General features: G+C 68.4%; 51 protein-coding genes. 14 read left to right on the top strand and 37 right to left on the bottom strand.

Features of this window, described 5'->3' with window-relative positions:
• Window positions 1-219 precede the first annotated feature (219 nt).
• The 4 genes from ACW5DW_RS13620 to ACW5DW_RS13635 form a co-directional block, all read right to left on the bottom strand.
• A complete protein-coding gene (locus tag ACW5DW_RS13620) occupies window positions 220-1,443 on the bottom strand; it encodes an MFS transporter (protein ID WP_457019886.1) in 1,224 nt (407 codons plus the stop codon).
• A 100-nt stretch (window positions 1,444-1,543) separates the two neighbouring features.
• Entirely contained in the window at window positions 1,544-3,589 is a 2,046-nt protein-coding gene (locus tag ACW5DW_RS13625) for a prolyl oligopeptidase family serine peptidase (protein WP_457019592.1), read from the bottom strand.
• A gap of 64 nt (window positions 3,590-3,653) precedes the next feature.
• Window positions 3,654-4,454, bottom strand: coding sequence for a spermine/spermidine synthase domain-containing protein (locus ACW5DW_RS13630; RefSeq protein WP_457019594.1), 801 nt, complete (start codon window positions 4,452-4,454; stop codon window positions 3,654-3,656).
• Window positions 4,455-4,753: 299 nt separating this feature from the next.
• A complete protein-coding gene (locus ACW5DW_RS13635; RefSeq protein ID WP_457019596.1) occupies window positions 4,754-5,542 on the bottom strand; it encodes a hypothetical protein in 789 nt (262 codons plus the stop codon).
• Between ACW5DW_RS13635 and ACW5DW_RS13640 the strand changes: the two genes are divergently transcribed.
• A complete protein-coding gene (locus ACW5DW_RS13640) occupies window positions 5,534-6,028 on the top strand; it encodes a hypothetical protein (protein ID WP_457019597.1) in 495 nt (164 codons plus the stop codon). The two genes, ACW5DW_RS13635 and ACW5DW_RS13640, sit on opposite strands and share 9 nt — an antisense overlap.
• Before the next feature lie 179 nt (window positions 6,029-6,207).
• Window positions 6,208-7,296: a tetratricopeptide repeat protein gene (locus ACW5DW_RS13645; protein WP_457019598.1), complete on the top strand. Its 1,089-nt coding sequence runs from the start codon at window positions 6,208-6,210 to the stop codon at window positions 7,294-7,296.
• A 1-nt stretch (window position 7,297) separates the two neighbouring features.
• Here the strand turns inward: ACW5DW_RS13645 and ACW5DW_RS13650 are convergent, their stop codons facing one another.
• From ACW5DW_RS13650 to rlmE, 4 genes are all read right to left on the bottom strand, one after another.
• Window positions 7,298-7,564, bottom strand: coding sequence for a DksA/TraR family C4-type zinc finger protein (locus ACW5DW_RS13650; RefSeq protein WP_457019600.1), 267 nt, complete (start codon window positions 7,562-7,564; stop codon window positions 7,298-7,300).
• A 55-nt stretch (window positions 7,565-7,619) separates the two neighbouring features.
• Window positions 7,620-8,519 carry a dihydropteroate synthase gene (folP, locus tag ACW5DW_RS13655; protein ID WP_457019601.1) on the bottom strand — a complete coding sequence of 300 codons (900 nt, stop codon included), beginning with the start codon at window positions 8,517-8,519 and terminating at the stop codon, window positions 7,620-7,622.
• A 258-nt stretch (window positions 8,520-8,777) separates the two neighbouring features.
• The gene (gene ftsH, locus ACW5DW_RS13660; RefSeq protein ID WP_457019603.1) at window positions 8,778-10,760 is read right to left on the bottom strand and encodes an ATP-dependent zinc metalloprotease FtsH; all 1,983 of its coding nucleotides are present in this window, start codon (window positions 10,758-10,760) and stop codon (window positions 8,778-8,780) included.
• Complete coding sequence (rlmE, locus tag ACW5DW_RS13665; protein ID WP_457019605.1) at window positions 10,723-11,370, bottom strand: 23S rRNA (uridine(2552)-2'-O)-methyltransferase RlmE; 648 nt, start codon at window positions 11,368-11,370, stop codon at window positions 10,723-10,725. Before rlmE ends, ftsH begins: the two co-directional genes overlap by 38 nt.
• Before the next feature lie 132 nt (window positions 11,371-11,502).
• On the opposite strand from rlmE, the gene yhbY reads away from it, so the two are divergent.
• Together yhbY and ACW5DW_RS13675 are read left to right on the top strand one after the other, a co-directional pair.
• Window positions 11,503-11,808, top strand: coding sequence for a ribosome assembly RNA-binding protein YhbY (gene yhbY / locus ACW5DW_RS13670; RefSeq protein WP_457019607.1), 306 nt, complete (start codon window positions 11,503-11,505; stop codon window positions 11,806-11,808).
• 13 nt (window positions 11,809-11,821) lie between these two features.
• Window positions 11,822-12,196: an Mth938-like domain-containing protein gene (locus ACW5DW_RS13675; RefSeq protein WP_457019609.1), complete on the top strand. Its 375-nt coding sequence runs from the start codon at window positions 11,822-11,824 to the stop codon at window positions 12,194-12,196.
• 323 nt (window positions 12,197-12,519) lie between these two features.
• Here ACW5DW_RS13675 and ACW5DW_RS13680 read toward each other — a convergent pair whose 3' ends face one another.
• From ACW5DW_RS13680 to surE, 4 genes are read right to left on the bottom strand one after another with little or no spacing between them, the layout of a single operon-like run.
• A complete protein-coding gene (locus ACW5DW_RS13680) occupies window positions 12,520-13,293 on the bottom strand; it encodes a peptidoglycan DD-metalloendopeptidase family protein (protein WP_457019610.1) in 774 nt (257 codons plus the stop codon).
• Window positions 13,294-13,339: 46 nt separating this feature from the next.
• The gene (locus tag ACW5DW_RS13685) at window positions 13,340-13,993 is read right to left on the bottom strand and encodes an exopolysaccharide biosynthesis protein (RefSeq protein ID WP_457019611.1); all 654 of its coding nucleotides are present in this window, start codon (window positions 13,991-13,993) and stop codon (window positions 13,340-13,342) included.
• Window positions 13,994-13,997: 4 nt separating this feature from the next.
• Complete coding sequence (locus tag ACW5DW_RS13690; RefSeq protein WP_457019613.1) at window positions 13,998-14,681, bottom strand: protein-L-isoaspartate(D-aspartate) O-methyltransferase; 684 nt, start codon at window positions 14,679-14,681, stop codon at window positions 13,998-14,000.
• Complete coding sequence (surE, locus tag ACW5DW_RS13695) at window positions 14,681-15,463, bottom strand: 5'/3'-nucleotidase SurE (protein WP_457019615.1); 783 nt, start codon at window positions 15,461-15,463, stop codon at window positions 14,681-14,683. Before surE ends, ACW5DW_RS13690 begins: the two co-directional genes overlap by 1 nt.
• Window positions 15,464-15,566: 103 nt before the next feature.
• On the opposite strand from surE, the gene ACW5DW_RS13700 reads away from it, so the two are divergent.
• Entirely contained in the window at window positions 15,567-16,106 is a 540-nt protein-coding gene (locus ACW5DW_RS13700; protein WP_457019616.1) for a Smr/MutS family protein, read from the top strand.
• 36 nt (window positions 16,107-16,142) lie between these two features.
• Here ACW5DW_RS13700 and truD read toward each other — a convergent pair whose 3' ends face one another.
• From truD to ACW5DW_RS13740, 8 genes are all read right to left on the bottom strand, one after another.
• Entirely contained in the window at window positions 16,143-17,225 is a 1,083-nt protein-coding gene (truD, locus tag ACW5DW_RS13705; protein ID WP_457019618.1) for a tRNA pseudouridine(13) synthase TruD, read from the bottom strand.
• Complete coding sequence (ispF, locus tag ACW5DW_RS13710) at window positions 17,222-17,701, bottom strand: 2-C-methyl-D-erythritol 2,4-cyclodiphosphate synthase (RefSeq protein WP_457019620.1); 480 nt, start codon at window positions 17,699-17,701, stop codon at window positions 17,222-17,224. Before ispF ends, truD begins: the two co-directional genes overlap by 4 nt.
• Entirely contained in the window at window positions 17,698-18,150 is a 453-nt protein-coding gene (locus ACW5DW_RS13715; RefSeq protein ID WP_457019622.1) for a hypothetical protein, read from the bottom strand. The genes ispF and ACW5DW_RS13715 overlap by 4 nt, the downstream gene beginning before the upstream one ends.
• Window positions 18,147-18,908 (bottom strand): 2-C-methyl-D-erythritol 4-phosphate cytidylyltransferase, encoded by a 762-nt coding sequence (ispD, locus tag ACW5DW_RS13720; RefSeq protein ID WP_457019624.1) that lies wholly within the window; start codon window positions 18,906-18,908, stop codon window positions 18,147-18,149. The genes ACW5DW_RS13715 and ispD overlap by 4 nt, the downstream gene beginning before the upstream one ends.
• Window positions 18,905-19,237 carry a cell division protein FtsB gene (gene ftsB, locus ACW5DW_RS13725; protein ID WP_457019625.1) on the bottom strand — a complete coding sequence of 111 codons (333 nt, stop codon included), beginning with the start codon at window positions 19,235-19,237 and terminating at the stop codon, window positions 18,905-18,907. The genes ispD and ftsB overlap by 4 nt, the downstream gene beginning before the upstream one ends.
• Before the next feature lie 12 nt (window positions 19,238-19,249).
• On the bottom strand, window positions 19,250-20,536 hold the full coding sequence (eno, locus tag ACW5DW_RS13730) for a phosphopyruvate hydratase (protein ID WP_457019626.1): 1,287 nt from the start codon (window positions 20,534-20,536) through the stop codon (window positions 19,250-19,252).
• A gap of 386 nt (window positions 20,537-20,922) precedes the next feature.
• The gene (kdsA, locus tag ACW5DW_RS13735; RefSeq protein ID WP_457019627.1) at window positions 20,923-21,756 is read right to left on the bottom strand and encodes a 3-deoxy-8-phosphooctulonate synthase; all 834 of its coding nucleotides are present in this window, start codon (window positions 21,754-21,756) and stop codon (window positions 20,923-20,925) included.
• A 133-nt stretch (window positions 21,757-21,889) separates the two neighbouring features.
• Complete coding sequence (locus ACW5DW_RS13740; protein WP_457019628.1) at window positions 21,890-23,569, bottom strand: CTP synthase; 1,680 nt, start codon at window positions 23,567-23,569, stop codon at window positions 21,890-21,892.
• Window positions 23,570-23,784: 215 nt separating this feature from the next.
• Here ACW5DW_RS13740 and parE point away from each other — a divergent pair, with 215 nt between their 5' ends.
• On the top strand, window positions 23,785-25,674 hold the full coding sequence (gene parE, locus ACW5DW_RS13745; protein WP_457019629.1) for a DNA topoisomerase IV subunit B: 1,890 nt from the start codon (window positions 23,785-23,787) through the stop codon (window positions 25,672-25,674).
• Between the two features lie 155 nt (window positions 25,675-25,829).
• Here the strand turns inward: parE and ACW5DW_RS13750 are convergent, their stop codons facing one another.
• The 10 genes from ACW5DW_RS13750 to ACW5DW_RS13795 all read right to left on the bottom strand — a co-directional run bounded on the left by ACW5DW_RS13750 (window position 25,830) and on the right by ACW5DW_RS13795 (window position 39,464).
• Entirely contained in the window at window positions 25,830-27,959 is a 2,130-nt protein-coding gene (locus ACW5DW_RS13750; protein WP_457019630.1) for a glycoside hydrolase family 43 protein, read from the bottom strand.
• Between the two features lie 41 nt (window positions 27,960-28,000).
• Complete coding sequence (locus tag ACW5DW_RS13755) at window positions 28,001-29,938, bottom strand: glycoside hydrolase family 97 catalytic domain-containing protein (RefSeq protein WP_457019632.1); 1,938 nt, start codon at window positions 29,936-29,938, stop codon at window positions 28,001-28,003.
• A gap of 67 nt (window positions 29,939-30,005) precedes the next feature.
• Window positions 30,006-31,010: a galactofuranose ABC transporter, permease protein YjfF gene (yjfF, locus tag ACW5DW_RS13760; protein WP_457019888.1), complete on the bottom strand. Its 1,005-nt coding sequence runs from the start codon at window positions 31,008-31,010 to the stop codon at window positions 30,006-30,008.
• 20 nt (window positions 31,011-31,030) lie between these two features.
• Window positions 31,031-32,086 carry an ABC transporter permease gene (locus ACW5DW_RS13765; protein WP_457019633.1) on the bottom strand — a complete coding sequence of 352 codons (1,056 nt, stop codon included), beginning with the start codon at window positions 32,084-32,086 and terminating at the stop codon, window positions 31,031-31,033.
• Complete coding sequence (locus ACW5DW_RS13770; RefSeq protein WP_457019890.1) at window positions 32,086-33,573, bottom strand: sugar ABC transporter ATP-binding protein; 1,488 nt, start codon at window positions 33,571-33,573, stop codon at window positions 32,086-32,088. Before ACW5DW_RS13770 ends, ACW5DW_RS13765 begins: the two co-directional genes overlap by 1 nt.
• Window positions 33,574-33,614: 41 nt before the next feature.
• Window positions 33,615-34,592, bottom strand: a complete 978-nt coding sequence (locus tag ACW5DW_RS13775; RefSeq protein ID WP_457019634.1) for a substrate-binding domain-containing protein — start codon at window positions 34,590-34,592, stop codon at window positions 33,615-33,617.
• Between the two features lie 82 nt (window positions 34,593-34,674).
• Window positions 34,675-36,114 (bottom strand): aldehyde dehydrogenase family protein, encoded by a 1,440-nt coding sequence (locus tag ACW5DW_RS13780; RefSeq protein ID WP_457019635.1) that lies wholly within the window; start codon window positions 36,112-36,114, stop codon window positions 34,675-34,677.
• Between the two features lie 140 nt (window positions 36,115-36,254).
• Window positions 36,255-37,262 (bottom strand): AraD1 family protein, encoded by a 1,008-nt coding sequence (gene araD1 / locus ACW5DW_RS13785; RefSeq protein WP_457019636.1) that lies wholly within the window; start codon window positions 37,260-37,262, stop codon window positions 36,255-36,257.
• A 120-nt stretch (window positions 37,263-37,382) separates the two neighbouring features.
• Window positions 37,383-38,309, bottom strand: coding sequence for a Gfo/Idh/MocA family protein (locus tag ACW5DW_RS13790; RefSeq protein ID WP_457019637.1), 927 nt, complete (start codon window positions 38,307-38,309; stop codon window positions 37,383-37,385).
• Between the two features lie 96 nt (window positions 38,310-38,405).
• Entirely contained in the window at window positions 38,406-39,464 is a 1,059-nt protein-coding gene (locus tag ACW5DW_RS13795) for an aldose epimerase family protein (protein WP_457019639.1), read from the bottom strand.
• 520 nt (window positions 39,465-39,984) lie between these two features.
• Here ACW5DW_RS13795 and ACW5DW_RS13800 point away from each other — a divergent pair.
• Together ACW5DW_RS13800 and ACW5DW_RS13805 are read left to right on the top strand one after the other, a co-directional pair.
• Window positions 39,985-42,837 (top strand): TonB-dependent receptor, encoded by a 2,853-nt coding sequence (locus tag ACW5DW_RS13800; protein ID WP_457019641.1) that lies wholly within the window; start codon window positions 39,985-39,987, stop codon window positions 42,835-42,837.
• A 67-nt stretch (window positions 42,838-42,904) separates the two neighbouring features.
• On the top strand, window positions 42,905-44,461 hold the full coding sequence (locus ACW5DW_RS13805) for an alpha-N-arabinofuranosidase (protein WP_457019642.1): 1,557 nt from the start codon (window positions 42,905-42,907) through the stop codon (window positions 44,459-44,461).
• Between the two features lie 102 nt (window positions 44,462-44,563).
• Here the strand turns inward: ACW5DW_RS13805 and ACW5DW_RS13810 are convergent, their stop codons facing one another.
• On the bottom strand, window positions 44,564-45,541 hold the full coding sequence (locus ACW5DW_RS13810) for a LysR substrate-binding domain-containing protein (protein WP_457019643.1): 978 nt from the start codon (window positions 45,539-45,541) through the stop codon (window positions 44,564-44,566).
• Between the two features lie 136 nt (window positions 45,542-45,677).
• On the opposite strand from ACW5DW_RS13810, the gene ACW5DW_RS13815 reads away from it, so the two are divergent.
• Window positions 45,678-46,070 (top strand): RidA family protein, encoded by a 393-nt coding sequence (locus ACW5DW_RS13815; protein ID WP_457019645.1) that lies wholly within the window; start codon window positions 45,678-45,680, stop codon window positions 46,068-46,070.
• Between the two features lie 8 nt (window positions 46,071-46,078).
• Here ACW5DW_RS13815 and arsC read toward each other — a convergent pair whose 3' ends face one another.
• The gene (gene arsC, locus ACW5DW_RS13820) at window positions 46,079-46,501 is read right to left on the bottom strand and encodes an arsenate reductase (glutaredoxin) (RefSeq protein WP_457019646.1); all 423 of its coding nucleotides are present in this window, start codon (window positions 46,499-46,501) and stop codon (window positions 46,079-46,081) included.
• Complete coding sequence (gene arsH / locus ACW5DW_RS13825) at window positions 46,498-47,241, bottom strand: arsenical resistance protein ArsH (protein WP_457019647.1); 744 nt, start codon at window positions 47,239-47,241, stop codon at window positions 46,498-46,500. Before arsH ends, arsC begins: the two co-directional genes overlap by 4 nt.
• Before the next feature lie 38 nt (window positions 47,242-47,279).
• On the opposite strand from arsH, the gene ACW5DW_RS13830 reads away from it, so the two are divergent.
• The 3 genes from ACW5DW_RS13830 to ACW5DW_RS13840 all read left to right on the top strand — a co-directional run bounded on the left by ACW5DW_RS13830 (window position 47,280) and on the right by ACW5DW_RS13840 (window position 50,689).
• On the top strand, window positions 47,280-47,630 hold the full coding sequence (locus ACW5DW_RS13830) for an ArsR/SmtB family transcription factor (protein WP_457019891.1): 351 nt from the start codon (window positions 47,280-47,282) through the stop codon (window positions 47,628-47,630).
• A gap of 3 nt (window positions 47,631-47,633) precedes the next feature.
• Window positions 47,634-48,920, top strand: a complete 1,287-nt coding sequence (locus ACW5DW_RS13835; protein ID WP_457019649.1) for an arsenic transporter — start codon at window positions 47,634-47,636, stop codon at window positions 48,918-48,920.
• Window positions 48,921-49,210: 290 nt separating this feature from the next.
• On the top strand, window positions 49,211-50,689 hold the full coding sequence (locus ACW5DW_RS13840; RefSeq protein WP_457019651.1) for a SulP family inorganic anion transporter: 1,479 nt from the start codon (window positions 49,211-49,213) through the stop codon (window positions 50,687-50,689).
• Window positions 50,690-50,789: 100 nt separating this feature from the next.
• Here the strand turns inward: ACW5DW_RS13840 and ACW5DW_RS13845 are convergent, their stop codons facing one another.
• From ACW5DW_RS13845 to ACW5DW_RS13855, 3 genes are all read right to left on the bottom strand, one after another.
• Window positions 50,790-52,055, bottom strand: coding sequence for a bifunctional alpha/beta hydrolase/OsmC family protein (locus tag ACW5DW_RS13845; protein ID WP_457019652.1), 1,266 nt, complete (start codon window positions 52,053-52,055; stop codon window positions 50,790-50,792).
• A gap of 78 nt (window positions 52,056-52,133) precedes the next feature.
• Complete coding sequence (locus tag ACW5DW_RS13850; RefSeq protein ID WP_457019653.1) at window positions 52,134-52,694, bottom strand: YceI family protein; 561 nt, start codon at window positions 52,692-52,694, stop codon at window positions 52,134-52,136.
• A 1-nt stretch (window position 52,695) separates the two neighbouring features.
• Window positions 52,696-53,280: a cytochrome b gene (locus ACW5DW_RS13855; protein WP_457019654.1), complete on the bottom strand. Its 585-nt coding sequence runs from the start codon at window positions 53,278-53,280 to the stop codon at window positions 52,696-52,698.
• Between the two features lie 292 nt (window positions 53,281-53,572).
• Here ACW5DW_RS13855 and ACW5DW_RS13860 point away from each other — a divergent pair, with 292 nt between their 5' ends.
• The gene (locus ACW5DW_RS13860; RefSeq protein WP_457019655.1) at window positions 53,573-54,166 is read left to right on the top strand and encodes a YceI family protein; all 594 of its coding nucleotides are present in this window, start codon (window positions 53,573-53,575) and stop codon (window positions 54,164-54,166) included.
• A 94-nt stretch (window positions 54,167-54,260) separates the two neighbouring features.
• Window positions 54,261-54,833, top strand: a complete 573-nt coding sequence (locus tag ACW5DW_RS13865; protein ID WP_457019656.1) for an NADPH-dependent FMN reductase — start codon at window positions 54,261-54,263, stop codon at window positions 54,831-54,833.
• Window positions 54,834-54,915: 82 nt separating this feature from the next.
• On the opposite strand, the gene ACW5DW_RS13870 is transcribed toward ACW5DW_RS13865, so the two are convergent.
• Entirely contained in the window at window positions 54,916-56,664 is a 1,749-nt protein-coding gene (locus ACW5DW_RS13870) for an esterase/lipase family protein (RefSeq protein WP_457019657.1), read from the bottom strand.
• Window positions 56,665-56,831: the final 167 nt, after the last annotated feature.

Below are 56,831 nucleotides of genomic sequence, written 5' to 3' on the forward strand. Positions count from 1 at the left end.
AGGCGGGGTGTATCGCAGGAGCGGCCATGGATGGCCGCGCCGGCAAGTCGCACATGGATGTGCGACCGAGCCGGCCGTGATACACCCCGCCTGCCGCGGCCCGGCCCGAAGACGCGGCCCCGCCTTTCACCAGACGAGCCACAACGGGCACGCCACTTCGCCCTCGAACACGCCGCCCTGCTTCAACTCATCGAGGAACGCGGCTGCTTCCGACCAACCCTAGCGAGCAGCCGGATCCCGACGCACCACCAGCAACGCAAGCAGCGTCAACACCCCCATCGCCGCGAGATACCACCCCACCGAGGCGAGTCCGTAACGCTCACCGAGCCGCGTGGCGATGTACGGCGCCGGCGATGCGCCAATGATGCCGGCCATGTTGAACGCCAACGACGCGCCCGTGTAGCGCACCGCGGTCGGGAACATCTCGGCCAGGATCGTGCCGCATGGCCCGTAGGTCAGCCCCATCGCGCCCAGCCCCAGCGCGAGGAAAGCCAGCACACCCCAATCGCTGCCCGACTCCAGCAGCGGCGCGAACAGGAACCCGAACGCGATGATCAGCACCGTCGCCGTGATCATCGCGTTGCGCCTTCCGAACCGGTCCGCGTACAACGCCGACAGCGGAATCGTCAGCGCGAAGAACAGCACCCCCAGCATCTGCAGCAGCAGGAAATGCTCGCGCGAATACCCAAGCTTCGACGTCGCCCAGCTCAGCGCGAATACCGTCATCAGGTAGAACAGCACGAACGTCGCCACCAGCGCCAACGTCCCGCTGAGCAGTGCGAAGGGATGGTCGCGCACCACCGCCACCATCGGCAGCCGTACCCGTTCGTCGCGGTCGACCGCACGCTGGAAGTCCGGCGTCTCGGTGATGCGCAGCCGCACCCACAGCCCGACCAGCACCAGCACCGCGCTCGCCAGGAACGGAATGCGCCAGCCCCAGGCCAGGAAGTCGGCATCGCTCATCCAGTGGGTCAGCGCCAGGAACACGCCGGTCGAAAGCAGGAAACCGATTGGCGCGCCGAGCTGTGGGAACATGCCGTACCACGCGCGCTTGCCTGGCGGCGCGTTCTCGGTGGCCAGCAGCACGGCCCCGCCCCACTCGCCGCCCAGGCCCACGCCCTGCCCCAGCCGGCACAGCGCCAGCAGCAGCGGCGCGACGATCCCCGCCTGCGCATAGGTCGGCAGCAGGCCAATCAGCACGGTCGACACGCCCATGGTCAGCAACGCAGCAACCAGGGTCGCCTTGCGTCCGACCCGGTCGCCGAAATGCCCGAACAACGCCGACCCGAACGGCCGCGCAATGAACGCCAGCGCAAACGTCGCAAACGATTGCAGTGTCGCGGTGGTCGGGTCGCCCGGCGGGAAGAACAGGTGCGGGAACACCAGCACCGCCGCCGTGGCGTAGATGTAGAAATCGAAGAACTCGATCGTGGTGCCGATCATGCTGGCCAGCAGCACGCGTCGCTTCGCCGCGCCGGTCGCGTATACGCCCGGCTGCACCGCCGCCCTCACGCCGCGGCACCCGTGCGGGAGCGGGGTCGACTCACTTCTTCGCGCCCGCAGCCGGCAACGCGTAGTCGAGTTCGTAGGCTGGCGGCTCGCCGCCCGGACCCTTGAGATAATGATCCATCCACTGCATCAGCCGCAGCGAATAGTCGTAGCGCGAGGCCGCACGCGCGTTGCCGTGCCCTTCGCCCGGATACAGCACCAGCCGCACCGGCGCCTGGCCCGCGAGCTTGAGGTAGCGGTAGAGCATGTACGACTGCATCACCGGCACGCGTGGATCGGCTTCGCCGTGCAGGATCAGCGTCGGCGTCTTCGACTGCTGCGCATAGGTGATCGGACTGGTCTTGCGGAACAGCTCGGGATCTTCCCAGGGCCAGCTGCCCATGTGCACCAGGTTCTGTTCCCAGGGAATGTCGCCGGTGGTAACGAGGCTGGCCTGGTCGGAAATGCCCACGAACATCACCGACGCGGCGAAGCGCTCGCTGTAGTAGGTCGCGCCCCAGGCGCTGGCGTAGCCGCCGTAGGAGGCGCCAGTGATGCCGACCTTGTCGCCATCGACCAGGCCGATCGAGACGAGGTGGTCGACGCCATCCACCACGTCGTCGAACTCCTCCATGCCCGGCCGCCCGAAACCCTTCTTCGAGAACTCCACCCCGCGTCCGGTGCTGCTGCGATAGTTCGGCAGGAACACCGCATAGCCCTGCGCCGCGGCGTGATGCAACGGCTGCGCGTACGAGGTCAGCCAGCCGTTGGTGTAGTGCGACTCCGGGCCACCGTGCACGACCACGATCAGCGGCACGCGCGCATTGCCGCGGCGCTGCAGCGGATGCACCAGCAGGCCTTCAATCTCCAGGCCATCACGCGCGGCGTAGCGGATCACTTCCTGCCGCGCCAGGCTTACGTCCTTGAGCCAGGGATTGCTGTGGGTCAGCCTTTGCGGCGCGGTCGCGCCGGCAGGCATCAGGAAGACTTCGGAAGGGTGCGCCGGCGTGCTGCCGACCAGCGCGATGTCGCCGCCGCTGGAGCGGTTGAATCCACTCCAGACCGGGCCCTCCGCCGCCAGCACGGTGCGCTGCGTGCCACCGTCGACGCCGATCTCGCCCAGACGCGCTTGCACGCCCTCGTAGCTGAGGAACTGCAGGGTGGCCGCGTCACGCCATTCCACGTCCACCACATGCCCGGGCAGGCCCGGCAGCAGGTCGCGCCAGGCGCCACCATCGCGGCCCACGACGAACAGCCGTCCCTGCTGCGCGTCGTGCTTGTCCTCGGCAGAAATGAAGGCCAGGTGCGCCCCGTCCGGGCTCCAGGACAGGCCACCCACCTTGCCGGGATTGTCGACCGTGCCCAGCACCCGCCCCTCGGGCGACACGATGCGTACGCGGGTGAACACCAGGGTGTCGTCGGTCAGCTGGCGCGGCGCGACGGTCAGGCCGAGGCGGTCACCGCCCGGGCTCCACTGCACCGACTGCACGCTGCCCTCGACCTCCACCAGCCGCGGCTGCGCAGCCACGTCGCCCACCTCTGCGATCCACAGCTGCACCGGCCGCCAGTCCTCCTCGTAGACCTTCTGGCTGAAGCCCTTCTTCTTCAGCGCCTTGAGTGCGTCGCTCTCGGGCTCGGACGCCAGCAGCGCAACGCGGCGCCCGTCCGGCGACAGACTGAAGGCGGTGATGTCGGACTTCAGCTTCGCGATCGCGACCGATTCGCCGCCATCGACCGGGATCCGGTACAGGGTGCGCGTGTCGTCGCCTTCGCGCTTGGCCAGGTATGCCAGCGAGCGGCTGTCGGGCAGCCATTCCGCGCCGCCCACGTTGACCTTGCCGGTGACAAAGCCGCGGCTGGCGCCCTCGCGCGTCGCCACATGCAGTTCCGCGCGGGCCGGGCCATCGTCGTCCACGCCAGGCTCGCGCGGCACCGACAGCACGTAGGCCACGTGCTGGCCATCGGGACTGATCTCCGCGCGCGTGACGCTGCGGGTCTTCGCCACCTGTTCGAGCGTCAGCCCGGCGTTGGCCGCAAGGGCCGGCCAGGCCAGCGCAAGCAGCAGCAACAGGCCTGCGGCCCGCGAGATCGTTCGACGCATCGGTGAGTCCCCTTCTGGCGTAAGCCGGAGACTTTCGCGCGGCAAAGCCGTGATGGCAAGACCGTCAGCCGTTCTGCCAGGCCAGCGCCACCCGGGTGAACACTTCGGCCAGTTCACGCCCCGCTGCAGGTGGCATGCGGGCGACGATGGCCGGCAGGTCGATGCGCCCGCCGGGGAATGGATCGCCCTTCCATGCGAACACCACGCGGTTGCTCTGCCGCGCCTCCTCCAGCACCCGCACCCGCTGGCGGCCGAAGCTGCGCTGCAGCTTGCGCACATGGTTGCGGAAATCGGTGGCATACAGGTTGCCGGCGAGCACGCCGCCGGGCACCAGCGCGTCGCGGCAGTCGTCGTAAAATTCTTGGCTCGACAGCGCAGCGGGAATTCCGGTTTCGTCGTAGCCGTCGACCAGCAGGATGTCCAGGCAGCCGCGCCGCTCGCGCACGAACTGCGCGCCATCGGCCAGCATCACCTGCAGCCGCGCATCGTCCGCCGGGACGCGGAAGCTGCGGCGCAGCGCCAGCACCTGCGGGTTGTTCTCGGCCACCTCGAGTCGCGTATCGGGCAGATGGCTGTGGCAGAACTTCGCCTGCGAGCCGCCACCCAACCCGATCATGCCGATCAGCGCGGGCTGCGGGCGAAACAGCAGGGCCGCCATCATCGTGCGGGTGTAGTCGATGAGCAGGTGCCCGGGCTGGAAGGTGCGCATCCGGCTCTGCGACACGCCACCTGCGAACTGCAGTTCGGTGTAGCGCCAGCCGCGCTTGACGCGCGCGGTCTGAGTGGCGCTGGCCGCGGGCGCGTCAGGCGGGCCGCGAAAACGCGCGCGCCACTTGTCCCACCAGCGTGTATGCCCCTGCGTCATGGACTTCCCTGCTCCCGGTTCGATCCGCGCGGAAGACTAACCGAAAGCCATCGCCACGCACCGCGGTGCCAAGCGTTGACACGCCCGCTGCGGATGGTTGCCGCATCGTTCAACTGGAACCGGTTTCGCCGTCCCGGCGCTGAATCCGCAGGGGAATCCTCAGAAGCGGTTCATTGCCGCCGGGTCAACACTATGCCCTGTGCCGACGGGGTGTCGGCAGGGGTCCGACGATGAAGCAGCTCACCTCCCGACGCATCCTGCACACCGCGCTCGTATTTGGCCTGGCCCTGGTGACGGCGCTACCGGCGCTGGCGCAGGAGCGCGAACGCGAGCGCCGCGAACAGCGCACGCAGCGCAACCAGGAGTCGCGCCGCACTGAAGCGCCGGACCGGCGCGAAGCCGCAGACAGGCCGCAGGCGCAATCGCGCCAGCCGCAGCGCGCCGTCTCGGAGCCGCGCCAAGGCCAGTCGCGCGAGCAGGCGGGACGCCAGCGCGACGCGACCACACCACGACAGGACGATGCGCGGCAGCAGCGCGCCCGCCAGCAGGCGCAAGCCGAAGGCCAGCGCGAGAGCGCGCGACGCCAGCAGCTCCAGGCGTCGCAGCGCGAGGGCGCAAGACGGCAGCAGGCGTCGCAGCGGGAACAGGCGCAGCGCGGGCAGGCAGTCCGGGACGGACAGCAGCGCGACCGCGCCGAAGCGCAACGGCGCCAGCAGGCGCAGCGATCGGAGTCTCCGCGGCGCGAGACCGGCGGCGAAGCACGGCGCCTGCAGCTGGCGCAGCGCGACGATGCGCGTCGCGGCCAGGCGCAGCGCGACCAGGTGCAGCGCGAGCAACGCGAACGCCAGCAGCGCCAGCGCATCGAATCGCCGCGGCGCGACATCGCCGGACCCGAGCCGCGGCGCGGGCAGGTCGAGGTGCCGCGTCGCGACGACCGCGGCCGCGATGTCTCGAACCGCATCGACCGTCAGCGACAGGAAAGCCTGATCCGCACCGAGCGCCAGCGTGCCGAGCAGTTTCGCCATGACCGTGAGCGCCAGCAGCGGATGGCCGAGCAGCGCCACGCCGAGCGCGGTCGCATGTTGCAACAGCAGCGGCGCATGGCCCAGTACCGCTACCAGCGCGACTATCACGCGCGCCTGCGCGACCAGGAGCGCCGCTGGCGGAACACGTCCTACGACTACGCGCGCGACCCCTACTTCCACACGCCCGCCAGCTATCGCTACAACTACGGCGGCCGTTGGCACCAGACCAACCGCTACGGCGCCGACCTGATGCGCGATGCCGTTCGCCACGGCTACAGCGAAGGCCTGCGCGCCGGGCGCGCCGACCGCGACGACGGCTGGCGCTACGACTACCGGGACAGCCATGGCTACGTCGATGCCAGCTATGGCTACAACGGCCACTACATCGCACAAGACCAGTACACCCACTACTTCCGCCAGGGCTTCGAGCGCGGCTACGAGGACGGCTACCACGGCCGCTCGCAGTACGGTCGTCGCGACGAGGGCGGCAATTACACCGTCCTGGCCGCTGTGCTGGGCGTGATCCTGGGGCTGCAGCTGTTGAACTGACGGAGACCGGCAGTACCGGACCCGTCTGCAAGTGCTGGCCCACGTAGCGTGCAAACGGCCCGCCAGCACCCCCGCACAAGCGGCGAGTACGCTGCAGCCCATGTGCGCCGCAGTGCAGCAACCGCCTCACTGGCGCAGGCGTACACTCCGGGAACGCGCGGGACATGGGAGGCCTCGTCATGTTCGCATCGCTGCTCGGCATCGCCTTGGCCATTGCGCCAATCGTCGCGACGCCACCACCGCCCGCACCGGCGCCTGCCCCGCCGCCGCAGGCCGAAGAAGTCTTCGCCATCCCGCCAGCGCTGCGCGAAGCCTTGCATGCGCAGGTCATCGTGCCAGGTGGAAATTCCGACCAGCAGCGCCTCAACCGGCTGGTCCGCTTCCTGTTCGATCCTGCCGGCCTGGGCATGAGCTACCAGCACGACGCCGACCACACCGTCACCGAGGCGTGGCAGACGCGCAAGGCCAACTGCCTGAGCTTCACGCTGCTGACGATCGCACTCGCGCGTGAGGCGGGCATCGACGCCTACGGCCAGGAGATCAACCGGATCCTGTCCTGGTACCGCGAGGGCGACACCCTCTACTTCAGCAACCACGTCAATGCCGGAATGCGCGCAGGCGGACACCGCTATACGGTCGACGTGGCCAGCGACAGCATCCTGAGCGGCGAACCACCCCGGCAGATCGATGACACGCGCCTGCTGGCGATCCTCTACACCAATCGGGCCGCGGGCCTGCTGGCACGCGGCCAGTATGTACAGGCCGGGGACTACATGGCCGCGGCTTTCCGCGCCGACGACAGCTACCCGGCCGCCTGGAACAACGCCGGCGTCATGGCGCTGCGTACAGGCAGGAAGGACGATGCGGAGCGCGACTTCCGCAGGACGCTGGATCTGGACAGCACGCACGAGGGGGCACTGATGAACCTCGCCGCGTTGCACGCCTCCCGCGGCGAGCGGAGCGAGGAACTCCAGTTGCGCAGGAGGATCGACAGGATCCAGCGCCGCAACCCGTTCCACCACTTCCTGCTGGCGACCGAAGACGAAACGCAGGGGGATTACGCGAGCGCAGCGAAGGGCTACCGGCGAGCGATCGCCCTGTACGACGGCGAACACCAGTTCCATTACGGGCTCGCCCGCGCCTACCTGCACTTGGGTCAATACCGCAAGGCGGGCGATGCCCTGCGCCGCGCGCAGTCGCTTGCCAGCCGCAGTACGGCGCAGCGTTACCAGGCCAAGCTGGACCAGCTTGCCCGCAAGGGGCTGTAGCTCAGCGCAGTTGGCTGTCCTTGCTGCCGCGCCGGTTGTAGCCGCTGTGTTCCTGCTCGTCGCGCTCTTCGGCCTCCTGGCAGGCGATGCACAGCCGCACGCCGGGCATGGCCTGCCGCCGCGCCTCGGGAATCGGCGCGTCGCACTCCTCGCAGTGCAGACGCGCAGGCCCCTGCGGCAGCTGGCTGCGCGCGCGCTTGATGCCGTCCTTCACGGTCGCGTCGATCTGGTCCTGCACCGCGCCGTCACCCGCCCAGCCCGTGGCCATCACGTCCTCCATCGTCCACACAATGCCGATGCGGCCTGTTTACCGCATCCGGCGTTCAGATCCCGTCGGGCCAGCTGATTTCGGGCGCGCTGCCCGCCTTGCGCAACTCCGGCACCTCGGCCACGGCCTGCCAGACCTTGAGCGCATCGACGGTCGCCGCGACATCGTGCACGCGCACGATGCGGGCGCCGCGCTGCGCGGCCACCAGGTGCGCCGCCACCGAGCCATGCACGCGCTCGCGCGGCAACTCGCGCCCGGTCAACTCTCCGATCGTGCGCTTGCGCGAAAGCCCGGCCAGCACCGGCACGCCGAGCTCGAGGAAACGCTCCAGCCGCGCCAGAAGCTGCAGGTTCTGCCCGGTGGTCTTGCCGAAACCGAAGCCCGGGTCGACCACGATGCGCTTCTTGGGGATGCCCGCCATCTCGGCGACGAAGATTCGCTCGGCAAGGAAGCGGTGGACCTCGCCGACCACGTCGTCGTAGTCGGGCGCATCCTGCATCGAGCGCGGCTCGCCGAGCATGTGCATCAGCACCACCGGAACACCCAGCGCGGCCGCCGCGTCGAGTGCGCCTTCGCGCCGCAGCGCGTACACGTCGTTGACCATGCCCGCGCCCGCCCCGACCGCAGCGCGCATGACTTCGGGCTTGGACGTATCGACACTGATCGGCAGGTCCGTTTCGCGCGCGAGCCGCTCGATCACGGGGACAACGCGGCGCAGTTCCTCGTCCAGCGGCACCTCTTCGGCACCGGGCCGGGTCGATTCCCCGCCCACATCGAGAATGTCCGCGCCTTCCGCCGCCAGCCGCAGGCCATGCGCCACGGCCGCGTCGATGTCGAAATGCGCGCCACCGTCGGAGAACGAATCGGGCGTGACGTTGACGATGCCCATGATCCGGGTGCGGTCCAGGCGCAGGACGCGGCCGGCGCAGTCAAGCTGGGGAGCGGTGTCGAACATCGGGAGCCGGGAGTTGGGAGTGGGGAATCCGGACAAGCCTATCGATTTGTCAGCCCGAGTGCAGCGGAAGAGCCGGCTGACGCCTCGGCGTTCGCGAGGACAGGGGTGCACCCGGGACACCCAGCTATCGGCACGCGCTCCTGACCGAGAATGGCAACGGCGGCTCGCCGAATCCCGCAAAGCGCGAAGGCGCCAGTTGCCCGGCGCCCTCGTTCAATCCATCCAGTGACCCGGGCATCCGCCGAAGCGGACAGGCAGTCAGGTCTGCTCAGCAGGCCCGCCGATCGGCGGCAGCGGCTGCGAATCGCCGTCACCGTCCTTGCCGCCACCCTTGCCCGATTCGGTCCAGCCGATCGGCGGCGGCGGATCGCGGCCTTCCATGATCGCGTCGATCTGCGGCACGTCGATGGTCTCGTACTCCAGCAGCAGCTTGGCCATCGAGTGCAGCTTGTCGAGGTGCTCGGTGAGGATCGCCTTGGTGCGGTTGTAGGCGTTGTCCAGGATGTCGCGCACTTCCTCGTCGATCTTGCGCGCGGTCTCGTCGGACACGCTCTTGTGTTGCGTGACTGAACGCCCCAGGAACACCTCGTCCTCTTCCTCACCATAGGCGACCGGACCGAGCTGGTCAGACAGACCCCACTTGGTGACCATGCTGCGGGCCATCTTGGTGGCCCGCTCGATGTCGTTGGACGCACCGGTGGTGACCTTATCGGTGCCGAAGATCAGCTCCTCGGCGACGCGTCCGCCGTACAGCGTCGCCAGGCGACTGTGCAGGCTCTCGCGGGTGGAGCTGTAGCGATCACCCTCAGGCAGGAACTGGGTCACGCCCAGCGCGCGGCCGCGCGGGATGATGGTGACCTTGTAGACCGGGTCGTGGTCCGGCACCAGGCGGCCGACGATGGCGTGGCCGGCCTCGTGATAGGCCGTGTTGGTCTTCTCTTCCTCGCTCATGGCCATCGAGCGGCGCTCGGCACCCATCAGGATCTTGTCCCGCGCCTTGTCGAAGTGCTCCATGCGCACTTCCTTGGCGTTCTCGCGCGCGGCAAACAGGGCCGCCTCGTTGACCAGATTGGCGAGGTCGGCGCCGGAGAACCCAGGGGTGCCGCGCGCGACCACCATCGGCTCGACGTCGTCGGCACGCGGCACCTTGCGCATGTGCACCTGCAGGATCTGCTCGCGGCCGCGCACGTCCGGCAGGCCGACCACCACCTGGCGGTCGAAGCGGCCGGGGCGCAGCAGGGCCGGATCGAGCACGTCGGGACGGTTGGTCGCGGCGACCACGATCACGCCCTCGCCGCCCTCGAAGCCGTCCATCTCGACCAGCAGCTGGTTGAGCGTCTGCTCGCGCTCGTCATGGCCACCGCCGAGGCCAGCGCCGCGATGGCGGCCGACCGCGTCGATCTCGTCGATGAAGATGATGCACGGTGCGTGCTTCTTGGCCTGCTCGAACATGTCGCGCACGCGGCTGGCGCCGACGCCGACGAACATCTCCACGAAGTCGGAACCCGAAATCGAGAAGAACGGCACCTTCGCCTCGCCGGCGATGGCCTTGGCCAGCAGCGTCTTGCCGGTGCCGGGCGGGCCGACCATCAGCACGCCGCGCGGGATCTTGCCGCCCAGCCTCTGGAAGCGCGACGGATCGCGCAGGAACTCGACCAGCTCGGACACTTCCTCCTTGGCCTCGTCGCAGCCGGCGACGTCGGCAAAGTTGACCTTGGTCTGGTCCTCGTTGAGCAGCTTGGCGCGCGACTTGCCGAAGGACATCGCGCCCTTGCCGCCGCCCTGCTGCATCTGCCGCATCATGAAGAACCAGAAGCCGATGATCAGCGCCACCGGCAGCAGGTTGATGAGGATGTAGATGAACGACGGGCCGCTCGAGGGCGGCGCGGCCTGGATCTCGACCTTGTGGTTGATCAGGTCGTTCATCATGCCTTCGTCGCGGCGCGGCGCGATCACGGTGCCGCTCTCGCCGCCCTTGGTGACGAATTCGATCGACTTCTCGTCCTCGGCGATCTTCACCGATTTGATCTGGTCGCGACGCACCTGCTCCATGAACTGCGAGTAGCGCACTTCGCTGGTCGCGCCGGTGCCTGGATTGAAGCTGTTGAACACCAGCATCAGCACCACGGCGACCATTGCCCACAGCAGGAGGTTTTTCACCAGGTCATTCATCGGGATTTCCGCGACTCCAATGGGGTTGATGCTACTTGATTGCCGCCAGCTTGCCCTGCGCCAGCGCATAGACTTCCGGCGAACGCTTGCGCGAGGCCGCGGGCTTGCGGACCACGACCTTCGCGTAGCGCTTGCGCAGGTCGCGCACGAAATCGTCGAAGCCCACGCCCTGGAACAGCTTGATCAGGAACGTGCCACCCGGCTTGAGGTGGCGATCGGCGAAATCCATCGCCAGTTCGGACAGGTAGATCGCACGCGGCTGGTCGACCGCGTCCATACCGCTCTTGTTGGGGGCCATGTCGGATAACACAAGGTCGACGGGCTGCCCGGCCAGGAGAATCTCAAGGCTCGATAAGATCGCATCCTCCCTGAAATCGCCATGAAGGAACTCGACGCCCGCCAGCGGCGGCATCTCCAGGATGTCCACGGCGATGACGCGCCCGGCCCGCGCCGGGTCCAGGCGATCGAGTTCCTGGCGAAGCCACTGCGACCAGCCGCCGGGCGCGGCGCCCAGGTCCACCACCAGCATGCCCGGCTTGAGCAGCCGGTCGCGTTCGACCAGTTCCTCGAGCTTGTAGGCCGCGCGCGAGCGCAGGCCCTCGGCCTGGGCCTTCTTCACGAAGGGATCGGAAAAGTGTTCCTTCAGCCAGCGCTGGCTGCTCTTGCTGCGGGTCGCCATGACGTTCTTCCCCTCCCGCTTGCGGAGGAGGGCCGGTGGGGCCGTGGGTGCGGTCGTGCCGCACGCAGCCCCGGGAAGGGAGTGCGGGCGGCATGATACCCTGCGCATCCCCTGTCCACCGCCGAATTCCCGATGTCCATCGCCCTGACCGCCGCCCAGAACCGCTTCCTGCGCGGGGCAGCGCACGACCTCAACGCGATGCTGCAGGTGGGTGGCAAGGGCGTGACCGACGCGCTGGTGGCCGAGGTCGACGGCGCCCTGGAACACCACGAACTGGTCAAGGTGAAGGTGGCCGCGGCCGACCGCGAGGGACGCGACCAGCTGATCGGCGAGATCGCGCGCCGCGTCGACGCCGCACTGGTACAGCGGATCGGCCACGTGGCGGTGCTGTACCGCCCTTCGAAGGACAGGCGCCAGATCGTCCTGCCCCGCGCCTGACGCGGCAACCGCCATGCAACTGTTCCACGAACAACCCGATTTCGAATTCTTCCTGCGCGGCGCGGACGGGCGCTCGGCCCTGGTCAACCAGCGCCGCCTGGAGGTCAGCTTCATCGTCGCTCCGGACCGGCTGGTCGAAGGCTGGCCGGTGGCGGACGCCCTGACCCTGCAGGTCGCCGAGCTGGCGCCCCTGTTCGCGCTGGAGCCGGAGCTGATCCTGCTCGGCTGTGGCGGCAGCCAGGCGTTCCCATCGCAGGAGGTGCTGGCGGCCTGCCTGTCGCGCGGCATCGGCCTGGAGTCCATGACCAACGCCGCCGCCGCGCGCACCTACAACGTGCTCGCGGGCGAAGGGCGGCGCGTGGTGGCGGGGTTCATCCTCGGGGCGTGAGGACGGTGGCGGCGTGGCTGACGTCGCAAGGCATTCGTGTCGCACCCCGGATCCGTTTCTCCCAAGGACGACATGGGTGCCCGCGTTCGCTGGCATAGGGCTGTCGTGCCGCGGGCGGAATGCGTTCTCGCGAAAAGCGACATGGATGCCAGCATGACGAACAAGGGCGTAGCGGCCCGGTGACGTGGCGACTGACGACCCTGTCGCCAGGTCGTGATCCCTGCGCACGCCGGGATCCATGTTGATCATCCGGGCGCGTACGGGAGCAATTCCCGACCGCGGAGCGCCCAAGAACCCCCGGCGCATCCGCCCGGCACGAAGCCTCAGCGACGCGGCAGGTACTGCAGCGGGTCGACAGGCTTGCCGTTGTAGCGGATCTCAAAATGCAGCATCTCCCGTGAGGCACCGGTGCTGCCCATTTCAGCGATCTGCTCGCCCGCCTTGACCCGGGCGCCCTCGTTGACCAGGCGGCTGCGGTTGTGGCCGTAGGCCGAGAGCCACTGCTCGTCGTGCTTGACGATGACCAGCTCGCCGTAACCGACCAGGCCCGAACCCGAATACACCACCACCCCGTCACCCGCCGCGCGCACCGGCTGGCCGCCCTTGCCGGTGATATCCACGCCCTGGCGGGTGGGATCGCCGGCGGTAAAGCGGTTGAGGATCTGGCCATCGGTGGGCCAGCGCCAGGACACGCTGCTGCGCGGGGGCGGCGGCGTGGTCGCCTGCGGTGGCGCCTGCGTGGGCCGCACCGGCGGACGCTGCGTGGTGCCGGACGTGTTGCGCGTCGCGGCCGTGCGCGATGCCTGCGAGCCGGACTGCGGATAAAGCCGCAGGCGCTGGCCGGGGTAGATCGTGTACGGCGCGCGGACGCCATTCCACAGGGCCAGATCCATTGCGCTGATGCCGTTGTTCACCGCGAGCCGGTACAGCGTGTCGCCCCGACTGACCACGACGCTGGCGCCGGGCTTGGGCGTGGACACCCTGGGCGAACCCGCGCTGCCGGGCGTGCGCACGACCGTGCTGCTGCAAGCGGCGAGCAGGAACAGGCACAGCAGCGCAAGCACGGCTGCTGCGGGCGTTCGCGATCGTGTCGTCATCTTCCGTATGGTCCTTCGGTCCGGCGGAACGGTGGCGGCGCGGCCATCATCCCGCAAGGCGCTTGAACAGTTCCTGCGCAACCAGCCCGCCGCCGCCGATCAGCACGCTGAAATAGACCACGGTGCCGATGTTGGCCAGATGACCGAGCAGCACCGCGCCGCCGTCGCGCTGGATGAAACCGATGGCGTACGCCAGCAGCGCCAGCGCAGGAATGGTGTTGCTGAAAGGCACGAAACTGAACGGCACCATCAGCAGCAGGGCCGCGGCGATGAAAACGAGATTGTTGACGATGTCCTGCACGCGCCCGTCCACCAGCGCCGACAGCCGATGTGGCCGGCTCAGCCGCTCCAGCCGCGCCACCCAGCGCAGTCCGCCGACCAGGCCGGGGCGCAGGCGGTCGGACGGCAGGCGCCGATCGCGCACGCGCGCGGGCACCCAGAGCTGCCGCCCGAGCAGGCGACTGACGCCGACCAGCAGGATCGCCGCGCCGAACACCGTGCTCACGCCCGGGATCGAGACCGGGATCAGGAACACCAGGGTCAGCAGGATCGTGAGCAGCAGCAGGCCTTCGTCGCCGAACAGGTCCAGCAGCTCGCCCAGGCTCACGTGGTCGGGCGGCATGCGCTCGATCATGCCTTCGATCTGCGCGCCGAGGCTCCCCTCGCCCGCGTCGCGCGCGGCGTGCTTGTCTGCTTCCATCGGCTCAGTCCAGGGTGCCCGACAGCAGCGGCACGAACACCACCGGGCCGAGGTCGCGCCGCTCCAGCGCGCCATCGACCTGCTTGCGGAGCATCAGCAACTGCTGGGCGTTGGCCACGCCCACCGGCGCGACCAGCACGCCGCCGGGTGCAAGCTGTTCGGTCAGCGCGTCCACCAGCGCCGCGGCTCCCGCGGTGACCAGGATGCCATCGTAGGGGCCGTTCTCGGCCCAGCCGGCGCGGCCATCGTCGTGCTTGCTGCGCACGTTCAAGCCGAGCGAACGGAAGCGCTTGCGCGCGACACGCAGCAGGTCGCCGATGCGCTCGACGGTGTGCACCTCCAGCCCGAGCGCGGCCAGCACCGCAGCCTGGTAGCCCGAGCCGGTGCCGACTTCCAGCACGCGCAGCGGCTGGTGGCCGTCCTCGAACAGCGCCTCGGTCATGCGCGCCACGACCCAGGGCTGCGAGATGGTCTGGCCGTGGCCGATCGGCAGCGCGGTGTCCTCGTAGGCGCGCGTGGCCAGCGCCTCGTCGACGAACAGGTGGCGTGGCACGGTGCGGATCGCGTTGAGCACGCGCTCGTCGACGATGCCGTTGGCGCGCAGGCGCTCGATCAGGCGGTCGCGCACACGCTGCGAGGTCATGCCGACCCCGATCGCTTCGGGCTGCAGGCGCAGGCGCGGCGTCATCACCGCCGCGGCTCCTTCAGCTCGGCCGCGAGGCTTCCGACCCAGCTCGCCACCTGCTCCAGCGCCTGGTAGCGGGTCAGGTCGACGTGGATCGGGGTGATCGAGATGTGGCCGAAGCGCACCGCGTGGAAATCGGTGCCGGGGCCTGCGTCCATTTCCGGACCGGCCGCGCCGATCCACCACCAGGTGCGGCCGCGCGGATCCACCTGCTTCGTGCAAGGCTCGGCGCGGTGGCGGTTGCCCAGGCGCGTGACCTCGAAGCCGGCGATCTCGCTCCATTCGCGGTCGGGCACGTTGACGTTGAGGATGGTGTCGGCCGGCAGCGGATCGTCCTTCAGCCGTTCCACGATCTCCACCGCCGCGCGCGCCGCGGTCTCGTAGTGGCGCCCGTCGTGGTTGGCAGTGGCCAGCGACATCGCGATCGCCGGCAGGCCGAGGAAGCGCCCTTCCATCGCCGCGGCGACGGTGCCCGAATAGATCACGTCGTCTCCGAGGTTGGCGGTGTTGTTGATCCCGGACACGACGATGTCGGGCTCTTCGTCGAACATGCCGGTGATTGCCACGTGCACGCAATCGGTGGGCGTGCCGTACACGCGCCACACGGATTTCTCGAGCTGCTGCACGCGCAGCGGCATGTCCAGGGTGAGCGAATTGCTGGCACCGGAGCGGTCGCGGTCCGGCGCGACGATCAGGACCTCGTGTCCGGCATCGCGCAGGCCCTGCGCGAGGATGCGGATGCCCGGGGCATCGACGCCGTCATCGTTGCTGACCAGTACGCGCATGAAACTCCGGATCCACCCCTGCCTTGCCGATGTCGCATGCATGATACCGGATGCGCGTCGCACCAGGCCGGACCCTCACCGCCGATCGCGGCATACTTTGCGCATGAGCCACGACCGCAAGCCGCCCGACGACGACGATGCGGCGCTGTTCCGCAGCGCGATCGGGCCGGTGCGCGAACTGCCGCCGGCCGAGGCACCGCCGCAGCGGCCCAAGCCGCGCCCCGCCACGCGAATGGCCGACCTGGACGAGGCCGAGGCCAGGAGCGAGTTGCAGGGCCTGCTGGGCGCGGGTCACGTCGAGGCCGGGGACGCCCTGCGTTACCGCCGCGATGAAGTGTCCGCACGCGTGCTCAAGCGCCTCGCCCAGGGCGAGTACGCGGCGCAGGACGAACTGGACCTGCATCACGCCACTGCCGTGGGTGCCGAAGCCCTGTTGCGCAACTTCCTGCGCGATGCGCGCGACCGTGGCGCGCACTGCGTGCGCGTGATTCACGGCAAGGGTCTGGGTTCTGGCGGCGTGCCGGTGCTGAAGAACCTGGTCGACCGGCTGCTGCGCCAGCGCAGCGACGTGCTGGCCTTCCATTCCACGCCAGCGGCGCAGGGCGGCACCGGTGCAGTGCTGGTGCTGCTCAGGCCGCGCTAGGCGCAGCCGGCGCCACGCAGGCATGACCGCCGCGCGTTATTCCGACGACTGGTCGCCCACGGCCGCGGCCGCGTCCGCAATCGTGCCCAGTTCAAACAGCACGCTGGTCGCATAGCTGCCGGGCGGCAGCGCGAAAGCAAGCCGCAGGGCGCCGTCCGGAAGCCAGGACCATTCAAGGCCTTCCACGCGCAGTCGCGTTGCGCGCCGCTCCTGGCGCAGCCCGGCGGCCTCGAGTCCCTGGCGCAGGCGCAGCGCAACGGGCTCGTCGAGCGCCGCTGTTTCCAGTTCCAGCGCCCGGTCCTGGCTGCGCAGTTCGCCGCGACCCCACAGCGGTGCGGTCGGGTGGATGTCGAACGCCGCAAGCCGGGCGTCCAGTTCCGGATCATGTGTCTGCGGCCCGAACACGCTGCGGCTGCCGTCGAGCATCCACACCTCGCCGTCGAGGCCCTGGTCCCAGTTGCCCGCGGCCACGCGCGCGGCCAGCACGCGGTTGAACAGTGCCGAACGTGCGGCCGAGAGCAGCATCGAGCGCTCCTCGCGGCGCACCCGGCGGCCGGAGAACATCGCCAGGGCCTTGCCGACGTTGCCGCCGCCGTGCCCGAAGCGCTGTCCGCCGAAGCCGTTGGGCACGCCCCGGTCGCGGATCCCCTGCAGCCGCGCCTCGATGGCGTCGGGTTCGCCGCGCACATCGCGCAGCGTCAGCACGAAGCGGTTGCCGGCCAGCGCACCGCGCGGCAGCTTGCGTGAGTGGCGCGCGGCATCCAGCACGCGCAGCGCCTCGCCACTTGCAGCGTCCTCGAACGCAAGCAGCTCCAGCTCCGGCGCCTCGCGCCCCGGCAGTTGCACCGTGAAACGCTGCCGCGTGAGCGCGTGGCGGTCCTTGATTCCTGCGTAGCCGACGGCGGATTCGGCCACGCCGGCCCACTGCGCGATCCGGCGCGCGACGAAGGCGGTGTTGATCGCGCGCTTTTCGACCGTCAGCAGCAGGTGTTCGCCGCTGCCACTGGCCTCGAACCCGTCGATCTCGTCGACGATGAAATCCTCCGGCGCCTGCCGGATGGAGGCCTGCAGCACGGGCGCGCCATGCGCCCGCGGCAGGGCGGCGGGACCGTCGCTCACGCGCGCACGAGCAGGCAGGCCGCCAGCGCGGCGATGCCTTCGCCGCGGCCGGTGAAGCCCAGGCGCTCACTGGTGGTGGCCTTGACGCTGATCGCGTCGATGCCAAGGCCCAGGTCGGCGGCGATCGATTCACGCATCGCCTGCGCGTGCGGGCCGATCTTCGGACGCTCGCAGACCACGGTCACGTCGGCATTGCCCACTTGCCAGCCGCGCGCGCGCAGCAGTTCATTGCAGTGACGGACGAAGACGCGGCTGTCGGCACCTTTCCAGCGCGGATCGGACGGCGGAAAGTGGACGCCGATGTCGCCCAGCGCCAGGGCACCAAGCATCGCGTCGCACAGCGCGTGCAGGACCACGTCGCCATCGCTGTGCGCGAGCACGCCACAGTCATGCGGCACGCGCACGCCGCCGATCATCACGTGGTCGCCTTCACCGAAGGCGTGCACGTCGTAACCCTGTCCAATGCGGATGTTCATGGCTTCAGCAGCTCGGCGATGCGGTGGATGTCGACATGGTTGACGACTTCGTCCCCGGCGGCGGCCACGCCCGGATCGTTGAACAGGCTTTCGCCCGCCAGCTGGCCGACGCGCACGAAGGCACGATGGAACGCCATCTCCGCACCGCCGGTGCGAAAGGCCCTTGCTGCCTGCTCGGCGCAGTCCACGGTGAGGAAACGCTCCAGCACCTCGCCCATCCTCCTGCTCGCATCGTTGCGCTGCGCGTCGCTGACGCGGGCCATGTCGGCAAGGTCGGGATGCAGCGCTAGCGCCGAGAACATCCACTGGGCCAGCACGCGCCTGTCGTCGGCGCCGGCCGCGGCCACCACGCAAGCTTCGAGGCCGTCGGTCGGCGCCTGTGCCCACGCGCTTGCACCTGGAAGCGACGAGGCCATGCCCGCCAGCGCAAGTGCCGCCAGGATCCTCATGCCGCCGTTGCCTCGCCCGATGGCCGCCGCGACAGCAGGAATTCGAACCTGGCGAGGTCGCTGACGGTGGTGATCTTGAAATTGTCCTCGTCGCCCTCGACCAGCAGCGGACGCATACCCTGGCGTTCCATCGCCATTGCCTCGTCGGTGACCTCGACGCCGGCATCGCGCGCGGCCTCGAGCGCGCGCGTGAGCTGCAGGCGCCGGAACAGCTGCGGCGTCAGCGCGCGCCACAGCCGCTCGCGCGGCTCGGTGGCGTCGATGCCGCCGTCGTCGCCGGCGCGCTTGAGCGTGTCGCGCACCGGTGCCGCCAGAATCGCACCCACCGGATCGTTGCGACCGCGTTCGAGCAGCGCGCCCAGGTCGGCGTGGCACAGGTTCGGGCGCGCCGCATCGTGCACCAGCACGAACTCGTCGGCGCGCACCTCGTCGGGCAATGCCTGCAGTGCGGCCAGCACCGAGCCGGCGCGCGTGTCGGCGCCGGTGGCACGCAGCAGCGGCTTGCCGGCGATCGAACTCCAGCCCGGCCAGAACGGATCGTCCGCCGCAAGCGCCACCACCGCGCCACATACGCCAGGATGCGAGAGCAGAGCCTCGAGCGCGTGCGCGATCAGCGGTCGGCCCGCGACCTCGACGTACTGCTTGGGCAGCGTGCCGCCGAAGCGTTCTCCACGCCCGGCAGCCGGCAGGATGGCCCAGGCCTGGACGGGTCGCGCCACTGCGGGCGACAACGCCGGGGTTGCCGTCAGGGGATTCATGGCCTTTCTTCCTCACCTTCAGGCGCTGGCGCGGGCGCCGGCGTGCGCTCGCCGTCGACCACGCGGTAGAAGGTCTCGCCCGGCCGGATCATGCCCAGCTCGTTGCGCGCACGCTCCTCGATCGCCGCTTCGCCGGACTTGAGGTCCGCCACTTCGGCGGCCAGCGCGGCGTTGCGCTGGCCGAGGCCTTCGTTCTGCCTGCGCTGCTCCTGCACGCGCGTGTCGAGCACCTCGACCGCATGCCGGCCGCCGTTGCCGAACCACAGGCGGTACTGCAGGAATCCAAGCAGCACCACCAGCGCCAGCAGCAGAACGCGCAACCAGCGCATGGCGCAGTACCGTCAGCGCTTGAGCGAGACGAACGCGTCGCGGCCGGCGTACTTCGCGCCCGCGCCGAGCGCCTCCTCGATGCGCAGCAGCTGGTTGTACTTGGCCACGCGGTCGCTGCGGGACAGCGAGCCGGTCTTGATCTGGGTCGCAGTGGTGGCCACGGCGATGTCCGAGATCGTGGTGTCCTCGGTCTCGCCGGAGCGGTGCGAAACCACCGCCGCGTAGTTCGCCGCATCGGCCATGGCGATGGCTTCCAGCGTCTCGGTCAGCGTGCCGATCTGGTTGACCTTGATCAGGATGGCATTGGCCGTGCCGCTGTCGATGCCCTGCTTGAAGATCTTCGGGTTGGTCACGAACAGGTCGTCGCCGACCAGCTGCACCTTGTTGCCGACGCGCTCGGTGAGCTGCTTCCAGCCGGCCCAGTCGTCCTCGGCCAAGCCGTCCTCGATGCTGACGATCGGATACTGCGCGGCCCAGTCTGCGAGGAAGTCGACGAACTGTTCGCTGGTCAAGCGCTTGTTCTCGCCGACCAGGTTGTACTTGCCGTTGTCGTGGAACTCGCTGGAGGCCACGTCCAGGCCCAGCAGCACGTCGTCGCCGGCGGCGTAGCCGGCCTTGCCGATCGCTTCGAGGATGGTGTCGAGCGCCTCGACGTTGCTGCGGAAATCAGGCGCGAAGCCGCCTTCGTCACCCACCGCAGTGCTCAGGCCGTGGCCCTTGAGCACCGATTTGAGCGCGTGGAAGATCTCGGTGCCGCAGCGCAGGGCCTCGGAGAACGAGACCGAGCCCACCGGCAGCACCATGAATTCCTGGAAGTCGACGTTGTTGTCGGCGTGCGCACCGCCGTTGATGATGTTCATCATCGGCACCGGCAGCACCGGCGCGCGGCCGTTGGCGAGGTGCTTCCACAGCGGCAGCTTCTTCGAGGCCGCGACCGCGTGGGCGTTGGCCAGCGACACGGCGAGCAGGGCGTTGGCGCCGAGGCGGCCCTTGTTCTCGGTGCCGTCGAGATCGATCAGGCGCTTGTCGAGGCCCGCCTGGTCGTAGGCGTCGAAGTCGGCGAGGGTCTCGGCGATGGTGCCGTTGACGTTGCCGACCGCCTTCAGCACGCCCTTGCCGAGGTAGCGGGTCTTGTCGCCATCGCGCAGTTCCACGGCTTCCTTGGCGCCGGTGGAGGCGCCGGACGGGACGGCGGCGCGGCCGAACGATCCATCCTCGAGGGTGACTTCGGCTTCAAGGGTGGGATTGCCGCGGGAGTCGAGGATTTCGCGGGCGTGGATCCTGGCGATGCTGGTCATGGAGGCGAAAACGTCCGGTGGGTGGAGTCGGCGGTGAGTTTAACGGAGCACGGCGGGGCGTGCCGGGTTTCCTTACTGGATTCCGCGACTTGCGAGTGGTTCGGTTGCCGGGGAAAGCATCGCCTGCGCGGGCCAGGTACGCGGCTGGCAGGTGCCCGAGAGCGTGCGCGTGCGGGGATACGGGAGGCTGCGTTACGGGGGCTGTTGCCGCGAATGTCCCCCGGCGCCGGCCGCTGGCCGCCGCCTCCTCCTTGATTTCGCGGCAACAGCCCCCGCAACGCCGCTGCAGACATGGTTGGCGGTTTGCGAAGGCGAGTGCAAACCACCCTGCCCACAGCAGGGATCTACCTGACCAGCTTGAACACCCGCCCCGCAACGGAGCCTGGCTAGAGCGACTGCTCCGCGAAGCCGTGCCGCTTGGTCACCGCATCGAGTTCCAGGAGCGTTTCGAGCAGGCCTTCCATCCGGTCCAGCGGCCAGGCATTGGGGCCGTCGGACAGGGCCTTGGACGGATCCGGATGGGTTTCCATGAACACGCCCGCCACGCCCACTGCCACGGCGGCGCGCGCCAGCACCGGCACGAACTCGCGCTGGCCGCCGCTGGAGCTGCCCTGCCCGCCCGGCAGCTGCACTGAATGGGTCGCATCGAACACCACCGGACAGCCGGTTTCGCGCATCACGGCCAGCGATCGCATGTCGGAGACCAGGTTGTTGTAGCCGAAGCTCGCGCCGCGCTCGCAGACCATGATCTGCTCGTTGCCGGTCGATTGCGCCTTCTCCACCACCGGCTTCATGTCCCAGGGCGAGAGGAACTGGCCCTTCTTGATGTTCACCGGCTTGCCGGCGCTGCAGACCTTCTTGATGAAATCGGTCTGGCGGACCAGGAAGGCGGGCGTCTGCAGCACGTCGACCACGGACGCCACTTCATCCATCGGCGTGTACTCGTGCACGTCGGTCAGCACCGGCACGCCAAGCTGGCGGCGCACCTCCGACAGCACGCGCAGGCCTTCCTCCATGCCCGGGCCGCGGAAGCTGGTGCCCGAGGTGCGGTTGGCCTTGTCGAAGCTCGACTTGAAGATGAAGTTGATCCCGAGCCGGCCGGTGATCTCCTTCAGCTTGCCGGCGACATCCAGCTGCAGCTGCTCGGATTCGATCACGCAGGGGCCGGCGATCAGGAACAAGGGCTGGTCGAGACCAACTTTGAAGCCGCAGAGGTTCATGGGAAGACCCTTTTTTTTGCCGCGGATTTACGCGGATTACACGGATAAGAGACAGCAGCCCGGCGTCGGATGCGCGACGGGTAGCAGGTTCGCCCATCGGATCCGCGTTCATCCGCGAAATCCGTGGCCAACACTACGCCTTCGCTTCCTTGAGCAGCTTCCCGCCCGCCTTGTGCTCGCGCGCAGCGCGCACGAAGCCGACGAACAGCGGATGTCCGTTGCGCGGCGTGGACAGGAACTCGGGATGCGCCTGGCAGGCGATGAACCAGGGATGCGTGGGCAGCTCGATCATCTCCACCAGCAGGTCGTCCATCGACTTGGCCGAGATCACCAGGCCGGCGTCTTCAAGCTGGGTGCGATAGCGGTTGTTGAACTCGTAGCGGTGGCGGTGGCGCTCGCCGACCACGTCCTTGCCGTACAGCTCGCGCGCCTTGGTGCCGGGCTTGATGCGCTGCTCCTGCAGCCCCAGGCGCATGGTGCCGCCGAGGTCGGACTTCTCGTCGCGCTTTTCGACATCGCCGCTGCTGGTGCGCCACTCGGTGATCAGGCCGATCACCGGATGCGGGCTCTGGCGGTCGTTCTCGGTGCTGTTGGCGCCCTCCAGGCCAGCCACGTGGCGGGCGAAATCCACCACCGCCGCCTGCATGCCGTAGCAGATGCCGAAATACGGAATGCCGCACTCGCGTGCGTGTTTCGCCGCCAGCACCTTGCCTTCGAAGCCGCGATCGCCGAAGCCGCCCGGCACCAGCACGCCATCGACCTGTCCCAGCGCCTTGTCCGCGCCGTCCCGCTCGATGTCCTGTGATTCGATCCAGTGCAGGTGCACGCGCGTGCGCTGGCGGATGCCGCCGTGCCTGAGCGCTTCGGCCACCGACTTGTAGGCGTCCTTGTGGTCGACGTACTTGCCGACCACCGCAATATTGACCTCGTCGATCGGATATTCGGTCGCATCCACCACCGCCAGCCATTCGGACAGGTCGGCGGGCGCGGCCTTGCCATCCAGGTGCAGGCGTTCGACCACGATCGCGTCCAGGCCCTGCGCATGCAGCCACATCGGCAGCTTGTGGATGTTGTCCAGGTCGACCGCGGAAATCACCGCTTTTTCCGACACGTTGGTGAACGAGGCGATCTTGCGCCGCTCGCCGTCCGGCAGCGGCTGTTCGCTGCGGCACAGCAGTACGTCGGGCTGGATGCCGATCGAGCGCAGTTCCTTCACCGAGTGCTGGGTGGGCTTGGTCTTGAGCTCGCCGGCGGCGGCGATGTAGGGCACCAGGGTCAGGTGCATGAACATCGCCTTGTCCGGGCCGCGGTCGGTGCGGATCTGGCGGATCGCCTCCAGGAACGGCAGCGACTCGATGTCGCCCACCGTGCCGCCGATCTCCACCAGGGCCACGTCGAAGCCCTGGGTGGCTGCGTCGATGCAGCGCTTGATCTCGTCGGTGATGTGCGGGATCACCTGCACGGTGGCGCCCAGGTAGTCGCCGCGGCGCTCCTTGCGGATCACCGACTCGTAGATCTTGCCGGTGGTGATCGAATTCTTGCCGCTGAGGCGGACGTTGATGAAGCGCTCGTAGTGGCCGAGGTCGAGGTCGGTCTCGGCGCCGTCGTCGGTGACGTAGACCTCGCCGTGCTGGAACGGGCTCATCGTGCCCGGATCGACGTTGATGTACGGGTCGAGCTTCATCATCGTCACCCGCAGGCCGCGGGCCTCGAGGATCGCGGCCAGCGAGGAAGCGGCAATGCCCTTGCCGAGCGAGGACACCACGCCTCCGGTGACGAAGACAAGGGGAGTGACGGGACTGGGGGACGTCATGGGGAGTAGGCACCCGCTGGAAAGCCCCATTCTACAGGGTCGCGCCCTGCTCCGCCTCCCCGCGGGAGCGCGCGCGGCCCCGGCGGGCGGGCTTTCGCCCGCGCCGTTCCAGCGCTGATCGCAGGATCCGCGACGCCGCGCGCCGATCCTTGACCACCCCGGCGGCGCCCCGCATCCTGCGCGGCTCGCAGTACAGCCCCCAACGCAGCCTCCGCATGAATTCCCGCTACAACGCCGCCGATATCGAAGTCCTCTCCGGCCTGGACCCGGTCAAGCGCCGGCCGGGCATGTACACCGACACGACCCGGCCCAACCACCTGGCGCAGGAAGTCGTCGACAACGCGGTGGACGAGGCGCTGGCCGGGCACGCGCGCGAGATCGCGGTGATCCTGTTCAAGGACGGCAGCTGCGAGGTGTCCGACGACGGCCGCGGCATGCCGGTGGACATCCATCCGGAAGAGAAGATTCCCGGCGTGGAGCTGATCCTCACCCGCCTGCACGCCGGCGGCAAGTTCAACAACAAGAACTACACCTTCTCCGGCGGCCTGCACGGCGTGGGCGTGAGCGTGGTCAATGCGCTGTCCACCCTGGTGGAGGTGCACATCAAGCGCGAGGGCAGCGAGCATCGCGTCAGTTTCCGCAACGGCGACCGCGCCACGCCGCTCGAGGTCGTGGGCACGGTCGGCAGGAAGAACACCGGCACGCGCCTTCGCTTCTGGCCGGATCCGAAGTATTTCGACAGCCCCAAGTTCAGCCTGCGCGCCCTGCGCCACCTGCTGCGCGCCAAGGCCGTGCTGTGCCCGGGCCTGACCGTCACCCTGCTCGACGAAGCCAGCGGCGAGCGCGACACCTGGTACTACGAGGACGGCCTGAGCGACTACCTCAAGGGCGCGCTTACCGACCGTGAGCTGCTGCCGCCGGACCTGTTCACCGGCGCGCTGCGCAGGGACAGCGAGACGGTGGACTGGGCCGTGGCCTGGGTGCCGGAAGGCGAGCTGGTGCAGGAAAGCTACGTCAACCTGATCCCGACCGCCCAGCACGGCACCCACGTCAACGGCCTGCGCACCGGCTTTACCGATGCGCTGCGCGAGTTCTGCGATTTCCGCAGCCTGCTGCCGCGCGGCGTGAAGCTGGCGCCGGAGGACGTGTGGGATCGCGTGTCCTTCGTGCTGTCGCTGAAGATGACCGATCCGCAGTTCAGCGGCCAGACCAAGGAGCGGCTGTCCTCGCGCCAGGCCGCGGGCGTGGTCGAAGGCGCGGCGCACGATGCCTTCAGCCTGTGGCTCAACCAGCACGTGGAGATGGGCACCCGGATTGCGCAGCTGGCGATCGACCGCGCCAGTGCACGCCTGAAAACCGAGAAGCAGATCGTCCGCAAGAAGGTCACCCAGGGCCCCGCCCTGCCGGGCAAGCTGGCCGACTGCATCAGCCAGGACCTGTCGCGCACCGAACTGTTCCTGGTCGAGGGCGATTCGGCCGGCGGCAGCGCGCGGCAGGCGCGCGACAAGGATTTCCAGGCGATCCTGCCCCTGCGCGGCAAGATCCTCAACACCTGGGAAGTGTCGTCGGGCAGCGTGCTGGCCTCGGACGAGGTGCACAACCTGGCGATCGCGATCGGCTGCGACCCGGGCAAGGACGACATCTCCGGCCTGCGCTACGGCAAGGTGGTGATCCTGGCCGACGCCGACTCCGACGGCCTGCACATCGCCACCCTGCTGACGGCGCTGTTCCTGCAGCATTTCCCGGCGCTGGTGCGCGCGGGCAACATCTTCGTGGCGATGCCGCCGCTGTTCCGCGTCGACGTGGGCAAGCAGGTGTTCTATGCGCTCGACGAGGAGGAAAAGCGCCTGCTGCTGGAGAAAATCGCGCGCGAGAAGCTCAAGGGCCAGGTCAACGTCACCCGCTTCAAGGGCCTGGGCGAGATGAACCCGTCGCAGCTGCGCGAATCCACCATCCATCCGGACACGCGCCGCCTGGTGCAGCTGACGGTGGACGACGATGTCGCCACGCGCGGACTGATGGACATGCTGCTGGCGAAGAAGCGCGCGGGCGACCGCAAGGCGTGGCTGGAGCAGAAGGGCGACCTGGCAACGCTGGAGGTCTGAGCGGGCCGGTCATTGGCTTGGTCGATGCAGTGATCCTGGCCACGGATTGACGCGGATTTCGCAGATAGGTCAGTGCAGGCGTCTGCGCGGGGACGCATGCAGGAGCGCACCAGCCGTAGCGCTGACGGCGTGCGCGGCCTCACTTGCGCCTCGCTTCAACGCCCGTCGCCTGCAGCCCTGTCGTCCTTCGTGCTCCGCCAGGCCAACACGGTGCCGTCCCTGCGATCGGGCCGCGTTCCGGGGCGGTCCGCGCCGTAGGGCTCGCCGCTGCCGGGCAGGATGCCGAGATAGCGGTGCGTCTTCATCGACAGCAGCATGAACTCGCCGCGCAGCAGGTCCTGCCACATGAAGCGGCTGTCGACGGGATGCTCTGGCAGCAGGCGCACGTCGGCCGACAGGCCGATGCCGACCACGGTCAGGAAGCCGCTTCCGTCCATCGCCTCCAGCGCCACCTCGCCGTCGCCGCGATCGTGCACGCGGAAGCGCGCAGCCGCTGTACCGGCTTCCGCCGAACCACGGGCCACGGGATGCAGCACACCCAGCGCGTGCACGTGCCCGACGCTGTCATCGCCGAGGTTGGCGAACGTGATCACCTGTCCCAGCGGGATGTTGCGCGAACGGTCCGCCAACGGCTCTTCGACGTGGAAGTCGTCGAAATCCGCATGCCCGCCGCCGACTCCACGACTGCTGTACGCGAACAGGGCATGGCGCGTGCCCTGGAACGTCTTGAGCTGGTAGGGCAGGCGCACCAGTTGGCCGATGTCGGTGAACCGCGCCCCATCGAAGCTGTACGCGAACTGCGCCAGGTCCTGGTCGTGATCGCCGCGCACGCGCAGTTGCACCGTGTCCGACGGCAGCGGGACGTCGACGTGGCGGTCGTCCAGCTGGCTGTGCCAGCGCAGTACGCGCCCGTGCTGGTCCTGCACCACCGCAAGCCATGCGGCCGGCATGTTGAGCAGACCCAGGCCGGCGATGTCGCCGGGCGCCAGCCTGGACGCGTCCAGCGTCACCGTCGCCGTGGATTCGGGCCCGACCACGCGCTGGGTGAGCGTATTGCGCGCAGTGAGGAAGCCTTGGGCCGGCAGCGTATGCAGCCGCAGGCTGCCCGGCCGCTCGGAGAGCGACCACTTGCCGTCGTGCGGCTGATGGTTCCACTGCCAGACCGGCTGCAGCTGCGGCGCGGAGAAGTCGTCGCTGCGCTGATATGGCGCCTGCGGCCTGGTGTCGAAGGCCACGTCGGGCTTGCGCCAGGTGCGCGGTGAGCGGCCGAGGTTCCCGGGCAAGCCAAAGTACGGCCAGCCCTCGTGCCAGGTCACCGGCGAAAGGAATGTGGTGCGGCCGATGGACTTGAGATCCATCATCGAAAAGCCCCACCACTCGCCGCTGGCCAGTTGCACGATGCCGCCCTGGTGCAGCGGTACCGCGCCTAGCTCGCTGTCGGCCGGCTTGTGCATCCGGAACTGCGTCTGCGCCGTGGGAATCGGCGATCGCTGGCCAAGGCCATCCGCCCACCACCCGCGCTGGAAACCCATGGTCTCGCTGGCGCTGATCGCCACCGTTTCCCAGGGCCCCTCGAGCCGGTCCGCGCGCGCGGCCTGCATGCGCCCCACCGGCGCGTAGTTGGCGCTGATGATGAAGTAGCGACCGTCCACCTTGTAGAAGTGGTGGCCCTCGCCCATGCCGTTGCCGGCGGGGATGATCACCCGCTCACTGCCTTCGACCACGCCGCTCAGGTCAGGCTTGAGTTCGATCAGGCGCACCTCGTTGTAATTGAACACCGCCCACACCCGCCCGTCGTCATCGAACAGCACCGACAGGTCGTGCAGGTTGCGGTCGATCACCGAATGCGTCCACGGCCCCGCCGGACCGCTCGCGGTGAACACGTGCAGGCCGCGTTCGTTGATGTTGGAGAAGATGTGGAACCGTCCCGCATGGTGGCGCAGCACCGGTGCCCAGATGCCCTGGCCATAGAGGTCCTGTCCCTGTTCCAACCGGTACTCCGGACCCGGCGGGAACGCGGGCATCGCATACGACACGAACTCCCAGTTCACCAGGTCGCGCGAGCGCAGCAGCGGCAGGCCGGGCACCGCGTGCATGGTGGTGCCGGTCATGTAGAACCAGTCGCCGACGCGGATCAGGTCCGGGTCGGAGAACTCGTCGTAGAACAGCGGATTGGTGAAGCTGCCATTGCCGTTGTCGGCGCTCCAGCTGGCGGGCGATGTCGCGGCTGCCGGAAGACAGGACAGCAAGGCGAGCAGCAGCAGGGTCGAAAGCGCGTACTTCATTTCTACCTCCCGGAGGCGAGCTGCACCGGTCCGATGCCGCGTCAGTCCAGCTGCAGCACGAAGCCGCCCAGCGGCGGCAGCTCCAGCTGCAGCGGGCGACCCGATGCGAATTCGACGCGACGCTGCGAGAATCCGAGCGCATCGCTGCCATTGCCGATCAGCGTGCCGCGCAGCACGCCGCCGCCCAGCGCGTCCGCATCCAGCGCGATCGTGCGCGGCGCGTCATCGGCATTGATGCCGGCCACGAACCAGCGGCCATCGCCCCTGCGCGCGAACACGGCATGGCGCCCCGGGTAGCCATCGAGGAAACGGCTGTCTTCCCAGGACTCCGGCACCTGCATGAGGAACTCGCGCACATAGTCCGGCGCCTGCGCCAGACCCTCCGGCGTCTCGGCGTAATGCTGAATGCCCGACACGAACAGCACCGCCGTCGCCAGCTCGAAGGCCGCAGTGCTGCGGCGCTGCACGCGCTCGTTGAGCCCGGCCATCGCCAGCGGGGTGAAGTCCATCGGGTCGAACACGTTGCGCACGAACGGCAGGGTCGCCGCGTGCACCGGCATCGCGTCGGCGTCCTCCTGGCCGAAGGTGGAGAACTCGAGCCCGCGCACCGCTTCCACCGTCATCAGGTTCGGCCAGGTGCGCTGCCAGCCGCGTGCCAGGGTGGCGCCGTGGAAGTTCATCTGGAAGCCGTAGGGCGCGGCGTCGGCAAGGATGTCCAGGTAGTACGCGATCATCGACGAGCCATCGCCGCCGAAAAAATCGAGCTTCAGCCCGGCGACGCCCATCGCGCTGAGCCGCTCGAACTCGCGGATGCGGCTGGCCCTGTCGACCAGCAGGTCGCGGGGCGTCTGCGGCGTGTCGTTCCAGGCACCGGCGGAGTTGTACCAGACCAGGATCGAGACATCCTTGCCGCGCGCGTACTCGACCAACTCGCGCATGCGCGCCTCGCCGATCTGCTGGTCCCACAGCGCATCGACCAGGGTGTAGCGCCAGCCCATCTGCGCGGCGTAATCGACGAAGCGCTTCTGCACGTCGAACACCGTGTGCGCGTCGCCCAGCAGCGGCCAGCTCCACGAGGCCTTGCCCGGCACCGGCTTGCCGGCGACGGCAGGCGGGTCGGCCAGGTCGGTGCCCAGGGTCGAGTCGGCGACTTCGGCCAGGCTGCCCACCGCGACGATCCGCCACGGCGAGCGCCACGGAAAGCGCTCGATCCACGGATCCGACGGACCGCCCGGGAACACCTCCTGCGGGTCGGCGAAGCCGATGCGGTATTCGCCGGGCTGCTCCCCGTCCAGCAGGCGGCTGCCGGCGTCCCCGCGGCGCAGCATGCCCTCGCTGAGCAGCACCCAGTCCTCGCCGGTGCGGAACAGCGCAGGGAACACCCAGCCATGGCCCATCGGCGACGGTGTGCCGACCGCGACGTCCTGCAGGTAGTGCTCCTCGTAGGAGGGGTTGGTGCGCGCGAAGCCGGTCCTGGGTTCGGCCATCGGCTGCAGCCAGGCATGCGCGGTGGCCGGCAGGCGGAAGCTCGCCGCATCGCGGCGCCACGTCGCCATCCCCGGCACCGCCGCATCGAGCTCGTAGCGGAACGCGGCACCGTCGTTGGACACCTGCCAGGCGATGGCCAGCGCGTTGCCCTGCGCGTCGCGCCAATGGAACACGCGGCGGTTGGCGCGATAGCGGTTGAAGCGCCGCTTTCCCGACAGCAGCTCGTAGTCGTCCGCCACCGCCTCGATTTCGCCGGCCGCACCGAATGACAGGCCCTGCGACAGGTCCACGCCCTCGCCGACCATCCCCAGCGGCGAATCGGCGATCACCTGGCGGCCGTCGCGCCACAGCCGCCAGGTCGGGCGTCCATCGGCATCGATCGCCATCTCCACGCGCACAGTGCCGTCGGGGCTGACCACTTCGCCCAGCGGAGTTGCCGCCAGCGCGCCCCACGACACGCCCGACAGCAGACCTGCCAGCAACAGGCGCATGCAGGTGCGTGCCGCCAGGCCGCGCGGTGTGCCAGAACCCCGTTCCGTCCCCGACCCCGCCTTTTCCTCAAGCATGCGAAGCGCCTCCGTGGGCGCGCCGTCCCGCCAGCAACCTCTGCAGCAGACAGAACAGCAGAAGCAGCGCGCCGATGGCGATGCGCGTCCACCATGAGCTGAGCGTGCCGTCGAACACGATCAGGGTCTGGATCAGGCCCAGCACCAGCACGCCGAACACCGTGCCCAGCACATAGCCGCTGCCGCCGGCCAGCAGAGTGCCGCCGATCACCACCGCGGCAATCGCATCCAGCTCCAGCCCCATCGCATGCAGGCTGTAGCCGCTGAGCATGTAGAAGGTGTAGACCACCCCGCCCAGCGCCGAGCACAAGCCGCTCAGCGCGTAGACCTGCACCAGGGTGCGGTCCACCGGCAGGCCCATCAGCCGCGCCGACTGTTCGCTGCCGCCGATCGCGTAGACGCTGCGGCCGAAGCGCGTCATCCCCGCCAGCAGCGCGCCGCCCGCGACCACCAGCAGCGCGATCACCGCACCTGCCGAAAGCGATGCGCCGCCGCCCACCGGGATGCGCAGGCTGGCCACGGCGACATGGAACGCATGGTCGATGCCGATCGACTCCACGCTCACCAGCGTCGCCGCGCCGCGCGCCAGGAACATGCCGGCCAGGGTCACCACGAACGGCTGCAGCCGGTAGCGCTGGATCAGCACGCCCATCAGCGCGCCGAATGCGCTGCCCATCCCCAGCACCAGCGCGATCGCCGGCAGCGGATGCCAGCCTTGCTGCTGCACCAGGCTGGCCAGCAGCACCGTGCTGAAGGCGATCACCGCGCCCACCGACAGGTCGATGCCACCGGTGAGGATCACGAAGGTCATGCCGACCGCGACGATCAGCAGGAAGCCGTTGTCGATGAACAGGTTGAGGAACACCTGCGGGCGCAGGAAGCCGTCGTAAAGCACGCCGCCGGCGATCGACATGCCGAGGAACAGTGCGATGGTGACCGCCAGCGAGACCATGCGCGGATCGCGCCACAGCCGCGCCAGCCCGCCGGAACGCAGCATCGCGCGCAGCGGCACGGCGCTCATGCCTGCCCCCGTGCCGGCCGCGTGACCAGGCCGCGCAGTTGGTCGCGGAACTCCGGCGACTGCAGCAGCAGCACCGCCAGCACCAGCAGCGCCTTGACCACCAGGTTGACCTGCGGCGGCACGCCGATGGCGTAGATGGTGGTGGTGAGCGCCTGGATGATCAGCGCGCCAACCAGGCTGCCGGCCAAGCTGAAGCGTCCGCCCGCCAGCGCCGTGCCCCCCAGCGCGACGGCGAGGATCGCGTCCAGCTCCAGCAGCTGGCCCGCGTTGTTGGCATCGGCGCTGGCGACGTTGGAACTCACCAGCAGGCCCGCCAGTCCCGCGCAGAAGCCGCTGAACACGTACAGCGACAAGGTGATCGCCCTTGCGCGCACGCCGGCCACGTGTGCGGCCAGCGGGTTGTGGCCGATCGCGCGCACGAACAGGCCCAGTGCGGTGCGATCGAGCAGCAGCTTCAGCGCCACGAACACCGCGACCACCACGAACAGGGAGAACGGCAGGCCCAGCAGGAAGCCGCCGCCGATGAAGGCGTACGGCGGGTAGTAGATGGTCAGGATCTGGCCGTCGCTGATCAGCTGCGCGATGCCGCGCCCGGCCACCATCAGGATCAGGGTGGCGATGATCGGCTGCATGCCGACCTTCACCACCAGCAGGCCGTTCCACATACCGCAGACTGCGGCCGCCGCCAGCGCCGCGGCGACGGCGGCAAACAGCGGGGCGAGGCCGGTAGCCCCACCCGCCGTCATGCGCGTGATCGTCCACGCGGCAACGGTGGCGGCGATGGCGAGCACCGCGCCCACCGAGATGTCCAGGCCGCGCACCGCGATCACCAGGGTCATCCCAAGCGACACCAGGATCAGCGGCGCGGCGCGGTTGGCGATGTCGACGAGGTTGCCGTACAGCCGCCCGTCGCGCCATTCCAGCGACAGGAAGCCCGGGTTGAACAGGCCGTTGCCGACCAGCAGCAGCACCAGCGCCAGCAGCGGCCAGGCCAGCGGATGACCGAACGCGCGACGCATGATCGAAGGCTGCGGCATGGGGGCAGTCGACATCACCCCTGCCCCGCGATCAGTTCCAGCACCTGGCGGCCATCGCTGCCGCCGGGCAGCTCGCCGGCCATGCGTCGCTCGCGCAGCACCGCGATGCGGTCGCCCAGGCGCGTGAGCTCTTCGATCTCGGCGGAAATGAACAGCACCGCCATCCCCTCGCGCGCCAGGCGCACCACTTCGGCCATGATTTCCTGCTTGGCGGCGATGTCGATGCCGCGCGTGGGTTCGTCGAGGATCAGCAGCCTGGGCTGCGTGGCCAGCCAGCGCGCCAGCACCACCTTCTGCTGGTTGCCGCCCGACAGTGCGCCAACCGGCGTCTCGATGTCGCCCGTGCGGATGCCGAGCAGGGCGACGTAGTGCTCGGCCATCCGCGCCTGCTCCGCGCGCGGCAGCGCGCGCCGCCAGCCGCGCCGCGCCTGCAGCGCCAGCACGATGTTCTCGCGCACCGACAGGCCGGCGACGATGCCTTCGGTCTTGCGTTCTTCCGGGCACAGCGCGATGCCGTGGGCGACAGCATCGGCCGGATGCTGGAGGTCGACCTTCGCGCCATCGACCCGCAGCTCACCGCTGCCGGCGCGATCCAGCCCGAACAACAGCCGCGCAAGTTCGGTACGTCCGGCGCCGAGCAAGCCGCCAAGTGCCAGCACTTCGCCGGCACGCAGCTGCAGGTCCACCGGATGCAGGCTGCCGCGACGGCCGAGGCCGCGCGCTTCGAGCACGACGGGCGCGTCTTCCGGCGTGACCGCGCTGTCGTCGCGCCCACCCGCGAGTTCGACTTCGCGCCCGACCATGGCCCGCACCAGCGCCGCCTGCGGCAGGTCGGCCGGCAGATATTCGCCCACCAGGCCGCCGTTGCGCAGCACGGTGATGCGGTCGGACACCGCATACACCTGGTCAAGGAAGTGGGTGACGAACAGGATCGCCATGCCGCGCTCGCGCAGGCGGCGCATCACCGCGAACAGTTCGCGCACCTCGCCTTCGTCCAGGCTCGATGTGGGTTCGTCGAGGATCAACACCTTTGCCGAGACGCCCAGCGCGCGCGCGATCGCCACCATCTGCTGGATCGCCACCGGGCAGGACGACAGCGGCCGGTCCACGTCGAGATCGAGGTGCAGCTCCGCCAGCAGCGCACGCGCGCCCTCGCGCACGCGCTTCCAGTCGATCATGCCGAAACGGCGCGGATAGCGCCCGGCGTAGAGGTTCTCGGCCACCGACAGGTTGGGGCAGAGGTTGACCTCCTGGTAGACGGTACTGATGCCCTCGCGCTGTGCGTCCAGCGGACTGCCCGGCGCGATGACGCGGCCATCGAGGGTCACGCTGCCGGCGTCGGGCGTTTCCACGCCGGTCAGCAGCTTGATCAGGGTCGATTTGCCGGCGCCGTTCTGGCCCATCAGCGCGTGGATCTCGCCGGCACGCAGGCACAGCCCGGCGCCATCGAGCGCGCGGGTGGCGCCGAAACGCTTGTGCAGTCCTTCAGCGTTGAGGACCACGGGATTCAAGCGCGCATTCCCATCAACGCCACGCGTACCCCTCAGTACTTCCGGTTGGGCAGTTCCGCCTCGGCCTGGTCCTGGGTGAACACACCCTCCTCCACCTGGACGCGCCTGGGCACTTCGCGCCCGGCGTGCACGTCGCGAACCAGCTGCGCCAGCTGCTCGCCCAGCAGCGGATTGCACTCCACCGTGGCATTGAGCTTGCCGGCCTTCATCGCCTCGAACGCACCGCGCACGCCGTCGATCGAGACGATGCGGATATCGGTGCCCGGCTTGAGCCCAGCCTCCTCGATCGCCTGGATCGCGCCGATCGCCATGTCGTCGTTGTGCGCGAACAGCACGTCGATGTCGCGGCCCTCGGCCTTGAGGAACGCCTCCATCACTTCCTTGCCGCGCGCGCGGGTGAAATCGCCGCTCTGCGAGCGCACGATCTGGAAGCGCGCGTCGGTATCGACGACTTCCTTGAAGCCCTTCATCCGATCATTGGCCGGCGCCGACCCCACCGTGCCCTGCAGCTCGACGATGCGCACCGGCCCGGCCTTGCCTTCGCTGTCCTCGACCAGCCAGCGCGCGGCGCGGCGGCCCTCCTCCACGAAGTCCGAGCCGATCAACGTTGCGTACAGCGACTCGTCCGCGACGTTGACCGCGCGGTCGGTCAGCACCACCGGGATGCCGGCGGTTTTCGCCTCGCGCAGCACCGTATCCCAGCCGGTTTCGACCACCGGCGAGAAGGCGATCACATCGACGCCCTGCGCGATGAACGAGCGCAGCGCCTTGATCTGGTTTTCCTGCTTCTGCTGCGCGTCGGAGAACTTGAGGTTGAAGTCCGGCGCGACCAGCGCTTCCTTCACCGAGCGCGTGTTGGCCGTGCGCCATTCGCTCTCCGCGCCCACCTGGCTGAAGCCGACGGTGATCGCGCCTTCGCCGGCAGCCTCGTCCGCGCCATCACTGCCGCCCGAACACCCGGCCAGCACCGCCGCGCACAGCATCGCCGTCACACCCAGAAACTTCCGCATCGCTCCCTCCCGAACGTCGTTAGTGTTTGCGCTACCAGAACACGCGCACGGCGCCCCCTCGGCGCGCGTGCACGTCGCGGCCTCAGGCCGCGGTGTATGCGGTCTTGACCGTGGTGTAGAACTCCACCGCGTAGCGGCCCTGCTCGCGCGGCCCGTAGCTGGAGGCCTTGCGCCCGCCGAACGGTACGTGCGGATCCACGCCCGCGGTCGGCAGGTTGACCATCACCATGCCCGCCTGCGCGTGACGCTTGAAGTGCGTGGCGTACTTGAGCGAGGTGGTGCAGATGCCTGAGCACAGGCCGAACTCGGTGTCGTTGGCCATCGCCAGCGCGTGCTCGTAGTCGTCGGCGCGCAGCACCGCCGCCACTGGGCCGAAGATCTCCTCGCGCGCGATGCGGTCCTCGGGCTTGGCGGTGAACAGCGTGGGCGCCAGGAAATGACCCTGCGTCTTCCACTCCACGCGCTCGCCGCCGGCCAGCAGCTCGCCGCCGTCGTCGTGGCCGGCCTGGATGTAGGACAGGTTGGTCTTGAGCTGATCGCCGCTGGCGACCGGGCCGATGTCGATGCCGGCTTCCAGCGGATCGCCGACGCGGATCTTCGCCAGCCGTGCCTGCACGCGCGCGACGAACTCGTCGTGCACCGCGCTCTCGACGATCAGCCGGCTCGATGCGGTGCAGCGCTGGCCGGTCGAGAAGAACGCGCCGTTGACCGCGCATTCCACCGCCTTGTCCAGGTCGGCATCGGCCAGCACGATCAGCGGATTCTTGCCGCCCATTTCCAGCTGCACCTTGAGCGCGCGCTCGGCCGCCTGCTTGAGCAGCGCATGGCCGGTGGGCGCCGAACCGGTGAAGGTCAGCGCGTCCAGGTTCTTGTGCGTGACCAGCGCCTGGCCGACGGTGCGGCCGCTGCCGAGCACCATGTTGAACGCACCTTCTGGCAGGCCGGCACGCGAGAGGATCTCGGCGATCGCCCAGGCGCAGCCGGGCACGATCTCGGCCGGCTTGAACACCACCGTGTTGCCATAGGCCAGCGCCGGCGCGATCTTCCAGGCCGGGATCGCGAGCGGGAAGTTCCAGGGCGCGATGATGCCGACGGTGCCGACCGGTTCGCGGGTGATTTCGACATCGACGCCGGGGCGGGTGGACGCCAGCTTTTCGCCCGGGATGCGCAGCGCCTCGCCGGCGAAGAACTTGAAGATCTGCCCGGCGCGCGCGGCCTCGCCGATGCTCTCGGGCAGGGTCTTGCCCTCCTCGCGCGCCAGCAGGCGGCCCAGCTCTTCCTTGCGGGCGAGGATCTCGCTGCCCACCGCATCGAGGATGTCGGCGCGCTGCTGCGGATTGGACAGCGACCACTTCGGCAGCGCCGCGGCGGCCGCATCCACCGCCTGCCCGGTGCGCTCGGCGTCGAGCCTGCCGTAGTGGCCGACCGGCGTCGCCAGGTCCGACGGATTTTCGTTGGCGTGATCGCCCTCGCCTTCGACCCACTGGCCGGCGATGTAGCTGCTGTAGCGTTGGTCGGTCACGTCATGTCTCCTTGCTGATTGCTGTGTTTGCCATGGTGCGCCTTTGGCGGCCCCCATCCGCCTTCGGCACCTTCCGTAGGCGCGGGAAAAAACTGCAGCCCGGGTCGATGCTGGCGTCAACCCGCATCGTGCGTCGCACCTTACAGTGCGCGCACACCGCCGGGGGCGAATCCGGACGCGACCGTGCGCAGCGGATTGCGCAGCGCCGCGCCCAGTTCGGGCAACTCGATCTCGAACACGTCGCCCGCCTCCGCGCGCACGCCGTCGGCAAAGCTCAGCGTCGCGGTGCCGAAGAAGTGCAGGTGCACGTCGCCCGGACGCCGGTGCGCGGCGTACTTGAAATGGTGGTACTCGAGGTTCTCCAGCGAATGGCACATGTTGGCCTCGCCGGTGAGGAAGGGCTTCTCCCACACCACGTCCCCGCCGCGGCGCAGGCGGCTGGTGCCGCGCAGGTCCCGCGGCAACGGCCCGGCGCGCAGCTCGGGGCCGACCGCGCAGGCGCGCAGCTTGGAGTGCGCGAGGTAGAGGTAGTTCTGGCGCTCGGTGACGTGGTCGGAAAACTCGTTGCCGATCGCAAAGCCGAGCCGGTGCGGGGTTCCGTCCGGGCCGATCAGGTACAGGCCGACCAGTTCGGGCTCTTCGCCGCCGTCGAGGGCGAAATCGGGCGACTCCAGCGGCTGGCCGGGCGCGGCGAGGATCGCGCCGTCGCCCTTGTAGAACCATTCGGGCTGCGCCCCGGGCTCGCCGGGCTTCGGGATGCCGCCTTCCACGCCCCACTGGAACATGCGCATCGAATCGGTGAGCGTGCCCTCGTCGGCCTGCTGCTGCAGCTTCTGGTGCATCGCATCGCGCGCCGCGGCGCTGCCCAGATGGGTCAGGCCGGTGCCGGTGACCAGGCAGTGCGCGGGATCGGGATGGTGCAGCGGGCCCAGCACGCGGTCCTGCTGCAGGAGCGCGGCGTAATCGAGCCGGGTATCACCGGGCGCGGCCGTGGCCTCGTCGGCCAGGCTGCGGCCCGTGGCGATCGCCACCCCGGCCAGGGCGTACATGCTGTCCACGCCGTCGAGCAGGCGCACCTGCGCGCCGTCGGCATCGACCACGCCGACCCGGAGCTGCCCGGCATCGTCCTTCAGCTGGATCAATCGCATCTGCGCGGCCCGTCATCCCGGTGGTGTCGACCCCGCATTCTGCCGGGTTGATGGATATGCATCCAATTCATTTGGGCGAGAAATCGATACGGGTTCTTGTATGCCTGCTCGGTCCTGCCCTCAGTCGTGGAACGCCGCCACCAGCTTGCGCCGGCCCAGCATGAACGCATCGGCCACGTGCCGCAGCGGCGCCAGGTCCACGTCCGAGCGCCCGGCATGGATGAGTTCGGCAAAGCGCCGGTACAGCATCGGGTACTCCTGCTCCGGCTCGCTGTGGACCAGCTGGCCATCCACCGACAGCTTCGCGCCGCCCTCCGACAGCAGCATCTCGCCGGCATCGGTGCTGGCGGCGATGTCCCAGCTCTGCCTGCCGGTCTGGCGCCAGTCGAACTCGGCGACCAGGTCCAGCCCGGCCGCATCGGTGAAGTCGATCGACGCGGCGATCGGCGCCGCGCGGTTCTCCGGGAATTCCAGCGTCGCAGCGGTGGCGAACACCGGCCGCGGCAGGATCCTGGTGACGATGGACAGCGCATTGATCCCCGGGTCGAACACGCCCAGGCCGCCGGGCTGCCAGATCCACTCCTGCCCTGGATGCCACTGCCGCACGTCCTCCTTCCAGGTCACCCGCATGGAGCGGATGCGGGTGCCGGCCAGGAACGCGCGGGCCGTCTCCACCGCCGGGGCGTAGCGCGAATGCCAGCTGGCGAACAGGGACACGCCCCTCGCGTCGGCGCGCGCGGCCAGGTCCTCGACCTCCGAGAGCGTGGCGCCGGGCGGTTTTTCCAGGAACACGTGCTTGCCGGCCGCCAGCGCCTTCACCGCCGCCGCGTACCGGTACTGGGGCGGCATGCACAGGGAGACGGCGTCGATCGACGGCAGCGTCGACAGCATCTCTTCGATCGAACCGAAGTTGTCGATGCCCTCGACTCGCCCGTTGCGGCTGGCCGCTGCGACCAGCCGGTAGTCGGCATTAGCGGCCACGGCCGGGAGATGCTGGTCGCGCACGATCTTGCCGACACCGACGATGGCGAGGTTGATGATTGACACGTGTCTAGTCTCCACGGAAGCGCTCTGGAGCGGCACGCAGCTGCGTACCGCTTGCGGATGGTGGCCCGGTTACGGCATCGGCATGCCGGCGCGGCGTCAGGCGCGTTCCAGCGCCGCCGCCACTTCGGCCCATGGCCGGCCACGCCCCGGGCATGCGAAGCGGTACAGGATGTCGCGCCGGTACGCCTGGCCCGGTCGCAGGATCGCATCCGGGAACGCCGGCTGGTTGGGTGCGTCGGGATAGTCCTGCGGCTCCAGGCACAGCCCGTCGCCCAGGCCCGGATGCTGGCGCGCCAGCGCCTGGCCACCGTAGAGCTGCAGCGCCGGCGCCTCGCAATCGATGCGCATCGCCACGCCGCTGTGCGGCGAATACAGCGCGGCGGCGAACGCGTGGCCGGGCTCGAGCACCAGGCAATGGTCGTAGCCGCCCGCAATGCGCAGCTGTGGATCGGCAGCGTCGAAGCGCGCAGCCAGCGTCGCGGCCTGGTGGAAATCGAACGGCGTGTCCGCTGCCGGTTGCACATGGCCCAGCGGGATCAGTTCCTCCGATACCGGCAGCAGCCCCGCCACCGGCACCCGAAGCAGCTGCGCCGACGCAGGCACCGCCGCATCGCCCGCCAGGTTGAAGTAGGGATGATGCGTGGGATTGAACGGGGTCGGGGCATCGGTGGTCGCCTCGAAGACCAGCTGCAGTCGATCACCCGTCACCCGATAGGTCGCGACCACATCGAGATTGCCCGGATATCCCTCCTCGCCCGCCGGCGAGCGAAGGCGCAGCACCAGCGCGTCGGCATCGTGCGCTTCCACCGTCCAGATGCGCCGTCCGAAGCCGAGCATGCCGCCATGCAGATGGTTGCGGCCCTCGTTGGCGGCCAGCACGCGCGCCTGGCCGTCCAGCGTGAAGCGCGAGCCACCGATGCGGTTGCCATAGCGCCCGACCAGGATCCCGAGGAACGCCGGATCATCGAAATACGCCGCCGCGTCCGGCAGGCGCAGCACCACGTCCACCGGCCCGTCTTCGCCGGGCACGCGCAGCCGCGCGAGGATGCCGCCGAGATCGAGGATCTCCGCACATACCCCATGCGCGTCGCCTATGCGGTGCGCGTGCACCGCGCGGCCATCGGCCAAGTGGCCGAACGATCGGATCCTGTCCACGCAGCTCCCGTGATTTGCCTTCGCGCCGCAGCATAGGTGCGCCTGCCGGGGCGATGCCACCCCGCTTCCGGAATAGCAGATGGCGGGATTGGAATGGCTCAGGGCACATACGGGAACCGATATCGATCTACTCGTTAAATTCATTAGAAGGTTATGGACGGCCCGCCTATTCTCGACCTGCATCGCAAAAAGGCGACGACACCGCAAGCGCCGCGATGCACCGGCCGCCGCCCCAGGCAGCGGCCCCACAACTCGGGTTGATCGCGTCCATTCGTAGACCGGGAGGGGTTGAAAGTGACGACGCACACAGCAGCAGTCGGCGTGCGCGCATGCCGCGCACCGCACTCGCCCTTCGTCCGTGGACCACGGCAGCACCGCAACCCGGCCTGCGCCGTTCCGCACGCCCCGCATACCACCCAGTTTCCGCACCAGGGATGACACCGGATTACCGGTGTTCCCGGGTTTCCGCATGGTCCGCGCCGGCGCCACGCCGGACGAACACGAACGAAGAGGCATGCCCATGAACCGTCCCGACCGCCCGATACCGACCCGTGCCCTGCGCCGCGCCGTGCTGCCCGCCGCGATGCTGCTGGCGCTCGCCGCATTGCCCGCTGCGGCGCAGCAGGCTGCCCAGCCCTGCCCCACGCCCGACGATCCCGACGCCACCTGCGCGCCTTCAACCTCGCCAGACAACGCGGTCGAGCTCGAACGGGTCGAGGTGCGCGGCCTGCGCGCCAGCATGATCGACGCGCTGCAGATCAAGCAGGGCTCGATGCAGATCGTCGATGCGATCGTCGCCGAGGACATCGGCAAGTTCCCCGACAACAACCTGGTCGAGGCGCTGCAGCGCGTCACCGGCGTGCAAACCACCGACCGCGGCGGCGGAGAGGTGTCCACGGTGTCGATCCGCGGCCTCAACGACGTCACCACCACCATCAACGGCCGCAACATCTTCACCGCCTCGGGCCGTTCGGTGGCGCTGGCCGACATCCCGGCCAGCCTGCTGTCCAGCGTCGACATCTACAAGACCCGCTCGGCCAGCCTGATCGAGACCGGCATCGCCGGCGTGATCGACATCCACACCCACCGTCCCTTCGACTTCGACGGCGCCACTGCCGTGGTGGCCGCTCGCACCATCCACCAGGAGCAGAACGACGAGACCGACCCCAACCTCAGCGCCCTGGTCTCCAACACCTGGGACGTGGGCGGCGGCCGCTTCGGCGCACTGGCGAACGTCTCCTACGCCGTCACCCATTACCGCGACCAGAGCGTGACCGCCGGCGCGATGGTGCCGTTCTTCACCGACAACGCGCCTGCGGGCTTCGCGCCGTTCGAGCGGATCCCCACCGTCATCGACGGCCAGGAAGTCTGGCAGCCGGGCCTGGAGGCGGGGCTGCCCTTCAGCCCCGGCTCCACCGTGCCGGTGCGCGGCCAGCAGTACGACTACATCCTCTCGCGCGACGCGATCTTCGCCAGCGACCTTGCCGGCAAGCGCGAGCGGCCGGCCGCCAGCGTCGCGCTGCAGTGGGCGCCGAACGACACCTCCGAATACCTGTTCGAGGCCTTCTACAACGGCTACCGCAACGAGTCGTTCAACTCGCTGCTGTTCTCGTTCGTCGACTGGTGGGGCGCCCTGGGCGACAACGCGGCCGACAACATCGGGCTGTATCCGGGCACCAACGTCGTGCGCTCGCGCAGCGGAATCGGCTTTCCCTACAACTTCACCAGCGGCGACCTGTCCACCGGCAAGACCGACAGCATGCTCTACGCCCTGGGCGGACGCTGGCAGGTCGGCGACCGCCTTGAGCTCAAGTCCGAACTGACCCACCAGAACAGCGAGTTCAGCACCGACTTCTTCGCCATGCGCGCCGACCGCGTGAGCCCCAGCGTCTGGGTCGACTTCAACAGCGGCGGCGGCAAGCCGGCCTTCGGCTTCGACGACGACCCGGCCACGGCCGACATCGATGAGAGCAATCCGGCCGATCCCGCGCAGTGGAACGTGGCGCAGCTCTACGACAACGCCAACTACGCCAAGGGCGACGCCACCACCTTCACCTTCGACGGCGAATACGCCGCCGACTGGGGTCCGTTCCACAAGCTCGCCTTCGGCATGCGCCACGACGAGCGCAGCGCCAGCGAAGGCATGCGGGTCGGGCCGGACAACGCTTGCGACCGCGCGCTGCCGGACTGCTCGCTGACCGCCAATGGCGGCCTGGCCTCGATCAACCGGGGCTTCTTCGACGGCCATTCCAACGTGCCCACCTCGTGGGTGGTACCCGACGGCCACTACATCCGCGACAACGCCGACTTCTACCGCGAACTGTACGGCCGGCCGACCGGCGACCAGCTGTCGCTGACGGAGAACTTCAACGTCGAGGAAGCGACCTCGGCGGTCTACCTGCAGAGCGATTTCGCCTTCGAACTGGGCGAACAGACGCTCGACGGACAGCTCGGCCTGCGCTACGTCAACGTCGATACCGACATGGTCTTCGGCGACGGCAGCGCCTCGGCCAGCGCGTCCAAGCTGTTGCCCAGCCTGATGCTGCGCTACGCCTTCACCCCCGACCTGATGCTGCGGGCGGCCTACGGCGAAACCCTGCGCCGTCCGGCCTTCAACCAGCTCAACCCCAACATCATCTACGTCGAGGACGTGACCAACATCGGCTACGGCACCGCCAGCGGCGGCAACCCGGGCCTGGCGCCGACCGAGTCGAAAAACTACGACCTCGGCCTGGAGTGGTACTACTCGCCCGGCAGCGCGGTCTACGCCACCCTGTTCCGGCGCGAGATCGAAGGCATGGTCACCGATTTCCGCCGCCGCGTGACCTTCGAGAACTACGACTACATCCTCAGCCAGCCCGACAACGCCTCCGACGGCGAGCTCGAGGGCGTGGAGCTGGGCGTGGTCTGGTTCCCGGAGAACCTCCCCGGCCTGCTCGACGGCTTCGGCGTGCAGGCCAGCTACACCGCGCTCGACTCCACCCAGGACATCCCGGTGACCAACAGCGCCGGAGAAGTGGTGGACGTCCAGACCACGCCGATGTTCGGCATCTCCGACAGCTCCTACAGCGTGGTGCTGGCCTACGAGCGGGCGAAGTTCGGCGCGCGCCTGTCCTACGTGTGGCGCGACGATTTCCTGCATCACTACGAGGCGGCGCTGTTCGCCAACCCGCTGGGCGTGTACTTCAACGCAGAGAAGAGCATGGATCTCCAGCTCAGCTACGATGCCAGCGAGAACCTCTCGCTGACCTTCGACGCCACCAACCTCACCAACGAGCTGTACCAGAGCTACTACCAGCACCCGACCACGCACAACTTCGGCACCGCGCTGTACAGCCGCACCTTCGCGGTCGGGATGCGCTACCGGTTCTGATACCTGTGCCGGGGCGCGTGCAACGCGCCCCGACGGCTTTCACTTTCCGCACCAAGAGGCGACACCGATGCTGAAAACCACGCTGCGCACGCTTGCGCTCACCTCCGCCCTGCTCGCCGCCGGCATGGCCGGCGCCCAGGACAAGGCGTCCGCCACCGCGACGCTGCGCGCCGACCAGCCGGGCGATACCGTGAGCCGCTACATCTTCGGCCAGTTCGCCGAACACCTGGGCTATGGCATCTACGGCGGCATCTGGGTGGGCGAAGATTCGAAGATCCCCAACACGAAGGGCTACCGCAACGACGTGGTCGCCGCGCTCAGGCACCTGCAGGTGCCCGTGGTGCGCTGGCCCGGCGGCTGCTTCGCCGACGAGTACTACTGGCGCGACGGCGTCGGTCCGCGCGACAAGCGCCGGGTCAAGATCAACACCCACTGGGGCGGCGTCACCGAGCCCAACAGCTTCGGCACCCACGAGTTCATGGATTTCGCCGAACTCATCGGCACCGACGCCTATGTCTCGGGCAACACCGGCAGCGGCTCGCCGCGCGAAATGGCCGAATGGGTCGAGTACATGACCTATGAAAGCGGATCCTCACTGTCCGAGGAACGCCGCGCCAACGGCCGCGACAAGCCCTGGAAGCTGCCCTTCTTCGGCGTCGGCAACGAGATGTGGGGCTGCGGCGGCAACATGACGCCCGAGCACGCGGCCAACCTGCACCGCCAGTACCAGACCTTCGTCAAGGTGCCGGCCGGCACCCAGGTGACCAAGGTCGCAGCCGGCGCCAACGCCGATGACTACAACTGGACCGAGGTGATGATGAAGATCGCCGGCAAGCACATGGATGCGTTGTCGGTGCACTACTACACGGTGCCGGGCGGCTGGCCGCCGCGCGCCTCCTCGTTCGAGTTCGACGAGGCTGGCTGGATCGAGACGCTGTCGAGCGCGCTCAAGGTCGACGAGCTGCTGCGCAAGCACATCGAGGTGATGGACAGGCACGACCCGGAAAACAAGGTCGCGCTGTACCTCGACGAATGGGGCACCTGGTACGCCGGCCTGGAAGGCGTGAACCCGGGCTTCCTGCACCAGCAGAACACGCTGCGCGACGCGCTGGTGACCTCGTTGCACTTCGACATCATGAGCCGCCATGCCAAACGGGTGAAGATGGCCAACATCGCGCAGATGGTGAACGTGCTGCAGGCGATGATCCTCACCGACGAGGAGAAGATGCTGCTCACGCCCACCTACCACGTCTTCGAGATGTACAAGCCCTGGCAGGACGCGACCCACCTGCCGTTCGAACTCAAGACGCCGCAGTACCGCCACGGCGAGACATCGGTTCCGGCGGTGCACGGTTCGGCCGTGCGCGCGAAGGACGGGCACGTCTACGTCGCGCTGTCCAACCTCGATCCGGACAAGGCGGCCAGCGTGTCGGCCAGCGTCTCGGGGCTTCAGGCCTCGTCGGTGTCGGGCCGGGTGCTGACGGCGGGCGCGATCACGTCGCACAACACCTTCGAGCAGCCGGAGCAGGTGAAGCCGGTGGCGTTCGACGGCGCGACGGTCTCCGGCGGTACGCTCAGCGTCGAGCTGCCGGCCAAGTCGGTGGTGGTACTGCAGCTGCGCTGACGGGCTGCACCAGACGGCAAGACGACGGGGGCGCTTCGGCGCCCCCGTCCGTTTCGGGCGTGTCATGGCAGCGAGGCGCCGGCGCTTGCCCCTGCCCCACGCTTACTTCGCGGGGGGCGCCAGTGGCGGGGGCTTCGGCGCTGCAGCAGGCGCGGGAATCGACGGCGGCTGGATCTCCGGCGCATGTTGCGCCATCAGCTCGACGATCCAGTCGATGAACACGCGCAGCTTGCGACTGACGTGCCGGCTTGGTGCAAAGGCCACGTACAGCGGCATGGGATCGAGCTGCCAGTCCTCGAACAGCGCGATCAGTTCGCCGCGTGACTGCGGCGTGCGCGCCATGTAACGCGGCAGCCACAGCACGCCCATGCCCGCCACCCCTGCGGCCAGGTAGGCATTGCCGTCGTCGACCGACAGCACGTGGCGGCCATGCACCTGCACCTGCTCATCGCCGCGGCGCATCGCATACGCCAGCGGCACGCCGCTGCGCGAGCCGCGATAGCCGACGATGCGGTGCGAACCCTCCTCCAGCGCCTGCGGATGGCCCGGCACGCCGGCACGCGCCAGGTAACCCGGTGCGGCATAGACGCCCAGCGGGAGGTCGGCCACATGCCGCACACGCAGCGACGAGCCGGTCGGTTCACCGCCGCGCACCACGCAGTCCACGTTCTCGTCGATCAGGTCCACCCTGCGGTCGCTGGCGCCCAGGTCGAGCTGGATGTCGGGATAGCGCGCGTGGAAGGCGGGCAGCGCCGGCACCAGCACCAGGCTGGCCAGCGGCGCGGGCACGTCAACGCGCAGCCGGCCGCGCGGCGAGTCCGAAGCCGTGGACAGGCTGGTCTCGGCATCGTCCAGGTCGGCCAGCAGGCGCACCACGCGCTCGTAGTACGCGGTGCCATCGGCGGTGACGTTGACCTTGCGCGTGGTGCGGTGGAGCAGCTTCACCCGCAGGTGCGTTTCCAGCTGCTGCACCAACTGTGTCACGCGCGTCCTGCTCGACTGCAGCGTGTCGGCGGCGCGCGTGAAGCTGCCGGTCTCCACCACGCGGACGAAGGCCTGCATCGCATCAAAGCGGTCCATGCGCAGCTCCAGTTGCACTCGGGATTGTTTGGATTCTACAAACAGTGATCCCGGGAACGGGCCGTTTATCGGAACCGAGTCGCCACCTAGAGTGGCCGCACGCATCGGGGCCACCTGCCCCGCCAGGAGATCCCCCATGAACACCCGCGATGTCGTCTTTCCCGCCGGCCGCCAGGCCCTGTACGAGCAACACCGCTATTCGCCGGCGGTGCGCAGCAACGGCTTTCTGTTCGTGTCCGGGCAGGTGGGCAGCCGCGAGGACGGCTTGCCAGAGCCGGACTTCGAGGCCCAGGTCCGCCTGGCGTTCGCCAACCTCGAGGCAACCCTGCGCGCCGCCGGGTGCGGGCTCGACGACATCGTCGACCTGACCAGTTTCCATACCGACCCCGAACACCAGTTCGACACGGTCCTCGCGGTCAAGAACGAGGTCTTCCCGCAGGCGCCCTATCCCAACTGGACGGCGGTCGGGGTCACCTGGCTGGCGGGCTTCGACTTCGAGATCAAGGTCATCGCCCGCATTCCCGGCTGAACATCCGCTCAGACGCGACGGCCAGCCTCGTCGACCACCTGTTCGCCGTCCTCCTTGGTGAACGCGCCCCGCTGCGGCTGCGGCAGGATGTCCAGCACCAGCTCCGAAGGACGGCACAGGCGTGTGCCCAGCGGCGTCACCACGATCGGGCGGTTGATCAGCACCGGGTGCGCCAGCATCGCGTCGATCAGATCGGCATCGCTGCGCCCCGGATCGTCCAGGCGCAGTTCGGCATGCAGCGGCTCCTTGGCGCGCATGATCCCGCGCACGCCCAGGCCTGCCGCCTCCACCAGTTGCAACAGCCGCTCGCGGCCGGGCGGGTGCTGCAGGTATTCGACGACGGTCGGCGTCTCGCCGCTGTTGCGGATCATCGCAAGGGTGTTGCGCGACGTGCCGCAGCGCGGGTTGTGATAGATCGTGATCTCGCTCATGCCGCCGCCGCAGGCGCCACGGCCACTGCGCCAGACGCGGCCGCCAGCGCACCGGCTGCCACGTCGCCCTTGCGTTCGCTGTAGCGGTCGGTCAGGTAATCGCTGCGCCCGCGCACCAGCAGGGTGAACTTGACCAGTTCCTCGATCACATCGACCACGCGGTCGTAGTACGGCGAAGGCTTCATCCGCCCCGCTTCGTCGAACTCCTGCCACGCCTTGGGCACGGAGGACTGGTTGGGGATGGTCACCATGCGCATCCAGCGTCCAAGCACGCGCAGCGCATTGACCACGTTGAACGACTGCGAACCGCCGGAGACCTGCATCACCGCCAGCGTGCGGCCCTGCGTCGGGCGCACACCCGCTTCCTCCAAGGGCAGCCAATCGATCTGGTTCTTGAACACCGCGGTGACCGCGCCGTGGCGCTCGGGGCTCACCCACACCTGGCCTTCCGACCACAGCGACAGCGCGCGCAACTCCTGCACCCTGGGGTGGTCTGCTTCGACGCTGCCCTGCAACGGCAGGCCGTGCGGATCGAACACGCGGGTCTCGGCGCCGAAATGGCGCAGCAGGCGCTCGGCCTCGAGCGCGAGCTTGCGACTGTAGGACTCCGGGCGCAGTGAGCCGTAGAGGATCAGGATCCGCGGCGCGTGTGCGCCACCGTCTCCCGACCCGGGTGCATCGTGGGCGGGCAGGTGCGCGGCGGCGGGAGAGAGGTTGGGCAGCTCGGGGGACGCGGTCATGGTTGCTTCGTGGAAAACGTTTCGACTATTCTAGAAAAATGGAAATAGAAAGCGCAACCCCGGCGCTGGCTGCCCTGGGACATCCCACGCGTCTGGCCGTATTCCGGCTGCTGGTCGAGGCGGGCCCCGGAGGCCGCACGCCCGGCGCCATGGCGGAGATGCTGTCACTGCCAGGCGCAACCCTGTCCTTCCATCTCAAGGAGCTCACTGCCGCCGGGTTGATCCAGGGCACGGCGGAGGGTCGGCATATTTCCTATCGCGCCGATTTCGACGCGATGAACGGCCTGATCGAATTCCTGACGCGCAACTGCTGTGGCGGCGACGACAGCCAGTGCCTGCCTGCCTCCCGACCGGCCCGCAAGGCGACCCGCAAAGTGCGCGAGGCCTGAAACGTGCTCGTTGCACTGCTGATCTTCGTTGCCACCATCGTCCTGGTGATCTGGCAGCCGCGAGGCCTCGGCGTCGGCTGGAGCGCGTCGTTCGGCGCCGTGTTGGCCCTGGTCACCGGCGTGGTGGGCGTATCCGACATTCCGACGGTCTGGGGCTTCGTCTGGAACGCCACCTTCACCTTCGTGGCCGTGATCCTCATCAGCCTGGTGCTCGACGAAGCGGGCTTCTTCGAATGGGCCGCGCTGCACGTCGCGCGCTGGGGCCAGGGCAGCGGACGCAGGCTGTTCGTCTACCTGGTGCTGCTCGGCGCGGCGGTCGCGGCCCTGTTCGCCAACGACGGCGCGGCGCTGATCCTGACGCCGATCGTGATCGCCATGCTGCTGGCGCTCAAATTCACGCCCGCGGCCACGCTGGCCTTCGTCATGGCGGCCGGTTTCATAGCCGACACCGCGAGCCTGCCGCTGGTCGTGTCCAACCTGGTCAACATCGTTTCGGCCGACTACTTCGACATCGGTTTCGGCGAGTACGCATCGGTCATGTTCCCGGTCAACCTGGTGTCGGTGGGCGCGACGCTGGCCGTCCTGATGTGGTTCTTCCGCCGTGACATTCCCGCGAACTACGACGTCACCCTGTTGAAGGCTCCGGGCTCGGCGATCGTCGACCGCGCCACCTTCAATGCCGGCTGGGTCGTGCTGGCGCTGCTGGTGGTGGGCTTCTTCGTGCTCGAACGGCTTGGCGTGCCGATCAGCGTCGTAGCCGGTGCCGGCGCACTGGCGCTGCTCGGCGTGGCGGCCAGGGGGCACAGGATCTCGACCCGCAAGGTCGTGCGCGAAGCCCCCTGGCAGATCGTGGTGTTCTCGCTCGGCATGTACCTGGTGGTCTACGGCCTGCGCAACAACGGACTGACCGACCATCTGGCGATGCTGCTCGACCGGTTCGCCGGACACGGCCTGTGGGCTGCGACCTTCGGCACCGGCCTGCTGACGGCGTTCCTGTCGTCGGTGATGAACAACATGCCGACGGTGCTGGTCGGCGCGCTGTCCATCGAAGCCAGCCAGGCGGAAGGAGCGGTGCGCGAGGCCATGATCTACGCCAACGTCATCGGCAGCGACCTGGGTCCGAAGTTCACCCCGATCGGCAGCCTGGCCACGCTGCTGTGGCTGCACGTACTGGCACGCAAGGGCATCCGGATCACCTGGGGCTATTACTTCAAGGTGGGCGTCATCCTGACCTTGCCCGTGCTGCTGGTGACGCTGGCAGCGCTGGTCATGCGGCTGAGCATCGTGTGATCACGGCTGCCCGGGCGTCACCACGGAGAACCCGTTCGTACAATCCACCTGCTGAGATGACCACCATGAAGGCCTGACGTGTTCGGCCTCCTGCTCGCGGTCAACGACCGACGATCCCGGCACGCTGCGATTGAGGCGCATGCTGCACTGCAATATGATGCCGCCTCACCCGCGTCTCGCGTCCGATAACCCGCCCCAGGTTTCAGCGCGTCGTCCAGGACGCCGCGAGGGCCTCGCGTCTTTTTTCCGTCAACATCGCGCGCCCGTAGCGGCGCGCATGGAGTCACACGATGTCAGCCAACTATCCGCTGCGCGAGCAGTGGCTCGGCAATGTGCGCGGCGACGTGCTGTCGGGCGTGCTCGTCGCCCTGGCGCTGATTCCCGAGGCGATCGCGTTCTCGATCATCGCCGGCGTCGATCCCAAGGTCGGCCTGTACGCCTCGTTCTGCATCGCGGTGGTCACCTCGATCGCCGGCGGCCGCCCGGGCATGATCTCCGCCGCCACCGGGGCCATGGCCCTGGTGATGGTGGACCTGGTGCGCGACCACGGCCTGCAGTACCTGTTCGCCGCCACCATCCTGGCCGGCCTGCTGCAGCTGCTGGCCGCCGCGCTGCGCCTGAACACGCTGATGCGCTTCGTCTCGCGCTCGGTGGTGATCGGATTCGTCAACGCCCTGGCCATCCTGATCTTCATGGCGCAGCTGCCCGAACTGATCGGCATGCCGTGGACCGTCTACGCCGTCTGCGCCGCGGGCCTGGCCATCATCTACCTGCTGCCGCGGCTGACCCGCGTCGTGCCTTCGGCGCTGGTGGCGATCGTGGTGCTCACCGTCGCCGTCGTCCTGCTCGGCCTGGACATCCGCACCGTGGGCGACATGGGCGAGATGCCGGACAGCCTGCCCGCCTTCTTCGTCCCCGACATCCCCTGGACCTGGGACACCCTGCGCATCCTGCTGCCCGTTTCGGCCACGCTGGCCGTGGTGGGCTTGCTGGAATCGCTGATGACCGCGCAGATCGTCGAGGACATGACCGACACGCCCACCGACCGCCGCCGCGAATCCGCCGGCCAGGGCCTGGCCAACGTGGTCACCGGCTTCTTCGGCGGCATGGCCGGCTGCGCGATGATCGGCCAGTCGGTGATCAACGTGTCCTCCGGCGGCCGCGGGCGCCTGTCGTGCCTCATCGCCGGCGTGGTGCTGCTGTTGCTGGTGGTGTACGCGTCGGAGTGGGTGTCGATGATCCCGATGGCGGCGCTGGTGGCGGTGATGATCATGGTCAGCATCGGCACCTTCCACTGGAAGAGCATCCGCGAACTGCGCACCCACCCCAAAACCGCCAACCTGATCATGTTCGGCACGGTGATCGTCACCGTCGCCACCCGCGACCTGGCCATGGGCGTGCTGACCGGCGTGCTGCTCACCGCCCTGTCCTTCACCCGCCGCGTGAGCGCGCTGCTGAAGATCGACGGCGACGACGCCGTCGACGGCACCCGCACCTACCGCGTGCGCGGCCAGGTGTTCTTCGCCTCCGCCGTGCAGTTCGCCAACAGCTTCGACTACCTGCACACCCCGCCCAAGGTCGTGATCGACCTGCGCGACGCCCACTTCTGGGACACCAGCGCCGTGGCCGCCCTTGACCGCGTTGTACTCAAGCTGCGCCGGCATGGCGCAGAGGTGGAGGTGATCGGCCTCAACCAGGCGAGCGAATCGCTGGTGGAGCAGTTGGGGACGCATCGGGGCGTGGAGGCAGGCGCGACGACGGGGTCCTGAGAAAGACGGATTTCAAGGCTGGCCGCAGATTGGGGGTGGAGTCCGGTGGTTGCTTACGACGGCGGTTTCGTCACGACCCACGCTCATGACAGGTATAAGGTCATAGCGGATCAGCATCGGCGAACCTGGACATGTCGTGCGCATGCTGGCTCGGCCTTTCGGCCGACCCAACAGGCATCGTCTCGCCAAGTCCGGTTTCCACCGCAGAGCCACCTTCCAACGTCCGGTGCACGGGACACCTGTCGGCGATCTCCGCCAATCGCTGTCTCTGCTGGTCCGACAGATTGCCCGTCAGAACAAGACGCCGGGTAAACAGGTCTGAAGGTTCGATTCCCTGTCGACGGCTGTGGCCAACGGTAACCGTCACTTGCTCCAGCGGGATCTGCTTGCGTCGCGCGTACATGCGCAGCGTCATGGCCGTACATGCACCCAGGCCGGCCGCGAGCAGATCGTAAGGCGTAGGTCCGGAGCCGAGGCCACCCACCTCCGGAGGCTCGTCGGCGAGGAAATGGATGCCCCCGGCGCTGACCTCGACCTGGAACGCCCCGTCACCGGTTTCCGAAACGGTCACGACGCCGGACTGCGCGTCGCTCCGCACTGGCGTTGCGCTCTTCAGCGACCGCGACGACCAGGCCGCAATCATCGTGGCGGCGAAGTCCGCGTCGCGACGATCGGTCAGCAGGTGATCCGCGCCGTCAAGCGAGATGAAGTTCTTGGGATGCAGCGCGGCCTTGTAGATGGCCGTCGCATTGTCGATGCCGACGATCGAGTCCTGCGGCGAATGCAGGATCAACAGGGGTTTCCTGAGTGCCCGGATCCGCGCTCGCTGGTCGTGGGCGGCAAGGTCGTCGACGAAGGATTGGCGGAGCCGGAACGGTCGGCCGCCAATCCTGACTTCCGCCTCGCCCTTCTCCCGCAATTCGTCGAGGCCACCCGCGAAGAGGTGCGTGACATGCTCGACATCGAAAGGCGCGCCAATCGTTACCACCGCTTGTGCTTCGGGTATCCGGGCAGCAGCCGCCAGAACCGCGGCGCCGCCAAGACTGTGACCGATCAGCAAGGCTGGCGGGCGCCCTGCCCCACGCATCGCATCGGCAGCGGCGACCAGGTCTGCAATGCTGCCGCTGAAGCTGCTGTCGGCGAAATCTCCGCCACTTTGACCAAGACCCGTGAAGTCGAAACGGAGTACACCGTATCCAAGCGACGTTAGTGCATTGCCAAGCCGAACCGCAGCGAGCGAGCTCTTGGTGCAAGTGAAGCAGTGCGCGAACAGTGCATAGGACGATACCGGGCCATCCGGCATATCAAGGGCACCGGAAAGCTTTTGGCCATCTGCACCAGTGAATTCGAATTCGCGTGTCGACATGGAGACTGCACCTTGCCGGTTCGGTATACGGTACATCACGTGACTTGGGTTACGGGATCTGCAGTGCGTCGGACTCCTTCAGAGCACGGGACGGAACGTCACCTTGGTGGACACGGCCACCTCGTTCGGGATGATCGAGAGGTCTGCCCAATCTCCGGCACCCACGCCGAAATCCAGACGTTTCACCGTAGCGCGACCGGCCAGCACGGGGCGGTCGCCCGGGGTCAAGGTCATCGTCAGCTGCACCGGCTTCTTCACGCCGCGAAGTTCGAGCGTGCCGTCGGCAACGTAACGGTTCTCGCCCAGCGGCCGGAAACCCTTGGCCGTGTAGCGTGCGGTGGCGAACTGTCCGACGTTGAAGAACGGCGCGGTCTTGAGCGTGCCGTCGCGGTCGGCGTTCTTCGTATCCGCGGAGGCAAGCGGAATGGTGACGGCAAGGGTCGCATCCTGCGGGTTCGCCGGATCGAAGCTGAGCCTTGACTGGAAGTCGGCGAACAGGCCCACGAATGTTTCGCCCTGGTAATCACTGGCGAAGCTGAGGGCGCCGGAGGACTGTACATAGTCGGCGGCCGAAGCGGGCGCCACGGCGGCCATGGCAGCGGCCAGGGCCAGGGGAAGGATGCGATTGCGGATGCTCATGTCAGTTCTCCTTGGTGGATTTGGCAGGCGTTGTATTGCGGCGCAGTGCAGGGAGCATGCGGCGCAGGGTGTCGTCGCCCTGGAAGATGTGGTGATAGAAAGCGGCCCCGGCATGCGCCAGCACCAGCAGGACCAACAGCCAGAAGCCGTACTCATGCACCTGGATGGACAATGCGGCCAGTTCCTCGCTGCGCTCAGCGACGGTCGGCAGGTTGAGCTTCTTGAACCACTGCAGCGGGTAACCGGACGTCGAGTTGAACACCCAACCGCTGATCGGGATTGCGAACATCAGGACGTACAGCGCCCAATGTGTGGCCGAGGCGATACGCGCCTGCCAGGTTGGAGTGCCCGGCGTTACCTTCGGTGCGCCGGCGAGCAGGCGCCAGGCGAAGCGAAGAACGATCAATGCCAGAAGAGTCAGCCCAAGTGACTTGTGCAGGGCATAGGCGTTGATCTTGGCCGGGGTGGGTGGCATGTCGACCATCGTCAGGCCGAGCCATGCCAGCCACACGATCAAGACAAGGACCGACCAGTGCATCAGTTGGCTGATGACGCCCCAGCGTCGCTCAGAGTTGTGAATTTGCATCGACGGCTCCGTCTGTAACGAGGCGGTTTTCTCCTCGACGGATCCATTGTCAGCGTCTCGAACTTCGGGAAACAGCCGTCGGGAGCGACAAGATTGTTTCCATAACAGTGACAGTCAGGCCTGATGGGTACGGCGGTGGAAAACACCTCCGCGGGGGATTGTCCCTGATTCATGGACATTCTTGTTCCAGGCGACGGGTTTATCCATCGAGGCAGAACCCTATCCTCGTTGAGGTGGGCGGCGGCTGTTGTGCACGCCCCGCATCCCTCCAACCACCAACAGGAACCCTCTCATGAACAACCGCATTTCCTGCGGCGTCCTCGCCGCTGCCCTCCTGGCCTCCTCGGTCTACGCGTTTGCCGCGCCCGTGACCTACCAGATCGACCCGACCCACACCGACGTCGTCGCCCAGTGGAACCATTTCGGCTTCTCCAAGCCGATCGCGCATTTCGGTGAGGTGGGCGGCTCGATCAGCTACGACCCGGACAACCAGGCCGCTTCGAGCGTCGAGGTCGTGCTCCCCCTGGCCGGGCTGTCTTCGCACGTCGCGGCGTTCGATGACCACCTGCGCAGTGCGGACTTCTTCGACGCCGAAAACTTCCCCCAAGCTAGCTTCAAGAGCACGTCGGTGCGCGCCGCTGGCGAGGGCAAGCTGGCCGTCGCCGGCAACCTGACCATCAAGGGCATCACCAGGCCCGTCGTACTGGATGCCACGATCAACAGGATCGCCGATAACCCCATGACGGGCCAGCCGACCGCGGGCTTTGATGCCGTGGCGACCATCAAGCGGACCGATTTCGAGCTCGGTATGTTCGTGCCCAACGTCAGTGACGAGGTCCAGCTGCGTATCACCACCGAAGCTTCGGTGGCGAAGCAGGAGCAGTAACCACCCCCGGGACACCGGGGCGCGCCCAGGGAGGCAGGACTGCCCTGCCCCTCGGGGCGTACCATCGGAATCCCCTCGAGCAAGGAGAGTGACGATGAAGACCTATAACGTCGGCTACCTGATCGGCAGCCTCGCCAAGGAGTCCATCAACCGCAAGCTTGCGCACGCGTTGTTCAAGCTCGCTCCGGAGCAGCTCAAGTTCCACGAGATCTCCTATGCCGAACTCCCGCTCTACACCTACGATTACGACGCTGACTACCCGGAGGCCGGTCGCGCCTTCAAGAAGGCCATCGAATCGTCGGACGCGATCCTGATCGTGACCCCCGAGTACAACCGCTCCATCCCCGGCGGCCTCAAGAACGCCATCGACTGGGCCAGCCGCCCCTGGGGCACCAACTCGTTCGCCAACATCCCGTCCGGGGTGATCGGCACCTCTCCCGGCGCAATCGGCACGGCGGTGGGGCAGCAGCACCTGCGCAGCATCCTCGGGTTCCTCAACTCGCCGCAGATGAACTCGCCGGAAGCCTATATCCAGTTCAAGGATGGTCTTCTTGACGACGCCGGCGAGGTCGCCGACCCGGGTACAGCCGAGTTCCTGCGCCGCTACATGAAGGAGTTCCACGAGTTCGTCGCACGCGTGCTGACAGTACTGCCGCGCGGCGCCTGACCGGCCGGCAATCGCCAGCCGATCGTTGGCGTCACTGCGTGGCTGCAGCCGGGGCGATGCGCCTTCGCCCCGACGCAGGTCCCTATTCCACGCCGCGGCGTTCCAGCCGCTCCAGCAGGAGCCGTTTCAGGATCGAGATGGTGGCCGGGGCCGCCTGCAGGTCATGGCCGGCAACGACATAGTCAACGCCTCCCTCGGGCCACGTCGCGCTTGCGAGCGACACCACCCCGTCGCCTTCCCGGGGACGGGCCAGGTCCTGGATCCCGATGATCGAATGCACTTGCACGCCACCGGCGACCCGTAGCTGGCGCGCGGCCTGCATCACCGGCTGGTCGGGCGACAGCGTCGCCACGCTGGTCGGACCTCCCCGGCGGTAGTTCTCGAGCACGGTCTGCCGAACGTGCTGGGGCTGTTCAACCGCAAGCTGCACGAGGTAGTCCATGGCATTCACCGGAAGCCGGATGAACCGCTGCACCAATCTGGCGACCAGACCCTCCGCATGCCGACTTCCTCCGTGCGGCGCGGCAATCATGACCAGCGCGTCGACGCCAGGGATCGCCTCGAACACGAACAGCTCCCGAGCGCGATCGACGGCTTCTCCGGGCTGCAATCCTTGGGGATCGGAGGTGAATGCGGCGTCCCAGAGGGCGGTTCCCGAGTCGCTCACCAGCAGACGCGAGATCACGCCGCCCATCGAATGCCCGACCAGAATCGCCTGCCGATGGCCGCCCGACACGCCGCCTGCGCGACGCCTGAAATCCCGGAGCGTCCCCGCCAGCTGCTGCCGGTTGACCAGCACTGGCATTCCGGTCGCGTAACGCGCCATCCAGAACTGGTAGTGCTCGGAGAGGTCGGGATCCCCGAGAAGTTCGTTCACCATGTTCGCCCAGGTCATGGGGCTGCTGGCGAACCCATGCACGAGGATGACGGGCGTCTTGGCCGGATCCACCGGCGCCAACAGACGGATCTGGGAATCGTCGCGCTCGGAGTCCGCTCCGAACAGTGCCCGTAGATAGCCCAGCTCCTGCTCGAACGCCACCGCAGCGCTTGCATAGGCTGCGCTCATGTCACGCGAAAGGCCCACCTGGCCAAATGCCGTTTCCACGGACCCGGCGCGCGAGGCATCTCGCACCACGAGCGACTCGCGCCCTCCTGGCAGCGGCTCGTAGAGGATGCTCACTGCCAATGCGAACGGCTGCGCGGGGAAAGAGCCCAGCGTAGTACCGGTGCGCCCGGTCGCGATGGCGGCAACCCCGATGCCGTCTTCGACCTGCCGCGTCCGCAGTCCGCCGACGGTGACCTGGTTGGCGAGTACCACGCGCTCCACCGCGGCGCGAGGGAAATGAGTCTCGTCCACGCGCCACTCGAACCCGTCCACGCCGTGCTTCTCCGCGGCATCCAAGGCCAGCCCCGCCGTACAGGCGTTATGCAATCGCAAGGCCAACTGTGTACGCGCGGCGATGGCTGGCTGCCGCCCGGGCATCACCGGCTCATGAAGGTAGCGATGGGTCTGCCGGGCGCAGGCGCGCCAGTGCGCCGCACGATCGCCGCGCGGCGCCCGCCTTGCGGCATGGTGCAGGACGTCCGACGCCGCGATCAGTCTCGTGCCTTCGCGCACCGTTCCCGCGGCCAGCAGGATCTGCGAAGCGCAGCGCCCGTCCAAGCTCGAACACGTGGCCTCGAGGTCGAGCATCGAGATGACTTCCTCGCCGGTATTGGACAGATGTTCCGCCAGCGCCAGCCCATCCAGGCTCATGCGCGAACGCAGCGATCCGCCATCGTGCACCCGCAGGGTGGAGCAAGCGCTCGCCATCACCACCAGGGCCACCATGAGAATGCCGCGGCCCGGGTGGACCGTGAATCGGTGTCGTGGCTGCTCCGAGTGCCCCATGCGACTCGCCAATGCAGGATCGAGAGCCCGCATTGTGCGTCGGACTGCATGGATCAACTAGGGAAGCGCTGGACAAGTCCGGTCTGTCATTCCGAACGCAGTGAGGA

The organism is Luteimonas sp. A482 (assembly GCF_054072655.1).

Coding starts and splice junctions, on each gene's coding strand:
- ACW5DW_RS13855 (WP_457019654.1), bottom strand. CDS start 53,280: ATGCAAATTCACAACTCTGAGCGACGCTGGGGCGTCATCAGCCAACTG.
- arsH (WP_457019647.1), bottom strand. CDS start 47,241: ATGACCGCGTCCCCCGAGCTGCCCAACCTCTCTCCCGCCGCCGCGCAC.
- ACW5DW_RS13640 (WP_457019597.1), top strand. CDS start 5,534: ATGTTGCAACAGCAGCGGCGCATGGCCCAGTACCGCTACCAGCGCGAC.
- ACW5DW_RS13800 (WP_457019641.1), top strand. CDS start 39,985: ATGAACCGTCCCGACCGCCCGATACCGACCCGTGCCCTGCGCCGCGCC.
- ispD (WP_457019624.1), bottom strand. CDS start 18,908: ATGAATCCCCTGACGGCAACCCCGGCGTTGTCGCCCGCAGTGGCGCGA.
- ACW5DW_RS13830 (WP_457019891.1), top strand. CDS start 47,280: ATGGAAATAGAAAGCGCAACCCCGGCGCTGGCTGCCCTGGGACATCCC.
- surE (WP_457019615.1), bottom strand. CDS start 15,463: ATGCGCGTACTGGTCAGCAACGATGACGGCGTCGATGCCCCGGGCATC.
- ACW5DW_RS13860 (WP_457019655.1), top strand. CDS start 53,573: ATGAACAACCGCATTTCCTGCGGCGTCCTCGCCGCTGCCCTCCTGGCC.
- ACW5DW_RS13675 (WP_457019609.1), top strand. CDS start 11,822: ATGCAACTGTTCCACGAACAACCCGATTTCGAATTCTTCCTGCGCGGC.
- ACW5DW_RS13715 (WP_457019622.1), bottom strand. CDS start 18,150: ATGAGGATCCTGGCGGCACTTGCGCTGGCGGGCATGGCCTCGTCGCTT.
- ACW5DW_RS13765 (WP_457019633.1), bottom strand. CDS start 32,086: ATGTCGACTGCCCCCATGCCGCAGCCTTCGATCATGCGTCGCGCGTTC.
- ACW5DW_RS13700 (WP_457019616.1), top strand. CDS start 15,567: ATGAGCCACGACCGCAAGCCGCCCGACGACGACGATGCGGCGCTGTTC.
- rlmE (WP_457019605.1), bottom strand. CDS start 11,370: ATGGCGACCCGCAGCAAGAGCAGCCAGCGCTGGCTGAAGGAACACTTT.
- ACW5DW_RS13690 (WP_457019613.1), bottom strand. CDS start 14,681: ATGACGCCGCGCCTGCGCCTGCAGCCCGAAGCGATCGGGGTCGGCATG.
- ACW5DW_RS13845 (WP_457019652.1), bottom strand. CDS start 52,055: ATGTCGACACGCGAATTCGAATTCACTGGTGCAGATGGCCAAAAGCTT.
- ftsB (WP_457019625.1), bottom strand. CDS start 19,237: ATGCGCTGGTTGCGCGTTCTGCTGCTGGCGCTGGTGGTGCTGCTTGGA.
- ACW5DW_RS13645 (WP_457019598.1), top strand. CDS start 6,208: ATGTTCGCATCGCTGCTCGGCATCGCCTTGGCCATTGCGCCAATCGTC.
- ACW5DW_RS13750 (WP_457019630.1), bottom strand. CDS start 27,959: ATGAAGTACGCGCTTTCGACCCTGCTGCTGCTCGCCTTGCTGTCCTGT.
- ACW5DW_RS13680 (WP_457019610.1), bottom strand. CDS start 13,293: ATGACGACACGATCGCGAACGCCCGCAGCAGCCGTGCTTGCGCTGCTG.
- eno (WP_457019626.1), bottom strand. CDS start 20,536: ATGACCAGCATCGCCAGGATCCACGCCCGCGAAATCCTCGACTCCCGC.
- araD1 (WP_457019636.1), bottom strand. CDS start 37,262: ATGCGATTGATCCAGCTGAAGGACGATGCCGGGCAGCTCCGGGTCGGC.
- ACW5DW_RS13870 (WP_457019657.1), bottom strand. CDS start 56,664: ATGGTGGCCCTGGTGGTGATGGCGAGCGCTTGCTCCACCCTGCGGGTG.
- ACW5DW_RS13810 (WP_457019643.1), bottom strand. CDS start 45,541: ATGGACCGCTTTGATGCGATGCAGGCCTTCGTCCGCGTGGTGGAGACC.
- ACW5DW_RS13650 (WP_457019600.1), bottom strand. CDS start 7,564: ATGGCCACGGGCTGGGCGGGTGACGGCGCGGTGCAGGACCAGATCGAC.
- ACW5DW_RS13840 (WP_457019651.1), top strand. CDS start 49,211: ATGTCAGCCAACTATCCGCTGCGCGAGCAGTGGCTCGGCAATGTGCGC.
- ACW5DW_RS13865 (WP_457019656.1), top strand. CDS start 54,261: ATGAAGACCTATAACGTCGGCTACCTGATCGGCAGCCTCGCCAAGGAG.
- ACW5DW_RS13740 (WP_457019628.1), bottom strand. CDS start 23,569: ATGACGTCCCCCAGTCCCGTCACTCCCCTTGTCTTCGTCACCGGAGGC.
- arsC (WP_457019646.1), bottom strand. CDS start 46,501: ATGAGCGAGATCACGATCTATCACAACCCGCGCTGCGGCACGTCGCGC.
- ACW5DW_RS13620 (WP_457019886.1), bottom strand. CDS start 1,443: ATGATCGGCACCACGATCGAGTTCTTCGATTTCTACATCTACGCCACG.
- ACW5DW_RS13685 (WP_457019611.1), bottom strand. CDS start 13,993: ATGGAAGCAGACAAGCACGCCGCGCGCGACGCGGGCGAGGGGAGCCTC.
- ispF (WP_457019620.1), bottom strand. CDS start 17,701: ATGAACATCCGCATTGGACAGGGTTACGACGTGCACGCCTTCGGTGAA.
- ACW5DW_RS13805 (WP_457019642.1), top strand. CDS start 42,905: ATGCTGAAAACCACGCTGCGCACGCTTGCGCTCACCTCCGCCCTGCTC.
- yhbY (WP_457019607.1), top strand. CDS start 11,503: ATGTCCATCGCCCTGACCGCCGCCCAGAACCGCTTCCTGCGCGGGGCA.
- ACW5DW_RS13850 (WP_457019653.1), bottom strand. CDS start 52,694: ATGAGCATCCGCAATCGCATCCTTCCCCTGGCCCTGGCCGCTGCCATG.
- kdsA (WP_457019627.1), bottom strand. CDS start 21,756: ATGAACCTCTGCGGCTTCAAAGTTGGTCTCGACCAGCCCTTGTTCCTG.
- ACW5DW_RS13815 (WP_457019645.1), top strand. CDS start 45,678: ATGAACACCCGCGATGTCGTCTTTCCCGCCGGCCGCCAGGCCCTGTAC.
- ACW5DW_RS13630 (WP_457019594.1), bottom strand. CDS start 4,454: ATGACGCAGGGGCATACACGCTGGTGGGACAAGTGGCGCGCGCGTTTT.
- parE (WP_457019629.1), top strand. CDS start 23,785: ATGAATTCCCGCTACAACGCCGCCGATATCGAAGTCCTCTCCGGCCTG.
- ACW5DW_RS13755 (WP_457019632.1), bottom strand. CDS start 29,938: ATGCGCCTGTTGCTGGCAGGTCTGCTGTCGGGCGTGTCGTGGGGCGCG.
- folP (WP_457019601.1), bottom strand. CDS start 8,519: ATGTTCGACACCGCTCCCCAGCTTGACTGCGCCGGCCGCGTCCTGCGC.
- ACW5DW_RS13775 (WP_457019634.1), bottom strand. CDS start 34,592: ATGCGGAAGTTTCTGGGTGTGACGGCGATGCTGTGCGCGGCGGTGCTG.
- ftsH (WP_457019603.1), bottom strand. CDS start 10,760: ATGCGCTGGCGCAGGGCAAGCTGGCGGCAATCAAGTAGCATCAACCCC.
- ACW5DW_RS13625 (WP_457019592.1), bottom strand. CDS start 3,589: ATGCGTCGAACGATCTCGCGGGCCGCAGGCCTGTTGCTGCTGCTTGCG.
- yjfF (WP_457019888.1), bottom strand. CDS start 31,010: ATGCTGCGTTCCGGCGGGCTGGCGCGGCTGTGGCGCGATCCGCGCATG.